Source organism: Tabrizicola sp. YIM 78059 (assembly GCF_004959785.1).
In the GTDB taxonomy this organism is placed as follows: Bacteria; Pseudomonadota; Alphaproteobacteria; order Rhodobacterales; family Rhodobacteraceae; genus Tabrizicola; species Tabrizicola caldifontis.
On record NZ_SJZH01000001.1, the window covers coordinates 112,817 to 170,487 of the forward strand.

Annotated in this window: 49 protein-coding genes and 2 tRNA genes (2 of these 51 running past the window's edge); 21 read left to right on the plus strand and 30 right to left on the minus strand. The window is 66.8% G+C overall.

Translation table 11 applies throughout. From position 1 onward, the window contains the following. Positions 1-700, plus strand: the 3' end of a protein-coding gene (locus tag EZM81_RS00505) for a ComEC/Rec2 family competence protein (RefSeq protein ID WP_371685702.1). The gene continues 1,376 nt to the left of window position 1, outside the view; 700 of the gene's 2,076 nt are visible here — the last part of the coding sequence; its start codon lies beyond the left edge, outside the window; its stop codon occupies positions 698-700. Here EZM81_RS00505 and lexA read toward each other — a convergent pair. The 12 genes from lexA to fabI all read right to left on the minus strand — a co-directional run bounded on the left by lexA (position 694) and on the right by fabI (position 11,984). After that, positions 694-1,380, minus strand: coding sequence for a transcriptional repressor LexA (gene lexA, locus EZM81_RS00510; protein WP_136644398.1), 687 nt, complete (start codon positions 1,378-1,380; stop codon positions 694-696). The genes EZM81_RS00505 and lexA overlap by 7 nt on opposite strands. Before the next feature lie 78 nt (positions 1,381-1,458). Then, positions 1,459-2,625, minus strand: coding sequence for a gephyrin-like molybdotransferase Glp (gene glp, locus EZM81_RS00515; RefSeq protein ID WP_136644399.1), 1,167 nt, complete (start codon positions 2,623-2,625; stop codon positions 1,459-1,461). After that, entirely contained in the window at positions 2,622-3,101 is a 480-nt protein-coding gene (moaC, locus tag EZM81_RS00520; protein WP_136644400.1) for a cyclic pyranopterin monophosphate synthase MoaC, read from the minus strand. Before moaC ends, glp begins: the two co-directional genes overlap by 4 nt. Continuing rightward, on the minus strand, positions 3,098-3,910 hold the full coding sequence (gene trpC, locus EZM81_RS00525) for an indole-3-glycerol phosphate synthase TrpC (protein ID WP_135447294.1): 813 nt from the start codon (positions 3,908-3,910) through the stop codon (positions 3,098-3,100). Before trpC ends, moaC begins: the two co-directional genes overlap by 4 nt. A 13-nt stretch (positions 3,911-3,923) precedes the next feature. Next, positions 3,924-4,937, minus strand: a complete 1,014-nt coding sequence (gene trpD / locus EZM81_RS00530) for an anthranilate phosphoribosyltransferase (RefSeq protein ID WP_136644401.1) — start codon at positions 4,935-4,937, stop codon at positions 3,924-3,926. Then, complete coding sequence (locus EZM81_RS00535) at positions 4,934-5,521, minus strand: aminodeoxychorismate/anthranilate synthase component II (RefSeq protein ID WP_135447290.1); 588 nt, start codon at positions 5,519-5,521, stop codon at positions 4,934-4,936. Before EZM81_RS00535 ends, trpD begins: the two co-directional genes overlap by 4 nt. Before the next feature lie 193 nt (positions 5,522-5,714). Continuing rightward, complete coding sequence (trpE, locus tag EZM81_RS00540) at positions 5,715-7,223, minus strand: anthranilate synthase component I (protein ID WP_135447288.1); 1,509 nt, start codon at positions 7,221-7,223, stop codon at positions 5,715-5,717. After that, positions 7,223-9,094: a peptidylprolyl isomerase gene (locus tag EZM81_RS00545; protein WP_136644402.1), complete on the minus strand. Its 1,872-nt coding sequence runs from the start codon at positions 9,092-9,094 to the stop codon at positions 7,223-7,225. The genes trpE and EZM81_RS00545 overlap by 1 nt, the downstream gene beginning before the upstream one ends. 66 nt (positions 9,095-9,160) lie before the next feature. Further along, the gene (locus EZM81_RS00550; RefSeq protein ID WP_136644403.1) at positions 9,161-10,354 is read right to left on the minus strand and encodes an aminotransferase; all 1,194 of its coding nucleotides are present in this window, start codon (positions 10,352-10,354) and stop codon (positions 9,161-9,163) included. An 80-nt stretch (positions 10,355-10,434) separates the two neighbouring features. Beyond that, positions 10,435-10,959, minus strand: coding sequence for a xanthine phosphoribosyltransferase (gene gpt / locus EZM81_RS00555; protein WP_135447281.1), 525 nt, complete (start codon positions 10,957-10,959; stop codon positions 10,435-10,437). Between the two features lie 9 nt (positions 10,960-10,968). Further along, positions 10,969-11,121 (minus strand): hypothetical protein, encoded by a 153-nt coding sequence (locus tag EZM81_RS00560; protein WP_211195372.1) that lies wholly within the window; start codon positions 11,119-11,121, stop codon positions 10,969-10,971. Positions 11,122-11,153: 32 nt separating this feature from the next. Then, positions 11,154-11,984 (minus strand): enoyl-ACP reductase FabI, encoded by an 831-nt coding sequence (gene fabI / locus EZM81_RS00565; protein ID WP_135447277.1) that lies wholly within the window; start codon positions 11,982-11,984, stop codon positions 11,154-11,156. 96 nt (positions 11,985-12,080) lie between these two features. On the opposite strand from fabI, the gene pdxH reads away from it, so the two are divergent. The 9 genes from pdxH to EZM81_RS00610 all read left to right on the plus strand — a co-directional run bounded on the left by pdxH (position 12,081) and on the right by EZM81_RS00610 (position 20,128). Continuing rightward, complete coding sequence (pdxH, locus tag EZM81_RS00570) at positions 12,081-12,683, plus strand: pyridoxamine 5'-phosphate oxidase (protein ID WP_136644405.1); 603 nt, start codon at positions 12,081-12,083, stop codon at positions 12,681-12,683. A 116-nt stretch (positions 12,684-12,799) separates the two neighbouring features. Then, the gene (locus EZM81_RS00575; RefSeq protein WP_136644406.1) at positions 12,800-13,333 is read left to right on the plus strand and encodes a cold-shock protein; all 534 of its coding nucleotides are present in this window, start codon (positions 12,800-12,802) and stop codon (positions 13,331-13,333) included. Next, positions 13,330-13,815, plus strand: a complete 486-nt coding sequence (locus tag EZM81_RS00580; RefSeq protein ID WP_135447270.1) for a DUF192 domain-containing protein — start codon at positions 13,330-13,332, stop codon at positions 13,813-13,815. Before EZM81_RS00575 ends, EZM81_RS00580 begins: the two co-directional genes overlap by 4 nt. Positions 13,816-13,857: 42 nt before the next feature. Then, positions 13,858-13,934: transfer RNA gene (locus EZM81_RS00585), tRNA-Pro, on the plus strand. Positions 13,935-14,017: 83 nt separating this feature from the next. Then, positions 14,018-15,424 (plus strand): YdiU family protein, encoded by a 1,407-nt coding sequence (locus EZM81_RS00590; RefSeq protein ID WP_136644407.1) that lies wholly within the window; start codon positions 14,018-14,020, stop codon positions 15,422-15,424. Between the two features lie 99 nt (positions 15,425-15,523). Continuing rightward, positions 15,524-16,081 carry a helix-turn-helix domain-containing protein gene (locus EZM81_RS00595; protein ID WP_248298087.1) on the plus strand — a complete coding sequence of 186 codons (558 nt, stop codon included), beginning with the start codon at positions 15,524-15,526 and terminating at the stop codon, positions 16,079-16,081. A gap of 151 nt (positions 16,082-16,232) precedes the next feature. After that, positions 16,233-17,426, plus strand: coding sequence for a glycine C-acetyltransferase (locus EZM81_RS00600; protein WP_136644409.1), 1,194 nt, complete (start codon positions 16,233-16,235; stop codon positions 17,424-17,426). Continuing rightward, positions 17,423-18,466 (plus strand): L-threonine 3-dehydrogenase, encoded by a 1,044-nt coding sequence (gene tdh / locus EZM81_RS00605; RefSeq protein WP_169052264.1) that lies wholly within the window; start codon positions 17,423-17,425, stop codon positions 18,464-18,466. The genes EZM81_RS00600 and tdh overlap by 4 nt, the downstream gene beginning before the upstream one ends. Positions 18,467-18,715: 249 nt before the next feature. Further along, positions 18,716-20,128 (plus strand): mannose-1-phosphate guanylyltransferase/mannose-6-phosphate isomerase, encoded by a 1,413-nt coding sequence (locus EZM81_RS00610; RefSeq protein ID WP_136644671.1) that lies wholly within the window; start codon positions 18,716-18,718, stop codon positions 20,126-20,128. Positions 20,129-20,184: 56 nt separating this feature from the next. Here EZM81_RS00610 and EZM81_RS00615 read toward each other — a convergent pair whose 3' ends face one another. After that, entirely contained in the window at positions 20,185-21,780 is a 1,596-nt protein-coding gene (locus EZM81_RS00615) for a divergent polysaccharide deacetylase family protein (protein WP_136644410.1), read from the minus strand. A gap of 499 nt (positions 21,781-22,279) precedes the next feature. On the opposite strand from EZM81_RS00615, the gene EZM81_RS00620 reads away from it, so the two are divergent. After that, entirely contained in the window at positions 22,280-22,819 is a 540-nt protein-coding gene (locus EZM81_RS00620; RefSeq protein WP_135447261.1) for a hypothetical protein, read from the plus strand. Between the two features lie 15 nt (positions 22,820-22,834). Here EZM81_RS00620 and EZM81_RS00625 read toward each other — a convergent pair whose 3' ends face one another. The 14 genes from EZM81_RS00625 to EZM81_RS00690 form a co-directional block, all read right to left on the minus strand. After that, positions 22,835-26,173, minus strand: a complete 3,339-nt coding sequence (locus tag EZM81_RS00625; protein ID WP_136644411.1) for a glycosyltransferase — start codon at positions 26,171-26,173, stop codon at positions 22,835-22,837. A 128-nt stretch (positions 26,174-26,301) separates the two neighbouring features. Continuing rightward, on the minus strand, positions 26,302-28,812 hold the full coding sequence (locus EZM81_RS00630; RefSeq protein ID WP_136644412.1) for a DUF3131 domain-containing protein: 2,511 nt from the start codon (positions 28,810-28,812) through the stop codon (positions 26,302-26,304). A gap of 37 nt (positions 28,813-28,849) precedes the next feature. Continuing rightward, positions 28,850-29,608 (minus strand): polysaccharide deacetylase family protein, encoded by a 759-nt coding sequence (locus tag EZM81_RS00635; RefSeq protein ID WP_169052265.1) that lies wholly within the window; start codon positions 29,606-29,608, stop codon positions 28,850-28,852. Then, positions 29,605-33,138: a sulfatase-like hydrolase/transferase gene (locus EZM81_RS00640; protein ID WP_136644414.1), complete on the minus strand. Its 3,534-nt coding sequence runs from the start codon at positions 33,136-33,138 to the stop codon at positions 29,605-29,607. The genes EZM81_RS00635 and EZM81_RS00640 overlap by 4 nt, the downstream gene beginning before the upstream one ends. 147 nt (positions 33,139-33,285) lie before the next feature. Continuing rightward, on the minus strand, positions 33,286-34,026 hold the full coding sequence (locus EZM81_RS00645; protein ID WP_169052266.1) for a polysaccharide deacetylase family protein: 741 nt from the start codon (positions 34,024-34,026) through the stop codon (positions 33,286-33,288). 53 nt (positions 34,027-34,079) lie between these two features. After that, entirely contained in the window at positions 34,080-34,859 is a 780-nt protein-coding gene (locus EZM81_RS00650) for a polysaccharide deacetylase family protein (protein ID WP_169052267.1), read from the minus strand. Between the two features lie 8 nt (positions 34,860-34,867). Next, positions 34,868-35,884 carry an ABC transporter ATP-binding protein gene (locus tag EZM81_RS00655; protein WP_136644417.1) on the minus strand — a complete coding sequence of 339 codons (1,017 nt, stop codon included), beginning with the start codon at positions 35,882-35,884 and terminating at the stop codon, positions 34,868-34,870. A gap of 102 nt (positions 35,885-35,986) precedes the next feature. Continuing rightward, positions 35,987-36,610, minus strand: coding sequence for a hypothetical protein (locus tag EZM81_RS00660; RefSeq protein WP_135447244.1), 624 nt, complete (start codon positions 36,608-36,610; stop codon positions 35,987-35,989). A gap of 216 nt (positions 36,611-36,826) precedes the next feature. Then, positions 36,827-36,900 (minus strand) — tRNA-Cys (locus tag EZM81_RS00665). Between the two features lie 50 nt (positions 36,901-36,950). Further along, positions 36,951-37,565 (minus strand): NAD(P)H-dependent oxidoreductase, encoded by a 615-nt coding sequence (locus EZM81_RS00670; RefSeq protein ID WP_136644418.1) that lies wholly within the window; start codon positions 37,563-37,565, stop codon positions 36,951-36,953. Beyond that, positions 37,562-38,143 (minus strand): NAD(P)H-dependent oxidoreductase, encoded by a 582-nt coding sequence (locus tag EZM81_RS00675; protein ID WP_136644419.1) that lies wholly within the window; start codon positions 38,141-38,143, stop codon positions 37,562-37,564. The genes EZM81_RS00670 and EZM81_RS00675 overlap by 4 nt, the downstream gene beginning before the upstream one ends. Then, positions 38,143-38,997, minus strand: coding sequence for an ABC transporter permease (locus EZM81_RS00680; protein ID WP_136644420.1), 855 nt, complete (start codon positions 38,995-38,997; stop codon positions 38,143-38,145). Before EZM81_RS00680 ends, EZM81_RS00675 begins: the two co-directional genes overlap by 1 nt. Then, positions 38,994-39,791 carry an ABC transporter ATP-binding protein gene (locus tag EZM81_RS00685; RefSeq protein WP_136644421.1) on the minus strand — a complete coding sequence of 266 codons (798 nt, stop codon included), beginning with the start codon at positions 39,789-39,791 and terminating at the stop codon, positions 38,994-38,996. Before EZM81_RS00685 ends, EZM81_RS00680 begins: the two co-directional genes overlap by 4 nt. Before the next feature lie 44 nt (positions 39,792-39,835). Then, positions 39,836-40,849 carry an ABC transporter substrate-binding protein gene (locus EZM81_RS00690; protein WP_136644422.1) on the minus strand — a complete coding sequence of 338 codons (1,014 nt, stop codon included), beginning with the start codon at positions 40,847-40,849 and terminating at the stop codon, positions 39,836-39,838. A gap of 107 nt (positions 40,850-40,956) precedes the next feature. On the opposite strand from EZM81_RS00690, the gene EZM81_RS00695 reads away from it, so the two are divergent. Continuing rightward, entirely contained in the window at positions 40,957-41,469 is a 513-nt protein-coding gene (locus EZM81_RS00695) for a RidA family protein (RefSeq protein ID WP_371685703.1), read from the plus strand. Between the two features lie 268 nt (positions 41,470-41,737). Here the strand turns inward: EZM81_RS00695 and EZM81_RS00700 are convergent, their stop codons facing one another. The 3 genes from EZM81_RS00700 to EZM81_RS00710 all read right to left on the minus strand — a co-directional run bounded on the left by EZM81_RS00700 (position 41,738) and on the right by EZM81_RS00710 (position 45,922). Next, positions 41,738-42,724 carry a lipocalin-like domain-containing protein gene (locus tag EZM81_RS00700; protein WP_248298088.1) on the minus strand — a complete coding sequence of 329 codons (987 nt, stop codon included), beginning with the start codon at positions 42,722-42,724 and terminating at the stop codon, positions 41,738-41,740. A 157-nt stretch (positions 42,725-42,881) separates the two neighbouring features. Continuing rightward, positions 42,882-45,269, minus strand: a complete 2,388-nt coding sequence (locus tag EZM81_RS00705; protein ID WP_136644424.1) for an FtsX-like permease family protein — start codon at positions 45,267-45,269, stop codon at positions 42,882-42,884. Then, positions 45,266-45,922 carry an ABC transporter ATP-binding protein gene (locus EZM81_RS00710; protein WP_248298089.1) on the minus strand — a complete coding sequence of 219 codons (657 nt, stop codon included), beginning with the start codon at positions 45,920-45,922 and terminating at the stop codon, positions 45,266-45,268. The genes EZM81_RS00705 and EZM81_RS00710 overlap by 4 nt, the downstream gene beginning before the upstream one ends. A gap of 166 nt (positions 45,923-46,088) precedes the next feature. Between EZM81_RS00710 and tpa the strand changes: the two genes are divergently transcribed. The 9 genes from tpa to EZM81_RS00755 all read left to right on the plus strand — a co-directional run. Then, on the plus strand, positions 46,089-47,468 hold the full coding sequence (gene tpa, locus EZM81_RS00715; protein ID WP_135447228.1) for a hypotaurine--pyruvate aminotransferase Tpa: 1,380 nt from the start codon (positions 46,089-46,091) through the stop codon (positions 47,466-47,468). Positions 47,469-47,824: 356 nt separating this feature from the next. Further along, entirely contained in the window at positions 47,825-49,279 is a 1,455-nt protein-coding gene (locus tag EZM81_RS00720) for a PLP-dependent aminotransferase family protein (RefSeq protein WP_135447226.1), read from the plus strand. 164 nt (positions 49,280-49,443) lie between these two features. Next, positions 49,444-51,219 (plus strand): sulfoacetaldehyde acetyltransferase, encoded by a 1,776-nt coding sequence (gene xsc, locus EZM81_RS00725; RefSeq protein WP_136644426.1) that lies wholly within the window; start codon positions 49,444-49,446, stop codon positions 51,217-51,219. Then, positions 51,219-51,959, plus strand: a complete 741-nt coding sequence (locus EZM81_RS00730; protein ID WP_135447222.1) for a sulfite exporter TauE/SafE family protein — start codon at positions 51,219-51,221, stop codon at positions 51,957-51,959. The genes xsc and EZM81_RS00730 overlap by 1 nt, the downstream gene beginning before the upstream one ends. Continuing rightward, complete coding sequence (locus EZM81_RS00735; protein ID WP_136644427.1) at positions 51,959-53,035, plus strand: acetate/propionate family kinase; 1,077 nt, start codon at positions 51,959-51,961, stop codon at positions 53,033-53,035. Before EZM81_RS00730 ends, EZM81_RS00735 begins: the two co-directional genes overlap by 1 nt. After that, positions 53,032-55,887 carry a molybdopterin-dependent oxidoreductase gene (locus EZM81_RS00740; protein ID WP_248298090.1) on the plus strand — a complete coding sequence of 952 codons (2,856 nt, stop codon included), beginning with the start codon at positions 53,032-53,034 and terminating at the stop codon, positions 55,885-55,887. Before EZM81_RS00735 ends, EZM81_RS00740 begins: the two co-directional genes overlap by 4 nt. Continuing rightward, positions 55,884-56,612, plus strand: a complete 729-nt coding sequence (locus EZM81_RS00745) for a 4Fe-4S dicluster domain-containing protein (protein WP_136644428.1) — start codon at positions 55,884-55,886, stop codon at positions 56,610-56,612. The genes EZM81_RS00740 and EZM81_RS00745 overlap by 4 nt, the downstream gene beginning before the upstream one ends. Before the next feature lies 1 nt (position 56,613). Further along, a complete protein-coding gene (locus tag EZM81_RS00750) occupies positions 56,614-57,486 on the plus strand; it encodes a DmsC/YnfH family molybdoenzyme membrane anchor subunit (RefSeq protein WP_136644429.1) in 873 nt (290 codons plus the stop codon). Positions 57,487-57,498: 12 nt separating this feature from the next. After that, positions 57,499-57,671, plus strand: partial view of a phosphomannomutase gene (locus EZM81_RS00755; RefSeq protein WP_136644430.1) — the 5' end (the start) only. Its footprint extends 1,171 nt past the window's final position; the window shows 173 of its 1,344 coding nt (coding positions 1-173); its start codon is at positions 57,499-57,501; its stop codon lies beyond the right edge, outside the window.

Consider the following 57,671-nt stretch of genomic DNA (forward strand, 5'->3'; position numbering starts at 1 on the left):
GTCGGGCGTCGCACTGCATGTGATGGAACTGGGCGCGCGCTGGATTCTGATCGTGGCTCACTGGATCGCAGGGCTGGAGGGATCGGTGACGGCGGTTCCCGCACCCGGGCCCTGGGTGCTACCAGTATTCACGCTGGGGGCGATCTGGCTGATCCTTTGGCGGGGGCCCATCCGCTGGGCAGGGTCGGCAGCGATTCTGGTGGCCTTGGTGCTTTGGGCCATGGCGGATCGGCCGGATCTGCTGATCTCGGCCGACGGCAAGCTGGCGGGGCTGGTCGGGCCCGGTGGGCGGGCCTTGTCGGCAGCGACGGGCGGCGGGTTTGCCGCTGAAAGCTGGCTGGAGAATGATGGCGATCTGGTCAGTCAGGCGCAGGCGGCGGCCCGGCCAGGCTTTACCGGGCCCAAAGGCGAACGCTGGTTCGATCTGGGCGGTGTGAAAGGGGTGATCCTGTCGGGAGGGGCGGCAGAAAGCAGGCTGGCGCCAGCCTGCGCAGGGGCCGGGCTGGTCGTTCTGGCCGCGAAGGCCGCAGATCCGCCCCAAGGGTGCCCGCTGATCGACGCAACGGTTCTTTCGGCGACTGGTGCCTTGGCCGTCTGGGCCGGGAAGGAAGGGCTTCGACTGGTGCCGGCACGCGGCACCCGCAGGCTCTGGTCGCCGCCCCAGCGCGCAATGGCCCTGCCGAACCTGTCGCCTCAGTAGCTGCGGATCAGGCCAACAAGCCGACCCTGCACCTTGACCAGATGCTCGGGGAACACCCGCGTCTCGTAGGCAGGGTTCGCGGCTTCCAGTGCAATCAAGTTGCCACGGCGGCGGAAGCGTTTCAGCGTGGCCTCGTGATCCTCGACCAGAGCCACGACAATATCGCCATTCTCGGCAGTGGACTGTTCGCGGATCACCACGATGTCGCCATCGTTGATCCCGGCCTCGATCATGGAATCGCCTTTGACTTCAAGCGCGTAGTGTTGACCTTTGCCCGACAGCATCGAGCCGGGCACGGCCACATGATGCGAGACCTCGGAAATCGCCTCGATCGGGACGCCAGCGGCGATCCGGCCCATTACGGGAAGTTCAAGCGCGTGAACCGGTGAAACCGCCATTGCGCCTCTGGGCGGATCGGTCCGGTCGCCCCGGATGAGCTTTGGCGAGAAACCTGGCTTTTCCATCGCCTCGGGCAACTTGACGATTTCCAGAGCGCGGGCTCGGTGCGCAAGGCGGCGGATGAAGCCGCGTTCCTCCAGCGCCGTGATGAGGCGATGGATCCCCGACTTCGACCGCAGGTCCAACGCATCCTTCATCTCGTCGAACGAGGGGGGCACGCCGTCCCGGTCCATCCGCATCTTGATGAAGTCGAGGAGTTCCAACTGTTTGCGCGTCAGCACGTGCCCGCCCCCACATCATGAGTTAGCATAATGTTCTGCCCGTGTTCCCTTTTTGTGTCAAGGCTTATCCACAGGGCGTCACAGTGGCAGATAGGGCACCGTGTCCCCGACGCGACAGGGCGGGGCATCCACCGGTCGGATCAGCAGCGCGTCGGCCTGGCCGAGGATCGAAAGAAGTGCAGAATCCTGCCGGTCGAAGGGGGTGATGCCGGGGGGCTCGCCAGGGGTCAGCCTCGCGCGCATGTAATGTGCACGGGGTCCGTTTGCGGGCAGGTCCACCGCCAGCCGGGCCTGCCGCGGCTGCGGCGCTGGCGCGGGCTGCCCTAGCATGGCCCGCACCATCGGCAACAGGAACAGGTGACCGCAGACGATGGCCGAAACCGGATTGCCCGGCAGACCGAGAAGCGGCACCCCGTTAAGCCTGCCCGCCATCAGCGGTTTGCCTGGGCGAAGGGCCAGCTTCCAGAAGCTGTGTTCCAGCCCCGCGACGCGGCCGACAAGATCGTGGTCGCCGACCGAGGCACCGCCGATGGTAACGATAAGATCGGCATCCGCCGCAAGGTCCAGCACGGTTTGCAGCTCTGCGGCATCATCCCGCGCGATGGGTAACATCCTTGCCACCCCGCCCTCGGCCTCGATCATCGCCTTCAGGGCAAAACCATTCGAGGCGATGATCTGGTCGGGGCGCGGGTTCTCGCCAGGCATCACCAGCTCGTCGCCGGTCGCAACCAGGGCAACCACGGGCCTGCGGGTCGCCTGAACGGCAGGAATGTTCATCGCGGCAAGCAGCGCCAGATCGGCAGGGCGCAGGCGGCGCGGGCCAAGGCTGTCGCCGGCGCGGAAGTCCTGACCCTGCGGGCGGATGTTGGTGCCGTCCTCGGCGCTGCACTTCAGGGTGATCCGGTCACCGTCGCGGATCACGTCTTCCTGGATCACCACGCGGGTCGCACCTTCCGGCACCGGCGCGCCGGTGAAGATGCGCACCGCCTGGCCGGTGCCGATCTGGCCGGAAAAGGCATGGCCGGCCCCGGCCTCGCCGATCACGCGGAAGCTTTCGCCTGCAAGGGGGGCGCCCTGAATGGCATAGCCATCCATCGCCGAGGCATCGAAGGGCGGCTGGTCGCGGGTTGCCAGCGCCGGCACGCACATCCAGCGGCCCGCAGCTTGCGCCAGGGCAACGCTTTCCGGCGGAAGCGGCGCGACCAAAGCCAGGCAGCGGGCAAGCGCTTCTTCGACCGAAATCATCGCTTCGCCTCGTAACGTCCGGATTTCCCGCCATCTTTCAGGATCAAGCGAATCCCGTCGATCACCATGGCCTTTTCGACTGCCTTCACCATGTCGTAGACGGTCAGCGCCGCGACGGAGACGGCGGTCAGCGCCTCCATCTCGACCCCGGTCTGGCCCGAGGTCTTGACCGTGGCCTCGATCCGCACACCGGGAAGCGCAGGGTCGGGGGTCAGCTCCAGCGCGACCCTGGTGATCGGCAGCGGGTGGCAGAGCGGGATCAGATCGGCGGTCTTCTTCGCCGCCATGATCCCGGCAAGTCGTGCCACCGAAAGGACGTCGCCTTTCTTCGCCCGGCCCTCGGTGATCAGAGCCAGCGTCTCGGCCGTCATGCGCACCAGGCCTTCGGCCACCGCCACGCGGTCGGTCACGGGCTTGTCCGAGACATCGACCATGTGGGCCTGGCCCCGGTCGTCGAAGTGCGAAAGGCCGCTCACAGCCCGCCCTGTGCGGTGAAGGGGCGCGAAAGGATCGCCCGTGTCGCGGCGGCCACGTCAGCCTGCCGCATCAGGCTTTCGCCGATCAGGAAGCAGCGCGCTCCGTATTGCGCCAGGTCTGCCAGGTCGTCGGGCGTGTATAGCCCGCTTTCGGCGACGATCAGGCGGTCCTCGGGCACACGACGTGCAAGCTGTCGGGTCGTGTCCAGCGTCACCTCGAATGTGTGCAGGTTGCGGTTGTTGATGCCGATCAGCGGCGATTTCAGCCGGGCAGCGCGGTCAAGCTCGGCCTGGTCATGCACCTCGATCAGCACATCCATCCCCAGGTCGAAGGCTGCCGCCTCTAGTTCGGCCGCCTGCACATCGTCAAGCGAGGCCATGATCAGAAGGATGCAGTCTGCCTTCAGCGCGCGCGACTGCACCACTTGCCAGGGATCATAAAGGAAATCCTTGCGCAGGCAGGGCAGGTCTACCGCGTCATGCGCCGCCACCAGATAGTCATCTGCGCCTTGAAAGCTCGGCCCGTCGGTCAGGACCGAAAGGCAGGTGGCGCCACCTGCCGCATAGGCGCGGGCCAGCGCCGGCGGGTCGAAATCGGCGCGGATCAGGCCTTTTGAGGGGCTGGCCTTCTTGATCTCGGCAATCAGGCCATAGCCGGTGGAGGCGGCTTCGTGCAGCGCGCGGGCAAAGCCGCGCGGGGCAGGGGCGGCGCGGGCGGCGGCTTCCAGATCGGCCAGCGGCGTGGCGGCCTTGGCCCTGGCCACCTCTTCCAGCTTGTAGGCCTTGATGCGGTCGAGGATCGTGGTCATGGTGCCCCCCTGCTCAGGCATTGGTCAGGCGGGCCAGCGCCTGGACCTTGGCGCGCGCCGCGCCGGAATCGATCGATTCGCGGGCCAGTGCAACGCCCTCTGCCAGGCTATTCGCGCGATCGGCCACCATCAGCGCGGCGGCGGCATTCAGCAGAACTGCATCGCGGTAGGCGCCCGTAGCCCCGTCAAGAAGCGCGCGGAAGGCGGCGGCATTATCGGCCGGGCTGCCGCCGAGGATCGCCTCGAACGGGTGGGGGGAAAGGCCGGCATCCTCGGGGTGGATGGTGAAGTCGCGCACGGCGCCGTTCTCGACCGCGGAAACCGAGGTCGCCCCGCAAATGCTGATTTCGTCGGTGCCGTCTGCGCCGTGGACCAGCCAGGCCTTTTCGGTACCCAGCGTCAGCAGCGTTTCCGCCATCGGGCGGATCAGGGCATCCGAGAAGGCGCCGGTCAGCTGACGCCTGACCCCGGCGGGGTTGGTCAGGGGGCCGAGGATGTTGAAGATCGTGCGCGTTCCCAGTTCGGCCCGCACCGGCATGACGTGCCGGATCGCAGGGTGGTGCATTGGCGCCATCATGAAGCCGATCCCGGCCTCGGCCAGGCAGCGTTCCACCACCTCGGGCCCGATCATGACATTCAGGCCCAGTTCGGTCAGCGCATCCGCCGCGCCGGATTTCGACGACAGATTGCGGTTGCCGTGCTTGGCCACGGTCACGCCGGCACCTGCGACGACGAAGGCCGTGGCGGTAGAGATGTTGAGCGTGCCCTTGCCGTCGCCCCCCGTGCCCACGATGTCCATGGCACCCTCGGGGGCCTTCACCGGGTTGCACTTGGCGCGCATGACGCTGGCTGCGGCGGCGTATTCATCCACAGTCTCGCCGCGGGTGCGAAGCGCCATCAGGAAGCCACCCATCTGCGCAGGCGTGCCTTCCCCCTCGAACAGGGCCTCGAAGGCGGTCTCGGCTTCTGCGCGGGTCAGCGGGCGGGCGGCTGCGATGCCGATCAGGGGTTTCAGCCGGTCGCTCATGCGGGAACCCTTGCGCGGGCTTCGTCAAGGAAGTTCCGCAGAAGCTGGTGGCCGTGTTCGCTGGCGATGGATTCCGGGTGGAACTGGACGCCCTCGATCAGGTGTTGCCTGTGCCGCAGACCCATGATTGTTCCGTCTTCCAGCCAGGCGGTGACTTCCAGCTCGGTGGGAAGGGTGTCGCGCTCAACCACAAGCGAATGATAGCGCGTTGCCTGGAAGGGCGAAGGAAGTCCGCGGAACACACCCTTTCCGGCATGGTGCATCGTGCCCATCTTGCCGTGCACGATCTCGTGGCAGCGCACGACCCTGCCGCCGAAGGCCTCGCCGATGGTCTGGTGGCCAAGACAGACGCCCAACAGGGGAATGCCGGCAGTGGCCGCAGCGCGTGTCAGGGGTAGGCATATCCCGGCGGCGGCGGGGTCGCAGGGGCCGGGCGAAAGGACGATGACCTCGGGTGCCATGGCAATCACATCCTGCACCTCTAGCGCGTCGTTGCGTTTCACGACCACATCGGCGCCAAGCTCGCCCAGATAATGGACAAGGTTGTAGGTAAAGCTGTCGTAGTTGTCGATCAGAAGCAGCATGACGGCGGGTTCCAGGGGCGGTTGCAGTGGTTATCGCCGATGCTTCGGGCGGTGTAAACCGGGGGATATGCGGCGCGGCCGTGCCCCGGTGGCTGCGGCTGCTGCAAAATCAACAAGTTGGCTGTTGACCCGCTTACGATGCCTTTCGTTGGCCGACGGCAGGCCGCGCCGGTCCAGACGCTGCCGCCGCAGGTTAGCCGTTGCTGCGGCGGACGAAGAGGCCCGCATCCTCGGCCGCGCGGCGCAGAGCGTTGGATTTGTTGACTGTTTCCTGATATTCCGCCTCGGGGTCGCTGTCGTAGACCACACCGCCGCCGGCCTGGATGTACAGGGTGTTGTCCTTTACCACTGCCGTGCGCAGCGCGATGCAGAAATCCATCTCTCCGTTCGCGGCAAAATAGCCCACACCGCCGCCATAGATGCCGCGCTTTTCGGGCTCCAGCTCGTCGATGATCTCCATGGCACGGACCTTGGGTGCCCCGGAAACGGTGCCTGCCGGCAACCCCGCAAGCAGCGCTGAAAGCGCATCCTCGCCTTCGGCCAGTTCGCCCACTACGTTCGAGACGATGTGCATGACGTGGCTGTAGCGTTCGATGACGAAGGTTTCGGTCGGCCGCACGGTGCCGACCTTTGCGACCCGGCCCACATCGTTGCGGCCCAGATCCAGCAGCATCAGGTGTTCGGCCCGTTCCTTCGGGTCGGCCAGAAGGTCGGCTTCCAGCGCGCGATCCTCTTCCGGTGTCGCGCCGCGCTTGCGGGTGCCGGCGATGGGGCGGACGGTGACCTCGCCTTCGCGCAGACGAACAAGGATTTCGGGGCTGGCCCCGACAACCTGGAAGCCGCCGAAATTGAAGAAGAACATGAAAGGCGACGGATTGGTGCGCCGCAACGAGCGGTAAAGCGCGAAGGGCGGCAGGGGGAAATCCATCGCCCAGCGCTGCGAGGGCACGACCTGAAAGATGTCGCCCGCGCGGATGTATTCCTTCGCCTTCTCGACCGCGGCCTTGTAGCCGGCATGCGTGAAGTTCGATCGTGGCTCGCCCACGCTTGCCACCTCGCCCAGATCGCGCGGAGCAGAGGGTGCGCGGTCAAGATCGCGCAGCGCGTCCATCACACGTTCCGCCGCTTGCGCATAGGCTGCCCGTGCCGTGAGACCCGAGCCGACCCAGGCCGGCGCCACCAGCGTGACATCGCCCTTTACACCATCCAGCACCGCCACGACCGAAGGCCGCATGAGAACCGCATCCGGCACGCCGATCGGGTCGGGGTTTCCACCCGGCAGCCGTTCGACCAGTCGGATCATGTCGTAGCCGAGATAGCCGAACAGCCCCGCCGATACCGCGGGAAGCCCCTCGGGCATGTCGATGCGGCATTCGGCCAGAAGTTCACGCAGCGTTTGCAGCGGATGGCCGGAAAGGGCCCTGAATGCCTGCGGGTCGAAGCGCGCCTCGCGGTTGATCTCGCTTTCGGTGCCGCGGCAGCGCCAGATCAGGTCGGGCTTCATGCCGACAATGGAATAGCGGCCCCGCACTTCGCCCCCGGTCACCGATTCCAGCATGAAGGTGTCGGCCCGCGCGTCGCCCAGCTTCAGCATCAGACTGACCGGCGTATCCAGGTCGGCCGCCAGGCGTGCCCAGACAAGCTGGTTCTCGCCCCGGTTCCAGGCGGCCTCGAAGGCCTCGAAGGACGGCAAAAGCTGCATCAGGGCAGGCTCGCGTGGACGGCGTTGATGGCAGACTGGTCCAGCGTGATCCCGGCCTCGGCAGTCAGCGCGTTGGTATAGGCGGTGAAGGCGTCGGTCGAGATCGCCTGAACCGCCTGCGCGTCGATCGCGGCCTTCAGGGCCTCGGCCTCCGGGCCTTCGGTCTCGGCGGGCTGGATGCGGTCCAGCCGGACAACGGCGACGAAATCGCCATCCTCGATCACGCGGACATCGCCTTCGGCCATCTCGAATACGGCTGGCAGAAGCGACTGCGGCGTGTCCGCGATGAAACCGTCGCGCGCAATTTCCGGCGTCACATCGACGATTCCGAAGCTGCCGATGCCGGCTCCACCCTCGATGGCGGCCTTGATCTCCATCGCCCGGTCCGACAGCGCCTTGCGCAGGGCATCGGCCCGCCACGCGGTCTCGACGGCGTCGCGCGCCTCTTCGAACGGAATGGGGGCAGCGGGTACCACCTCGTCAAGGCGCAGGGTGACAAGGCCGCCATCCTCCAGCACGATCGCCTCGGGGAAGTCGTCGGCCTTCGCTGCATCCGCTGCGTTGCGGAAGGCGGGATATCCTTCGATCACGGCTTCGCCCTGCTGGCCCGGCACATGGTCCACCGTGCCAAGTTCAAGTCCCGCCTCCTTCGCAACATCCTCGAGGGTGGCGCCGCCGGCCAGCAGGTCGTCGACCAGTTCCACCTTGTCCGCGATCAACCGGCGCGCGGCATCGGTCTGGATCTCGACAGCCAGTGTCTCGCGCGCCTCGTCGAAGGTGGTCTCTTCCGCGGCCAGAACCGTGACCACCCGGAAGAGCGCAGGTCCAAGATCGGTGTCCAGCGGGCCGACGACCTCTCCCTCGTTCGCCGCGAACACGGGCCCTGCCGCCGTGCCCAGGTCTCTGGCGGTCACATCCCCCAGATCGACTGCATCCAGCGTCAGCCCGCGCGCAGCGACCAAAGCCTCGAACGTGGTGCCGGCGTCCAGCTCGGCCCGTGCAGCATCTGCAGCCGCCTGGTCGGGATAGACCAGACGCTCGACGATCCGGCGTTCGGGGATCACGAATTCGTCGATCCGCGCCTGATAAAGATCGCGCAGCACCTTTTCGTCCACCGGCTGGTCCTTGGCGATGGCGTCGGGCAGAAGGGCAGCATAGGTGATGCGCTTCGCCTCGGGCCGGGTGAAGCGGGCAATGTTCCCCTCGTAGTAGGCGCGCAGCTCCTCCTCGGTCGGGTCGGGAACGGGCGTGACAAGATCGGCCTCGCCCAGCCGCAGCATCGAAAAACCGCGGCGTTCGGCAATCCAGGCATAGAGCGTATCGGTCAGCGCCTTCGGCGCGACAAAACCGCCCGCGACCATTCCCTGCAGCAGTTCCCGGGTGATGTCACCGCGCAGGGCTTCTTCGAATTCGGCTTCGGTCTGGCGATTGCGGTCAAGCACGAAGCGATAGGCTTCGCGGTCGAACGCGCCGGAGATGCCCTTGAAGGCATCGATCTTCAGGATCTCGGAGGCCACCGTCTCATCCCCGACCGACAGTCCGATCCGCGCAGCCTCGTTGTCCAGGGCAGCGCGGGTGACCAGGCCCTGAAGCACCTGCCGATCAAGGCCGAAGGCCAGCGCCTCTTGCGCGGTCACCTGGCGGCCAAGCTGCTGCGACAGCGCATTCTGCTGGGCCCGGAAGGCCCGGGCGTAGGCATCGGTGGTGATCTCGGTCGAACCCACCTTGCCGATCGTGGTCACCCCGCCGCCGAAGTTGGTGACGCCGAAGCCGCCAAGACCCAGGATCAGCATCCCCATCATCACCCAGACGGCGGCTTCCTTCGCCTTGCTTTTCGGGCGCTTCACGTCGTCGTCCGGGGTCTTGGCCATGGGTCCGCCTTCGGGTTGATCTGGCAAGGGTGAATAGTGGCTGGCGCCGGGGCCGGCAAGACCGGATCAGGGGCGGAAAGCGGCCAGCCTGCGGAACATTTCCGCGATTCCCCGTGCATCGACATTGGCAAAGGCGATGCGGATCTGGCGCTTGCCGGCTTCCGAGCCCGCGGGCTGGAACATCGTGCCGGGCAACATCAGAAGCGAGGCCTCTGTTACCAGCCGCTTGCACAACGTGTCGCTGGCCATGTCGAACGGGTGTTCGACATAGGCGAAATAGGCGCCGCAGCCGAGCAGTTTCCATCCCGCAAGCGCACCGAACCCATCGACCATGGCGCGGCGGCGGGCAAGGATCTCGTCGCGTTCGCCTGCCACCCATTGCGTCAGGTTCTGCATCCCCCACAGCGCGCCGATCTGGCCCAGTTGCGACGGGCAGATGGCTACGGTATCGAGGAATTTCTCCACCTCGGCCAGCCGGGCGGCCCCTGCGACGATGGAGCCGACGCGATGCCCGGTCAGCCGATAGGCCTTGGAAAAGCTGTAAAGCTGGATCACCGTTTCCGCCCAGTCAGGATCGGTGAAAAGGTCATGCGGGCGCCCGCCCAGTTCGACGGAATGGCGGCTGTCAAAGTCGCGGTAGGTCTCGTCGATGATCAAGGCAAGACCGTGCGCGCGGGCCAGGTCGCGGAAGGCGGCGACGGTTTCGGCCGGATATTCCACACCGCCGGGATTGTTCGGCGTGACAAGGACAATGGCGCGGGTGCGGGCGGTGATCAGTGCCTCGGCGGCCTTGGCGTCGGGGATCAGCGTCGGTCCGGTATCCAGGGGCACCGTGCGCACTCCGGTCATGTCCAGCCACATCTTGTGGTTGAAATACCAGGGTGTCGGCAGGATCACCTCATCCACCGCGCCTGCCAGCGTGGCCATGACGGCGCAGAAGGCCTGGTTGCAACCTTGCGTGATGGCGACCTGGGTCGGCGCGATGGCCCCGCCATAGGCCGCCGAGAACTGGAGGGCGATCTCTCCGCGCAGCGCGGGCATGCCAAGGACTGGGCCGTAAAGATGGGCGTCGGGGTTGTTCAGTGCGGCATCGGCCAGCGCCTCGCGCAGGCCAAGAGGCGGGCTGTCCACCGGCGCTGCCTGGCTGACGTTGATCAGCGGACGGTCGGCGGGAAAGGTCACCCCCTGGATCCAGCGCCGGGCCTCCATCACGGGCGGCGGTTCGGTCGCGGCGAAGGCGGGGTTCAGGGGCAGGGTCAAGGCAAAACTCCTCGTGCGCTTCGCATCTGGTCGTTGGCCGCTTGCCCGGCGACGGGCACATGGAAGACGGCCGGAAGCGTTCAGTCCGCCCCGCGCATGGGCTGGACATACTGCAGCGCCATGTCCCAGGGAAAGAAGATCCAGGTGTCCTGGCTGACCTCGGTGATGTAGCTGTCGACCTGCGGCTTGCCATGCGGCTTGGCGTAGACGGTCGCGAAATGCGCCTTGGGGTAAAGGCTGCGGATCAGTTCCAGCGTCTTGCCGCTGTCCACCAGATCGTCGATGACCAGGATGCCGCTGCCGTCGCCCATCAGCTCGGCGTTCGGCGCCTTGATCACCTGCGCCTCGCGCCGTTGGTCGGCCTTGCCGCCGCCGGAATGATAGGACTTGACGCTGATCGTATCCACGACACGGATATCCAGTTCGCGGCTGACGATCATCGCCGGCACCAGCCCGCCCCGCGTGATTCCGACGATGGCACGCCATGTGCCGCCCTCGCCCGGGCCCTTGCCGTCCAGCCGCCAGGCCAGCGCCCGCGCGTCGCGGTGGATCTGGTCCCAGCTGACATGAAACCCTTTTTCGTATGGCAGACGTTCGGCGGACATGGCGACCTCTCAGGTGGCGATGATCTTCACGCCCGACAGGGCCGGCCCGGCCCCGAAACGGCGATGGATCGCGGGTTTCCAGCTGGAAAGCAGCTCCCGCCCGTAGGCGGGCAGGCAGATATGGCTGGTGGCAATGGCGCGGGCGGTCGGTGCAAGGGGCACCGTTGCGGCACAGGCGGGAAGGGCCACAGGCGTCACTGCCCGCCGTCCTTCCTGCCGGTCACGATGTCGATGTCGGGCGCGTCGATCGCCTTCATGCCGACGACATGATAGCCCGCATCGACATGCAGGTTCTCGCCAGTCGTGCCCGAGCCGAGGTCCGACAGAAGGTAAAGCGCGGCCTTGCCGACTTCTTCCTGCGTCACGTTCCGCCGCAGGGGCGAGTTCAGCTCGTTCCAGCGCATGATGTAGCGGAAGTCGCCGATGCCGCTGGCGGCCAGCGTCTTTATCGGCCCCGCGCTGATCGCATTCACCCGGATGCCGTCCTTGCCCAGATCCTCGGCCAGATACTTGACCGAAGCCTCGAGTCCGGCCTTTGCCACGCCCATCACGTTGTAATGCGGCATGACCTTTTCGGCGCCGTAGTAGGTTAGCGTCAGAAGGCTGCCGCCGGGCCCCATCATCGCACTGGCCCGCTGGCAGACTGCGGTGAACGAATAGACCGAAATGTCCATCGCCAGCAGAAAGCCGGCGCGCGAGGTGTCGACATAGCGGCCGCGCAACTCGTTCTTGTCGGCGAAGCCGATGGCGTGGACCACGAAATCCAGTTGCCCCCATTCGGCCTTGAGTGCGGTGAACAGGGCATCGATGCTTTCGTCACTGGCCACATCGCATTCGTAAAGCAGCGGCTTGCCCAACGAGGCCGCCAGCGGCTCGACCCGTTTCTTCAGGGCCTCGCCCTGATAGGAAAAAGCCAGGTCTGCCCCCTGGGCCGCGACGGCCTGGGCGATGCCCCAGGCTATGGACTTGTCGTTCGCAAGCCCCATGATCAGCCCGCGCTTGCCCTGCATCAGTCCGGTTGACATTCCCGTCCCCTTGGCCACCTTTTCGTTGACCAAGACGTGTAGGCGAAGAGGCGCGGCCCTTCAAGGCGCGTCCTTCCGCCGGGGCAAGGAGACATCATGGACCGCAGCGGCATCTTCGCGGGCGATGACCCGTTCCAGCTGGCGCGCGACTGGCTGAGCGAGGCCGAGCCGAAGGAACCTAACGATCCGAACGCCATCGCGCTGGCCACCGTCGATGCCGAGGGCATGCCGAATGTCCGCATGGTGCTGTTGAAGGAGATCGAGGCGGATGCCTTCGTCTTCTACACCAACTACGGCTCGAAGAAGGCGCAGGAGATTGCAGCCTCGGGCAAGGCTGCCTTCGTGCTGCACTGGAAGTCGCTGCGCCGCCAGATCAGGGTCCGGGGCTTCACCGAGCGCGAGGAAGGCCCCCAGGCCGATGCCTATTTTGCAAGCCGCAGCCTGAAATCGCGCCTTGGCGCCTGGGCAAGCCGGCAGTCGCAACCCCTGTCCTCGCGCGAGGCGCTGATGGCCGAGGCGGCGAAGGTCGGGCTGACCAAGGGGCCGAATCCACCCCGCCCGCCCTTCTGGGGCGGCATCCGCATCAGGCCGGTCGAGATCGAATTCTGGGCCGACGGGGCCTTCCGGTTGCATGACCGCTTCCGCTGGTCGCGCGACCGGGTGGACGGGGCCTGGAAAATCCAGCGCCTTTATCCCTAGTTTTGACACAGTTCGACCCGAGGGTGCCGCCGCGCTGCGGATTCGTACTTGAACCCGGCACAATATTGGCGGCATCTGGTCGCCTAGGGGCTCATTCTGGGGAGAAGGCTCTGCTTATGACTGACGAAGATGAGGTCATGCAGCTCGTGCATGGTCGCGTTAAGTGGTTTGATCCCTCCAAGGGTTTCGGTTTCATCGTCTCGGAAGAGACGAATGCGGATATCCTGCTGCATGCCAATGTTCTGCGGAACTTTGGTCAGGGATCGGTGGCGGACGGCGCTGGCATCGTGGTGAAGGTCCAGAAGACCCAGCGCGGCGTCCAGGCGACCGAGGTGATGCGAATCGACCCGCCCGAAGGTGTGGTCTTTCCGCTGTCCGACGAGGCGGGCCAGCTGGTGGGCGACGACATGCTTGCCCTGCCGCTGGAGCCGTCGCGGGTCAAATGGTTCGACAAGGGCAAGGGGTTCGGTTTCGCCAATGTCTTCGGCCGCTGCGAGGACGTGTTCATCCATGCCGAGGTGCTGCGCGTGTCTGGCTTTGCCGACCTTGCCGCGGGCGAGGCCGTGGCCCTGCGGATCATCCAGGGGCGGCGTGGGCGGATGGCGGTCCAGGTCGTGTCGTGGGAAACGGCAGCGCGCGGGGTGGCATGAGGTCTGTTCTTCTGATCGCCCTTGCCCTGTCGGCGGGGCCGGTTGCATCGGCGCCGGCCCTTGCCGAGGCGGCCTGTGCCCCCGATCGGGTCGATCTGCGCTGGGCAGGTGGCAGCGCAAGCTTCACGGTAGAGCTTGCCGATGACCCGGCCGAACGCGCACGGGGCCTGATGTTCCGCGAAAGGCTTGATCCCGCGGCGGGGATGCTGTTCGTCTATGAAACCCCGCTGCGGGCGCAGTTCTGGATGAAGAACACGCTGATCCCGCTGGACATGATCTTTGCCGATGCAGCCGGGCGCGTGACCCGCGTTCACGCCAACGCCATTCCGGGCGACCTGACGCCGATCGACGGTGGTGAGGGCGTGGTCTATGTGCTGGAGATCAACGGCGGCCTGGCCGCGCGTCTTGGTATCGCTCCCGGCGCCGAGTTGCGCCATCCGGCTATTGCGGCGGCAACCGCCGCCTGGCGCTGCGACGGATAACGGCTTTTCAACCCGCGGCGTTCCCGCTAAGGAAGGTCGCGTCGGGGCGTAGCGCAGCCTGGTAGCGCGACGGTTTTGGGTACCGTAGGTCGCGAGTTCGAATCCCGCCGCCCCGACCATCCCTTCGCTCCCTGCAGACCGAGCGGCCGGAAGTTGCGCATCCGCCATTGCCGCGCCCGCCTGCGGGGCGCATATCTTCGGCATGACCATAATCTTCGACCATTCCTATGCACGCGACCTGCCCGGGACCTATCTGCGGGTCACGCCGGACCCGGCGCCCGCGCCACGCCTGCTGATCCTGAACGAGGCCCTTGCCCGTGATCTTGGTCTCGACCTCGATCCGGGGCAGGCAGAAGCCTGGTTTTCCGGCGCGGCGCTGCCGCCCGGTGCAGATCCCATCGCCCAGGCCTACGCGGGCCACCAGTTCGGCGGCTTTTCCCCCCAGCTTGGCGATGGTCGCGCGCACCTTCTTGGCGAAGTCATCTCTCCCGACGGGCGCCGATTCGACATCCAGCTGAAGGGATCCGGCCGCACCCCGTTTTCCCGCGGCGGCGACGGCAAGGCTGCGGTCGGGCCAATGCTGCGCGAATACCTGATTTCGGAATTCATGGCCGCCGTGGGTGTGCCCACCACCCGGTCGCTGGCCGTGGTTGCCACGGGCGAAGAGATCTGGCGCGAGACGAAGCTGCCTGGCGCCGTCCTTGCCCGGGTGGCAGCCAGCCATCTGCGCGTCGGCACGTTCCAGTTCTTCGCCGCACGCGGTGACCAGGCACGCGTCAGGGCCTTGGCCGATCATGCCATAGCCCGACACTATCCCGACATTGCGCAGGCCGACCGGCCGGCGCTTGCTCTGCTGGATGCGGTGATCGCGGCCCAGGCAAGGCTGGTCGCGGAATGGATGGGCCTGGGCTTCGTGCATGGGGTGATGAACACCGACAACATGGCGATTTCCGGCGAAACCATCGACTATGGCCCCTGCGCCTTCATGGAAGGGTATGCGCCGGGCACGGTATTCTCGTCCATCGACCATCAGGGCCGCTATGCCTATGCCAATCAGCCTCTGATCCTGGGCTGGAACCTCGCACGCCTGGCCGAGACGCTGGTGCCGTTGATCGACCCCGATCAGGATCGCGCGATCGAGATCGCCAATGACCGGTTGTCCGGCATAGCCGGCCGCTACCGGGCGGAATGGCTTTCCGTGATGCGGCGGAAGCTGGGTCTGGTCGGCGAGGAAGCCGGGGATGCCGCACTGGCGGACGACCTGTTGGCCGCACTGGCGGGGGCTGACTGGACGCTGACCTTTCGCCGCCTCGCCGACGAAGCGGCACTGCGCCCGCTGTTCGATGATTTCCGAACGATGGAGGCCTGGCTGCCGCGCTGGCGCGCCCGGGCGGGCGAGGGGGCAGCCGAGCGGCTTGCAAGGGCCAACCCTGCGGTCATACCGCGCAACCACAAGGTCGAAGAGGCGCTGGCCGCGGCCACGGCCGGAGACATGGCGCCGTTCCATGCGCTGCTGGCCGCCGTGCAGCACCCCTTCGTCGAGGCCGAGCCCTACATGCTGCCCGCGCCCTCGGGTTTCGGCAGCTACATCACCTATTGCGGCACCTGAGCCCGCCGGTTGGCCGCGTCTGTGCGGCGCGCGAAGTGTCCCTCTGGGATGCGGCGGCCCGGTGATTGACGCCCGCGCCAAGGCCCGCCACCATGGATCATGATGGCTGACCGCTCCGACATCCACGACCGACTGGCTGCATCCCTGCGCGCCGCGCGTAAGGCGCGAGGCCTGTCGCTGGATGCCATCGCGAAGCTTTCGGGCGTCAGCCGGTCGATGGTCAGCCAGATCGAGCGGGGCGAATCCTCGCCCACTGTTGCCACGCTTTGGGCGCTCACCCAAGCCTTGCAGCTGGATTTTGCCGGTCTGCTGGAAGGGCGCCCCGCACCGGGGATCGAAGTCACCCGCGCAGGCACCACCCCGGTGATCCAGCGCAGCGGCGTCACGATCCGCATCCTGTCGGCGCCGGAAAGCGTCGGCCGCCACGAAGTCTATGATCTGACCTTCGCACCGGCTGCGCGTCTGCTATCGGAGTCCCATTCTCCCGGATGCCGGGAACACCTGACGGTTCTGGAGGGTCGGCTCTCGGTGCGGTCGGGCGATGCGGTCGAAACGCTGGGTGCCGGCGATGTGGCCCGCTATCCGGCCGACCGACCGCACGAGATCGCGGCGGAGGACGCAGCGGCCCGCGCCATCCTGATCGTGCAGGACAGTTGACCCGCAGGAGCGGGGGTCATACCCCCGCGCCCCCGCGGGATATTTGGGCAGAGAGGAAGATGGAAGATTCCGTCATTACGGATACGATTCCGGCATGTTGACATGGGCCGGGCGCCCTGTCAGCATCCGGCAAGTTGGAAGGGGATCTGGCATGACGGACAAGGCCGCCTTTCTTGCCCATATCACGGCGACGCTGGCCGGGATCGAGGCCGAGGGTCTGATGAAACATGAGAGGCCGATCTCGGGCGCGCAGGGCACGCGCGTGATGATGGAGGGGCGCGAGGTGCTGAACCTCTGTGCCAACAACTATCTGGGTCTTGCCGACGATCCCCGTCTGATCGCTGCGGCAAAGGCCGCGATGGACAGCCACGGCTACGGCATGGCCTCGGTCCGCTTCATCTGCGGCACCCAGGATCTGCATCGCAGGCTGGAGGCCCGGCTTGCCGGTTATCTGGGGCAGGAGGATGCCATTCTTTTCGCCGCCTGTTTCGATGCGAACGGCGGGCTTTTCGAACCGCTGCTCGGTCCCGAGGATGCGGTGATCTCGGACAGCCTGAACCATGCCAGCATCATCGACGGCATAAGGCTCTGCAAGGCGCGGCGCTACCGCTATGCAAATGCCGAAATGAACGAGCTGGAGACGCGCCTGCGCGAGGCCCGTGAAAACGGGGCGCGCTTCGTCCTGATCGCGACCGACGGCGTCTTTTCGATGGACGGCTATTTCGCGCCCCTTCCCGAAATCCGGGAACTGGCCGACCGCTATGGCGCGCTGGTCATGGTTGACGACTGCCACGCGACCGGCTTTGTCGGCCCGCAGGGACGCGGCACCCCGGCGCGCGCGGGGGTGACGGTGGATCTGCTGACCGGAACGCTGGGCAAGGCGTTGGGGGGTGCGCTGGGGGGATACATCGCCGGACCTCAGCCGGTGATCGACCTCTTGCGCCAGCGCGCACGGCCCTACCTGTTCTCGAATGCCCTGCCACCGGCGGTGGTGGGCGCGGCTCTGGCGGCCATCGACATCGTCGAGGCGGCGGACGACCTGCGCGCGCGCCTGGCCGAGAACGCCGCCTACTGGCGCGCAGGGCTGACGGCGGCGGGCTTCACCCTTTTGCCCGGCGACCACCCGATCATCCCGGTCATGCTGGGCGAGGCGAGACTCGCGCAAGGAATGGCCGCCGACCTTGCCACCCGCGGCGTCCATGTCGCGCCCTTCTTCTTCCCGGTCGTGCCCAAGGGCCAGGCCCGCATCCGCACCCAGATGAACGCGGCGCTGACCCGGGCAGACCTCGACTTCGCGCTTGACGCCTTCACCGCCGCCGGGAAAGCCACGGGAGTGCTGAAATGACGAATGCAATGAAGGCTCTGGTCAAGGCCCGCCCCGAGCCCGGCCTCTGGATGGAAACACGGCCCGTCCCGGAAATCGGCCCCGACGACGTGCTCATCAAGATCCACAAGACCGGCATCTGCGGCACCGACATCCATATCTGGAACTGGGACGACTGGGCGCAAAGGACCATCCCGGTGCCGCTGGTGACGGGCCACGAATTCGCCGGCGTCATCGTGGACAAGGGCCGCAACGTCGAAGGGCTGGAGATCGGGCAACGCTGTTCGGGCGAAGGCCACCTGATCGGCAAGACCTCGCGGCAAAGCCGGTCGGGCAGGTTCCACCTCGACCCTGAAACCCGCGGCATCGGCGTCAACGAACCCGGCGCCTTCGCAGAATACCTGCGCCTGCCTGCCTTCAACGTCGTCCCCCTGCCGGACGCCATCGAAGACGAGATCGGCGCGATCCTCGATCCCTTGGGCAACGCCGTCCATACCGCGCTTTCCTTCGATGTGATCGGCGAGGACGTGCTGATAACCGGCGCAGGCCCCATCGGCATCATGGCCGCCGCCGTCGCCCGGCATGTGGGCGCGCGGCATGTGGTGATCACCGACATCAACCAGGCCCGCCTGGACCTTGCCGCACAGGTCGCCGACGTGGTGCCGGTCAACGTCGCCACCACCGAGCTGAAATCGGTCTATGCCAGCCTGCACATGACGCAGGGCTTCGATGTGGGGATGGAGATGTCGGGCAGCCAGCAGGCCCTCGACCAGATGGTCGAGCACATGGTGATGGGCGGGCGCATCGCCATGCTGGGCATCCCGCCCGGCAAATCCCCGGTGGACTGGTCGCGGATCGTATTCAAGGCCATCACCATCAAGGGCGTCTATGGCCGCGAGATCTTCGAGACCTGGTACAAGATGATCGCCATGCTGGAGAACGGGCTGGACATCCGTCGCGTCATCACCCACCGCTTTCCGGTTGACCGCTTCGAGGAAGGTTTCGCAGCCATGCGGTCAGGCCTGTCGGGCAAGGTGGTGCTGGACTGGGACTGGGGCTGATGCGCCCCGTCAGCGGCATCGACCAAGGCGCCGGCGATCGGGACGTTGACCTTCAGGGCCGCGCCATGGTGAAGGGCCGGTGACAGACACGGACAGGCCTTTGAAAGACCGCGGAAAGATCGCCGCGTCTTTACCATTTGGTAACCGTCTCGTCACCAGTCTGGGACATGGCAGACGGATGAGGCTGACGTGGACGGAAGCATCAGCGAAGTGCGTGCGGCGCCGGCGGGCGGCAGGTTGGGGGCCGGACTGATCACGCCGGTGCTGCTGGCTGGCGGGTCGGGAACGCGGCTCTGGCCGGTCTCTCGCGCGCGGTTTCCCAAGCAGTTTGCCGCCCTTGTCGGCGAGGAAAGCCTGTTCCAGGCTTCGGCTCGGCGTTTCGATGCGCCGGGGTTCACCGCGCCTTTGGTCGTCACGGCAGAAGAGTTCCGCTTCATCGCCGCCGAACAGCTGGATCGGGCGGGCGTTCCCGCCCAGGGCCTGATCCTGGAACCCTTCCCCAGGAATACCGCAGGCGCCGCGCTGGCCGCGGCCCTGTATCTTTCGCGGGGCGGGCCTGAGGGCCTGATCCTTGTGGTACCGTCCGACCAGCTGATCCCCGACGCGGCAGCCTTTCGTGCGGCCGTCGAACTGGGCGTTCCCGCCGCGAGCGATGGCAGGATCGTCACCTTCGGCATCACTCCGACGCGGGCCGAAACCGGCTATGGCTGGCTGGAATGCGGCGAGCCAAGCCATCCGGGGGTGGAGACCCTCGTCCGTTTCATCGAAAAGCCGGCGGCCGCTCTTGCCGGCCGCCTGCTGGCCAATCCCCGATGCCTTTGGAATTCGGGGCTGTTTCTGGTGCGCGCCGATGTGCTGCTGGGCGCGGCAGCGCGGCATGTGCCCGAGTTGCTCGCCGCGGCACGGGAGGCTGTCACCGAGGCCTCGGCCGACCTTGGCTTCATCCGTCTGTCTGCGGGGCCCTGGTCACGTGTTGCGGACATCTCCATCGATCATGCGATCATGGAAAGGGTGTCGAACCTGTCGGTGGTGCGCCATGACGGCGGATGGGCCGACCTGGGCTCGTGGGCGGCGGTCCTTGAACAGGCGCCTCGCGACCGCACGGGAACGGCGCTGCAGGGTCATGCGACTGCGGTGGAGTGCGAGAATACCCTGCTGCGTTCCGACAGCGACGGGATAGAGCTTGTCGGGATCGGCCTGAAGAACGTGGTCGCCGTGGCCACCCGCGACGCGGTTCTTGTGGCCGATATCGGGTGTTCCCAGGCGGTCAGGCTTGCCGTCGAGACACTGCGTGCGCGCGCAGTCCCGCAGGCAACTGCCTTTGCCCGCGAGCTGCGGCCTTGGGGCTGGTATGAAACGATCGGTGCGGGCGAACGCTTTCAGGTCAAGCGGATCCATGTCCATCCGGGCGCCGCGCTGTCGCTGCAATCCCATCTGCACCGGTCGGAACACTGGGTCGTGGTGCAGGGCACCGCACGGGTGACTGTAGGCGACAGGGTCTGCCTGGTCAGTGAGAACCAGTCGATCTACGTCCCCCTGGGCGAAGTTCACCGGCTGGAAAATCCCGGACGGGTGCCGATGGTCCTGATCGAGGTACAGACCGGCAGCTATCTGGGCGAAGACGACATCGTTCGCTACGAGGACCGCTACGCCCGTGAGTGAACGGCTGGGCAGGACAGATCGGGCAGGGCCGGAAGCCAGGCCGCCGTCCGACCCTGTCAGTCCACCGCAAGTACAGCCGTCAGGGGCGCCATCGCCACGGTTGCGCCACGCCCTTCGACCGACCATTCCAGCAATGCCGCGACCGTCTCGGGCAATGCCTCGCCTGCGACGACGACGCGGCCATCCTGCCCCGCCTTGAACACGGCCCGGTCGAGAATTCGGCGGATCGCGGTCCGGTCGTTCCCCGCAGATGTCAGGTCGCGGAACACGACTGCGGCGGGAACATCGTCGCGCCGGGCGACCTGATCGGCGGCGTTCAGCCCGTGGTCCCAGGTCAGAAGGCCGCGCCCTTGCGCCCCGATCACGGGCACGACCAGGCTTGCCAGCGGGCGCCGCTGCTGGAACACCGGCTGCGCCAGATCCATCACGGCGACGGCTTCCGGCAGACCCTGCTCCATCGACTGGAACGCCACCTCGATGTCCGCGGCGGTGGCCCCCTCGGCTATGCCGGTGGCCAGCATCACCACCTCCTTGCCCGCCGCACGATAGATCGCGGCACGTTCGGGCGTTCGCGGGTCGAGCGGGTCGAGCGCGAAGGTCAGCGGCATGGGCAGAGCGGCCAGCGCGGCGCGGTCCAGATCGTCGCGGCCCGAGTCGATCAGCACCACCGACATCAGCGGCCGGCCGTCCGGGTTCTCGAACGTGGCAGCAAAGCGCATGATCGGCCGGTCGTCGCCAGGGTTTTCTGCCATACCGGCTGCACCCGCCCCCGCTTCGCCCGCACCTGCTTCGACGGGCGGGGGATCGCCAACCTGCGGCAGGCGGCGCACGATCACGCCCTCGGCCCCGCTGCCAAGGCCCGGCGCAGGCCTGAGCGTCGGGGCCTCGGGCAGTTCGGCCACCTCCGGCAAGGGGGCGTCCTGTTTTGGCTCGATCAGCCTTTCGGGCTGCTCGCCGGGCATTTCGGCCATCTCGTCCTGATCCGAAGCGGGAATCGGCGCGGCCGAGGCCACGGGGGGTACGGTTTCCGCAGGAGTGTCCGCAGTGGCTGCTTCAGAGGTGGCTCCGGCATCGGGCAGGGGCTTGGCCACCTTGTCCTGCGCGGCAATCACGGTGTCGGTGTCCAGTTGGGGCAGCCCCAGCGGTGCCGATGGCAGCGTCGGCTGGACGACCTCTGCCAGGCCTTTGGCCTGCGGGCCGGGCTCAAGCTGATTTTCCTCGGTGTTCGGCACCCCCGGCGCAATATCGGCGCCGGACAGGGAGGGCCCGGCTTCGGCCTGCGGCTGGGGGGCAGCAGGCGGCTTGGCTTCGGCTGCCGTGTCCTGACCCGTCGGCTCGGGGGCCACTGCGGCGGCAACGGCGGTGTCGGTCGTCACCGGCGCTGCCACGGCATCGGTCTTGGTTCCGGCTTCCGGCAGCGGAGCGGCTGCGGGCGCGGGTTCGGGGGCGGGTTCCGGCGTGGGCGTCGGCACAGGTTCCTGGGGCGACTGGGCGGGTGTTTCCGGGGCCGGTTCGGGCACGGCAGGCTGTGACGCGGGCGCGGGCTCTGTTGGGGCGGGTGTCTGCGGCGGAAACAGGACGGATCCCACCATCAGCCCGCCGACCACCAGCACCCCGCCGGTCAATGCGCCCATTAGGAACCTGCCGTTCACTGCCGCCTCCGTCGTTGCGCCTCTGCCGTCCGGGAACCGGGCTGCTCCGAAGCCGGCTTGCGGAAGCCTGGCCGCCGGTTGGCCGGCCGACGCTCTTGCATCTGTCTGTGGCACTATAACGTGCCTCCTGGCAGGCGACACCCGGTTTTTGCGCCACTGTCAACAAGTTGGCCGGAAGTTGCGCCCGGGCCATCCCCGCGCACCGAGGTGCGATCCGCCCGATCGGCAACAAGAGGCCGACTGCCCGCGCAGGGATTTGTCCTGCCTTGCTGTGTCGGCTAGGGCTGATGCACCCGCGAAGAACAAGGGGCAGTCGGGCAGTACCGAACCACGTCGGCCCTTGGGCCAATCCTGACGCCATGCGGGCATGGAAAGGCCACAATTCTCGCGCAGATTGCGCGCGAGCGTTGTGGTCAGGCGCGGGGTTTCGACCATCGATCCCCGGAAGATACGGGTTTCAAAGGCCTGTCCGCGCAATGCCCGGACGGAAGGAGGCAAGGTGCAGACTCTCAACGCGTTCCTCGTCGCCCTGCGGATGATGGAATCCGGCGGTGACTATCAGGCCGTAAACACGCTGAATTTTCTGGGGGCTTACCAGTTCGGCGAAGCGGCGCTGATCGACCTTGGCTATGTCCGCCACGACGGCGACCCCTATGACAACAATTTCTCTGGTGGATGGACCGGAAAGAACGGCATCGACTCGAAGCAGGAATTCCTGTCCAACCGGGCCGTGCAGGACAAGGCGGCCGAGGCTTGGGTCAAGCTGATGTGGCACTATATCGAGGCGGAGAACCTGCACCGCCATGCCTGGACAGAGGTAGGCGGGGTCGAGCTGACCCCCAGCGGCATGCTGGCGGCAACACACCTTCTGGGGACCTATGCGCTTCAGGAATACATCCAGACCGGTGGAAAGGCCGATCTGCGCGATCCCTATGGCATGCCGATCACCAGCTACATGAAGCGGATGGCCCACGTCGAGGTGCCCTTCGGGCCGAAACAGCGGCGCACGGCTTCATCCAGTGCGGGGTCGGGCGGCTGATCTGCCGACGCGGTCTCAGTCGGCGCTTTCCGTTGCCCGCTGACCAGCGGCCCGCAGGCGGGTGCCAGTCCGGTCGATCTTGTACCAGCCGGTCGGATGACCGGTGACTGCGCGGAACAGGCCGCGGATCGCGGTGATGTATAGCAGTTGCCGGTAGCCAAAGCGCAGCAGCGGGATCAGGAACAGCGTCTTCCATTCCCAGCGTCGTTCGAACCAGAAGGCGGTCAGCGTGCGCAGAACCTCGATCCCGGTCATGATGAAATAACTTGTGAACAGAAGGATCGGTAACGACCCGCCCGGCAGAGCCTCGCGCAGGACGATGGAATATACGGCAGTGCCGACAACGGTGACCAGCAGGATGTCATCGAGCAGGGCCAAGAGCAGCGACACCGGGCCGAACCAGATCGAATCGACCACCGAAAAGCCCACCGGCAGGCCCGAGGGGATGACTCCGCGATGTTTCCAGCTGACTTGCAGCATTCCGAGCTGCCAGCGCAGCCGCTGGCGCAGGAAGGCACGCACGGTGACCGGGACTTCGGTGATCGAGCGGGCACGCTCTTCGAAGCGGACGCGATAGCCCGCGCGATGGACGGCCACGGTCAGGTCGGCATCTTCGGTGATCGTCTCGCCGGAAAAGCCGCCGCCGGCGCGCACCGCCTGCGTCCGCCAGGCCCCGACCGCACCGGGCACCACCAGGATGCCGTCGAAGAACTCGTGTGCCCGGCGCAGCACATTCTGCGTTACCATGTATTCCTGATGCTGGAAGTCGGTCAGCAGGTTTACGCGGTTGCCGACCTCGACCAGCCCGGCAACTGCGCCGACACGTTCATCCTTGAAAGGCTGCACCAGCCACCGGATCGTATCGGGCAGGAAGATCGAGTCGGCATCGGCCGCAATGAAGATCGGCGTGTCGATGTGGGCAAGCGCCAGATTGGCCGCGTGCCATTTTCCGGCATTCTCTTCGCGCAGAAGATGCAGGCGCGGATGATCGGCCACCAGCTGCCGCACAACGTCGAATGTATGGTCGGTCGATCCGTCATCCACGATGAAGACCTGGAAATCCGGGTAGTCGGACCGCATGACCGATGCGACGCAGGCGGCAATGACCTTTTCCTCGTTGAAGGCGGGAATGATGACAGCGACGGGGGGCGTGAAGTCCGGGTCGATTCCGGGGTTCCGCCGACGGATCAGCGACAGGAAGATGTAGATCAGCGAGAACGCGGCCGAAATCACCAGCATAACGAAGAACAGGACCGTCACCCCGTTCATCAGAAAGTTGGCCAGCGAGAAGGCAAGGCCGTCGCCCGGCTTCGGTTCGGGCAGGGCTGCGGCCGTAGGGAGCGTGCCATCTGCCCGTGCGGCCATGTCCGGGGCGAGAAACAGGAATCCGTCGGCGATCAGCCGTGACAGAAGTTTCGGCAGCGCAGCCAGCTGGTCGGGGCCGGATTCGCGCAGGTCCAGGGTCACGACCTGGGTCTGATCGAAGCCACCCTCACGCAGGATGCGGTCGGTGAATTCGTCCGGGTCGATCGGGCCAAAGGGCGCATCGAAACTGGAGCGGATGGGGATGAGCCCGCGCTCCAGCAGATCCGCTTCGGCCACAAAGGCATCGCGGCTGAAGTGTGGCGGGCCGGCGCCGGGGCGCAGCAGCACCAGCCGCGCGGGCTGACCGAATGTTTCCGTAAGGTAGAGCTGGGCGAAGTTCAGCAACATCCGCGCCGCGATACGGGATTCCTCGCGGTCGGGCAGGGGGGGCAGAAGGCGCAGGCCAAGAACATGCCCTGCAGCCACAAGCTTGCGTGCCGAGGCACCGCGCAACAGCAACATTCGCAGGTCGGCAAAGAAGGCAGCCTTCACCCCGCTTTGCGAAAGTGTTTCCAGAAGCCCATCAACATCGCCCAGGCTTGGCAGGCCGTCGAAGGCCAGGACTAGCCCGCCCTGCACCTGGACCCCGCGTCGAAGCACGCGGTTGGGCAGGGGCAGGGGGGCGTAATCCTGCGCCGTGATCCGCAAGGCTGAGGCATCCGCCGCGACCCGCCGCTCGCCCGGCACGGCGGGTAGGATGGCACCGACGGCCGGGCCACCGGTTTCCGTCAGGACCTGATGCGACAGATCCACCGGGCCTGTCAGACGCTCGGCAGGTCCGCGCCCCGCAGGGTCAGGCTGAAGCAGTGACCACAGGGCCGGATCCTCATAGCCCAAGGGCCAGATTGCAACGCTCTGGTCCTGGGCCAACCCGGCCAGCTGGTTGGCGGCAGTGGCCGCGTCGAGAAGCCAGATGTCGTTAACCCGGCGGCCGGAATCAAGGTAGCGGATCGCCGTTGCCCCCCGGGCCGGGTCGAAGCGTGGAGAGAGGTCCGCACGGTCGGCACGGGCGAGGGCCTCGGCAAAGCTGATCCGCTGGCTTCGCGCCTGCCCGCTTTGCCAGGACTGACCGAAGCTTCCCAGCGCCACAACCAGTTTCGGCCCGGGAACCAGCGCCTTAACCTCAGCCATTTTCACGTTGAACCAGTCCGGCGGGGCTGGCGCCACCAGAGGCGAGGACGTTTCGCGGAAGGCCTTTACCACCGCAAGGTCCAGCAGATTGACAAGCCGGGCGTCGCGCCAGAACCCCGCTTCGGGCCCCGCGATCAGGCACAGCGCGGGCGGCAATTGCCCCGGTCGCCCGGCGGCCAGCGACAGACGCGACAGGGCCTCGCGCAGAAGGCGCGGGTCCAGATCGGGATGCGCGGTCAGGTCGATGCAAAGGCCTGGCAGCGGCTGTTCGCGCAGGAAGCCGGCCAGTTCCTCTGTCATCCGGTCCAGCGCCGGTCCGTCTGACAGCAGGTGCGCCAGTTCGTCCGTGCGGGTGCTGGCGGTGATCTGCGCCACGGTCAGGGCCGACCCGCCGGGCATCCCCATCTGATCGGCAAGGTCTTGCAGCGCGCGGTTGCGCCCAGCCCATAGCGGCACCACCGCGCCATTCGGTGCGCCCAGCAGGAAGGCATCAGCCAGAACCCGGTCCAGCCGGTCGCACCGGCTGCGCAGCCCGGTCAGCGCGGTGTTGTCGGCCGCAGGCAGATAGCCCAGGACCAGCCGCTGCCGCCCCCCTACTGTCTCGGGTCTGCGTTCGCAGGGTCGGGCGACATTCGCTTGCAGGGTAATGAAGGCATCGGGGGGGCGGGCCGTTCCCTCGGGCTGGGCTGCCGCGGTGTTCAGAGGCAGGTCGATCAGCAGACGGCGCCCCAGATCCCAAAGCCAGACCACCGTCATAACGGCCAGCACGGCAAGCAGCACGACCACCACCTTGCCGCGGATGCCGCTTCGATCCTCGAATACGTGATCCGGTTCTTCTTCTTCCGGGATCCTTGTCAAACGCCTGCTTCTTTCGCTTTGTCGCCCAGCGGGCCCCGGGTCGTCATAACCGGCGGCAGCGGCATGACAAGGGCCGAACCGTGCCGAGCCTGCCGCAGTCGGGGCAGGTATGTGGCCCGGTCAGGATCCTATGCATGGCGCAACGCATGCCCGATCGCCGTCAGGATCACGCCGTTGGTGTTCAGATCGGTGTAGTCCCGCATGGCCTCCATCGTCCGGGTGAATACCCCGACCGAAAAGCCCAGGCCTTCGATCCGTGTCCTGTCCCGCATTACCTCAAGCAGCCGGTCGCACCAGTCATGCGCGCGCACCGCGCCCCAGAGATAGGCGGACTTGGTGCTGAGAAGCTCGGCCTTCGCGCGGAATTCCGGCGTGTCGTATTGTGCGGCGCCGCCGAGGCCCCGCACGACCCAGGCTGCATCGCCCAGATGCCCGAACCGAAGGCCCTGATAGGAAAACCAGGGTGGAAAGTTCAATGGCGCCTCGGAGGCGCATTTGAACTGGCCGGTCGACTCCCACCAGTCGAGTTGCGCGTCGAACAGCACCTCTGCGATCAGGGCGGAATCGCGGTCGGCCCCAAGCTCGATGATCTCCAGCAGCACCGGCTCGACGCCGACCTGACCGATGGCGGCCACGTCGTAAAGGAAGGCGATGTCGCGATCGGACTGCGTGCCGCCCGCAAGCCCCGGATAGGGCGAGACGAGGGTAAAGCCCCAGGCCGCCATGCCGCGGCGGCTGTAGGGGGTGCAATGCGACTGGGTGGTGTCGATCCACCGGCCCTGAAGGTGGCTGCGCGGCCGACCCTCCGGCAGGGCCACTGCAAGATCCCAACCCGCAACCACCGCTTCTGCGGCCGCGCGATCCAGCAACCCCGCTTCGACCACGTGGTCGAGCGCGATCAGGAAACGGCCCGCGTCGCAGACATCGAAGCCGGGCGCGACCACGCTGCCGGTGTCGGTGCGGAACATGGCGGGTGGCAGGCGCGCGCCCTCGACCTCGCCGATGGGCAGGTTCGCCACAAGCAGCCGGATGCGGTCCCTTGCGTCGTCACGGCCGATCAGACCCAGCTCATGCGCAGCACGGATGCCGTGCAACTGGCTGGCCAGATCCCACAGCGTGGCCTCGCGGTTGATGACCATGGCGGAACCGCCCCGCACCGTACCGGCGCACATGCCGGTCCTGGCATCTGTGAACCGCTCGATGTAGCTCCAGGCGAGCCGTGCGTCTGCCAGAAGGCCGGAGCGCGCGGCGGCATCGGGGGAGGGCGGGCGTAGCGGGTCGGTCACCTTGCGTCGGCGCACGGACCACAGTCGTGCCAGCACCGGCTCGGTTTCGACCAGGTGGGCGGCAAGGCCCGGGATGGTGTGGAAATAGGCCTCGCCCGACAGCGCCGCATCGACAAGGCGCTGGACAAGTTGTGTGCGGCGCACCGGCTGAGCCACATCCGCTGGTCGGATGAGGATGACATGGTCTTCCAGCGGCGAAAGGTCCAGCACCCCGTCCAGCCCGGGTGCCGATAACTGGCGCGGGGTCAGCCGCAGCCGGCCATCGGGGTCGATGCCCTGCACGGGCCAGACGGCGGGAGCGGAACCCACATGCACGGCGACGGGATCCGCACCGCCCGGTGCGGGCAGGTCGCCGTCGCGCTGGCAGGCGGGCGGTGGCAGGGCGGGCGCCGCGGCGGCCGGGGCGCAGAACAGCACGGTCCCGGGAAGTTCGCCGTAGGTCTCGGCCTGGCCGGTCAGCGTCAGCGGCACGCCCTGGCCGGCCAGCTCGCGGACAAAGGCAAGGATTGCATCGTCTTCCTCGAGGGTGGTCCCCGCTTCGACCAGCAGCGCCAGGTCGATCGGCAGAGGCCGGCCTTCGTATAGCCGAAGCTGCGCCGGGCTGGCCATGTGGATGCGTCCCGCAGCATTGGAAGCCGCCAGGAGTGCGGCCACCTCGCTGGCCCGCGCCACCGGATCTGCGGCCCCCTCAAGCGACAGCGACAGCAGCAGATCGCCGCCCCCGGACAGGGCCTGCGCCAGCCGGGTCGGCAGGCCGGGCGCATCAAGCGCCGTCCACAGCCCGCCTGTTCCGACCAGTTCCCCGCGCCCGGCCACAACCATCGACACCGGGCCGTCTGCGGCCCGCAGGTGGATGCGGAACCCCGCCCCGCGAAAGGCGGTGTGGTCGATGTTCGGATCCTCTCCGCGGTCGATCAAGGTGACCACAGGGAAGGCGCGGTCGCCTGCCGGACCATCGCGGAACGCACCCACCACCGCCTCACGCAGCTGTCCGGCCCGGCGCAATTGGAAATAGCGCTCAGTCCGCGGAAGCTTGCCGATGGGCAGGGCCAGGTCGAACAGCCCGGGATCGCGCAGCGCAAGGCGCGCCAGCAGGTCGCAGAGCTGCCGGCCACCGGCCTCGAGAGCGGTCAGTGCGACCAGATCGGCCACGCAGGTCACGGGCAGACCGGCCGACAGGAAGGTGGCAACGGTTGATTCCAGCCTGTCCGGGTCCGTCCCTGGTCCGATCCCGTCCAGCAGCAGCGACACCTGCGCGGCGCGGGCCTGACCACGCAGCACGCCGGGCAGGGCAAGACCCGGCAACGCGGCAGCGCCGCCCTGCATGACGTGACGACGGGTCAGCCGCATCATCGGCAGCCCCCGTTTCCGCCCCTGTTCCGACCGGTCCTCATGGCGCAGTCTCCAGACTGGCCAAGGCGTCGCGGACGGTGGCGACCTCGATCACGCCACGGTCGCGCAGGAAGGCTGCGCAGGAAAATATCTCGTCCATCATCGCTGCCGACACCTCGTAATCGCCGGGCGGGCCTTCGGTGATGCCGTGGAACAACAGCACCAGCCAGGTTCCATCCCGGGCGCTGGCGACCATTTCGCCGCAGACCTGGGCCGCTGTCATGGTGTTGACTACCTCCAGCCGCCCGATGAACCGCGGCTCGATGGCGTCCCGTGGATTGCGACCGCCGTGGCCTTTCCAGGACAGATGCGCCCGGTAGCTGGCCATGATCCGGTCAACCGTGGCATCGGTGAAGGCACCGAAGGGCGAGGAGAACGACACCGGTGCCACGCCGACCTTTTCGGTAATTTCGTCCACCGGATCGTCGATCTCGGCCGACAGCGCCGCGGGCGGAAGGTCGGGCAGGCGGACGTGGGTCCGGCCATGCGCGCCGATTTCCCAGCCTGCGGCGTTGAAGGCGCGGACCTCGTCCCAGGTCATGGTCCAGGCGGCAGGGTCAGGCGTGTCGCCGACCAGTCCCGTCGGCACGAAAAGCGTCCCCGGCAGCCCGTGCGCACGGGCCAGTCGTAGCCCGTGGTCGAACTGCGCGCGCGAGGCATCGTCGAAAGTGATGGTCAAGAGGCCTTTCGTGGGTTCGGCGGTGCCGGGGCCCGCAAGCAGAACGGCTAGGATGACAAGCAGCGCTCGGACGGTCACGGCGCAGCCTCCACGGCAAGGGTCTCGCGCAGGCGCCCCCCCTCGGGGCCGAGGAATTCCATGATGCGGCCATCGGCGCGGATCAGGCCGATGTAGGGCTGCCGGAACCCGATTTCCGGCGCCGCGGTCAGCGGGCTGCCATCGAAAAGTGGTGCGATGGCGGTATCTTCGCAGAAGGCGCTGTCGTGAACGATCACAGCCACCGGGCGTCGGTCGGCGAGGGCCGTCGTCAGGGCGACTTTGAAGGGGGCGGGGTCCGGGGGCGTGCCGGTATCCAGTGCCGCGCATCCGTCGAAGCGGGCGATCAGGGCGGGTTCCGGGGTCAGGCCAACCAGATTGACCCCGCGCGCAAGCGGCAGGGAAGGTCCTCCCACGGGACCGAGGCCGGATTCACCCTGATCGAAGCCCGCGACCGAGACTGCCTCGAACCGCTGCATCGGGGTCGGGGTCAGCGTGTCGGTGAAGATCTCGGCAGCGCCCGCCTTGAGGGCTGCGTCCAGCTCTGCCACGGTGTTGATCGTATGCACCCACGACAGGACGCCGGTCGCCGCCCGCGCCTCGCGGGCCAGGCCAGTGGCCAGGCGTTCCGGCGGCATGGCCAGTCCGAACAGATCCATCCCCCGCAGCGCCGCCAGCACCGAGGCATCGTCGCCGGAATACTGGTAAAGTGTCCAGATCAGGTCATCATAGCCCATGTCGCGCAGGCGGCCGTATTGATCGGGCTGGTAGAACTGCGGGATCAGCCGGGCACGAAGCTCGGGGTAGGTTTCGGCGATGTAGCGATAGGCATCCATGGCGCCGGACTTTAGGTCCAGCACAACCCGCACACCCGGCGTCGCGGCAAGCCAGCCGATCAGGGTCTGAAGGGTGCAGGGCGTGAAGCCCGCCTGTGCCTTTGCCCGGGCCATGACCTCGTCAAAGGGCAGTGGGCCGGGGGGTGGGATACCATCCACCGCAAGGAAGGGTGCGTCCCAGTCGTGCAGGCAGACCAAGCGTTCGTCGGCGGTCCAGGCAAGATCTATCTCGACCAGTTCATAGGATGCGCCGTTCGCCTCCAGCGCCTCCATCGCATTGGTATAGGTCTGACCCTGCCAGGCACCCCCGGAATGGGCGATGCGCGGCAGCCAGTCCAGCCGGCGCTGGGCATCGTTGCGCACGGGACGCATGATGTTGGTCAGGTTCAACCCCAGCGCAGTCTGGCGCGGCCCGGTGAATTCCTGCACCTCCCCATTTCCGGCGATAAGCGCGACATAGGGTTCCTCGTACCACAGGTCGCGCCATTTCGTCAGCCCGGTGCCGGCAAACAGCGGTTCAAGACCCGGATCGACCTCGTAGCAGACCACGCTGTTATGCGCGACGATCACGAATGCGCCGAAGCGGTCGGCATTGGCCTTGATCGCGTCCTGGAACCCGGTTTCCAGAGGCACCCGGTCGGGCTGGCGTCCGCCATAACCGCAGGTGTCCACATGCCCCAGCTTCTGTGGCGTGCCGTCCGGCGTCAGCCCCAGCAGCGTCAGTCCGCGCATCAGACTTACCTTGTCGCCCGTGGCCGGGTTCTTCACCCATGACTCTCCGGTCAGGTATCCGGCCGACCGGATTGCGACCGCCCCGGTCAATCCGTTGGGCGGGGTGTAGTCGATCACGTTTGCCGTGGCGAACTGGCGGCGGCGGGCAAGGTCGGCCATCAGGGCATCATGGAAGGCAACCTCTTCCCTGCCAAGGGTGAAGGGGGCCTTCAGAACCTCGGGCGCAACGGTGACCCCGTCCTCGACCACGATCTGTCGCAGGTCGGGGCTGGCAAGGCTGCCCACCAGCAGGCAGAGTTCGGCCCCCCCGGGTGGCGGTGCGGCGGCAAAGGCGGCGGTGCGGGCGCACCGATCCAGCCAGACGAAGCGCCGGTCAAGCGCCAGGTTCGACACACGCTCGATCAGGGTGATGTCGTCGCTGGCGTCGAAGTCGATTCCGGTGACGGCCAGAGCCTCGTCCAGCAAGAGAAGCACAGGGAATTTCAGCCGCCGGTCGCCCAGCGCCACCTCGCCCGCCGCGGCATCCACCGTCAGCCCGCGGTCGATCTGCGGGTAGGACCACATCGCCGCCAGCCAGGCGCGCCCTTCGGAGATCAGCGCTTCCAGCCCGGGCTCGCTCATGCGCAGGGTGGGTGCGGCCGCAAGAAGATCGCGGCCATAGCCCAGCGCCGGGGTTGGCGCGCCGATCAGGCCCAGAAGCGTGGGGCCGATGTCCAGCGTGGTGCCAGGCTTGTCGATCCGGGCGGGGGGCAGGTCGGGGGCGAAGATCATCAGCAGGTTTCGTCGCGGGCCCGCCTGAAGCCGGTCTTCGGCAAGGTTCGGCATTGCCAGATGGTCCGAGGCGACGACCAGCACCGTGTCGGCAAAGGCCGGGCTGGACCGGATCTTGCGGATGAAGTCGGCTGCCAGCCAATCGGCGCAATGCACGGCGTTCAGGAACTGGTTCGTTCCGTCGCCATACGGCCGATCCGCGCAGGACCGCGAGGCGAATCCGAAGGGATGGTGTGTGTCCAGCGTCAGCGTTACCAGGCCAAATGGCCGCCCGCCGGCCGCCAGCGCGTTGAAGCGTGCCATTACCTCGGGATACAGGCTGTCATCAAAAAGGCCCCATTCGTTGACGTAGCTCGGATCGGGAAGTCGAGGCTCCAGCTGGGTCCGCCCCTCTACCAGGTCAAAGCCGTGGCTGTCATAGAAGGTGCCCTTGCCGGCAAAGTCCAGGTCCGCCCCGCCCAGATAGGCCAGATCATAGCCTTCGCGGGCAAGAAGGTCGCCAAGGCAGGTGGCACCGGGCAGGAAGCGGTCCACCCCCGCGCCAGAACCGACCAGCGGCATACCGCACTGGCTGGCCACCATGCCTGCGATGGTCCAGCCGGCTTCTTCGACCTCGGTCAGGTCTGTGAAGCTGACCGCCTCGGCCTCGAGCGCGGAAAGGTTCGGCATCAGGCCGGGAAAGCGGGTTTCATCCAGATAGCTGCGTTCAACCGATTCCAGATAGAGCAGGACCAGGTTCCTTTTCGGCCCGGTGAACCTGGCCTGCTCTACCGGCACGAAGCCGGCCGGGACGGGGCCGACCGGGGCGGCGGACTGCCGGGCGCTTGCAGCCAGACGGGTCAGGTCGTCCGTGGCGGGGTTTACCCAGACGGCAGCGGCCAGCAGCGCAAGGCCTGCGATCAGGCGCGGGCGGGCATACGGCAGGGGACTGTCGCTGCGGATCAGCCGGTAAGCCAGGCCGGCCGCAGCAAGGCAGGCCAGCACTGCCGCTGCCGACCAGGCGGCCAGCCCGGCGAATGCGCGCAGTCCTGCCCCCTCGAAGCCCGCGCGCAGGTGATAGATGACCGAGGCATCGATCCCCGATCCGGTCAGCTGGTCGATCGCCACATAGGCCGGAGAAAGCAGAAGTACTGCCAGCAGACCCACCGCTGCCAGAACCGCCAACGGCCGCGAGGTCGCCGCCTTTCGCCACAAGACCAGCGCGCCGACGACAAGTGCAAGGCTAGTCCACATGGCTGCCCCCTCTTCCGCGACGCCGCACGCGCACCCGTCCCATCTTCCCCGGGCCCATCCCCGACCTTCCGGGTCCGGCGAAGCCGCCGAAAGCCCGCCTTCAGACCTAAGCGTTCCAAGCCGACCGGGCAAGCGCGGTCGCCCGCATCACCTCGGTTGATGCGGAACCACTTTCAGCGCTTCGCCCGCCGTCATCAGCCGGACGAGCCCCGCGTCCCGCAGCCGATCGGCACAGTCCAGCACACCCAGGAACTGCTCGACTGAATTCTGGTAGGGGGTCGCCGGGGTTTCTCGTATCTCATGCCAGATGTAGACCAGCCAGTACCCCTCGCGCCCGGCCCGTTCGATCTCGGCGCAGACCATTTCGACGGGCATGCTGCTTCTTACCTGACTGCGATTGACACGGAAATGATCAGTCGCGCCGGGCTGGTTCACCCCCTCGTTGCCCCAGGCACGGAAGTGCGCGTCGTAATAGATGCGTGCCCGGTCCAGAACCCGGTCGTCATAGGCGCCATAGGGCGAGGCCAGCATGGTCGAATAGACCCCGGTTTCGCGATAGATCCTGGCCGCGGGCAGGCCCAGTTCGGCCTCAAGTTCGTCGTCCGTGGCCTCGGTCAGGCGCAGATGCCTGTGGCCATGCGCGCCGAAATCCCAGCCATGCCCCGGAAGGCTTTGCAGGTCGTCCCAGGAAATTCGGTTTGGCGCGCTGCCGATAGCGCCGGTCTGGGCAAAGAGCGTGCCGGGAATGTCGCGCCGAAAGAATTCGGGCATGTAGCGATTGAAGAAATCCGCATAGGCGGTGTCCACGGTGAAGGTTACTATCCCGACTTCGGGCTCCGCCCGGGCAGGGTTCGCAAGCGTCAGAAGATCGGCAACCAGAAGCGCCAATGCAGAACCCAGGACTGCCGAGGCCCGTATTCGCGTGCAAGGGCGTCCGGTCCTCATGGTTGAACCGGAAACGGCTCGGGCGACCGGGGCGTGTGCGGCACCACCTCCAGCGCGTCGCGGGCGGTCATCAGGCGGATGATGCCCTCGTCCCGCAGGCGGTCGGCGCAGTCAAGCACGCCCTCGAATTGCGCGACCGAGTTTTCGTATTCGTAGGTCGGCTCGTCCACGACCCGGTGCCACATGTAAACCAGCCAGTAGCCCTCGCGCCCGGCACGTTCAATGTCGGCGCAGACCTCTTCGACCGATTTCGTGTTCGGAACCTGTTCGCGGTAGATGTGCCAGTGGTCGGTCTGGTCGAACCGGTTTATCCCGTCGTTTCCCCAGCCCCGGAAATGCGCCTTGTAATAGAACCGCGCCCGTTCCAGCACCCGGGCGTCATAGTCGCCATTGGGCGAAGCGAAGGTGATCGGGTAGATGCCGGTCTGCACATAAATCTGCGCGGCCGGAACGCCCAGTTCCATTTCCAGAACCTCGTCGCTGGCCTTGGACAGGGCATAGGCATGGGTATAGCCGTGCGCACCGAATTCCCAGCCGTGGGCGGCAAGGCTGCGCACATCGTCCCAGGTCATGTCGCCGGGTGCACCGGTGATCGGCTGGGTCTGGCCGAAGATCGTTCCGGGGATTTCGCGCGCGAAGAAGGCTGGCATCCTTTGGTCGAAGAAGGCTTCGGTCACGTTGTCCACGGTGAACGTGACGATCCCGACTTGCGGTTCGGCACCGGCCGCCGCCACCATGAAGGCAAGCAGGCAGGCCCCTTCTGCGATGCGCTTCATGTGGTGGTTCAAGATCCCCTCCCTGGCTGTCTTATGCGCCTGCCCGCAGTGTCGAAGAACAGTTCCCGGCTCCGGTCGAAGTCCAGGAACACCACCTCGTCCGTCCTGAAAACCTGATGTCCGAAAAGTCTGGCGACCACAGGGCCCAGCCCTTCCGTGCGCAGGATCAGGTTCGTCTCGCAACCCAGCGTCTCGACATGCTCGACGATTGCGCGCAAGGCGCCCTCTGCGCGGCTTACCGTGATGTGCTCGGGCCGGATGCCCAGCATATGACCGGGCCGGCCAAGAGGTCCGGCGGCAAGAAAGTTCATCTTCGGCGAGCCGATGAAGCCTGCGACGAACAGGTTGTCCGGGTCGTGGTACAGGTCCATCGGGCGGCCCTGCTGTTCGATCCGACCCTGATTCATTACCACGATCCGGTCTGCCAGCGTCATCGCCTCGACCTGGTCATGCGTGACATAGATCGTCGTCGTGCCAAGGCGGCGGTGCAGGTCCGCCATCTCGATCCGCATGTGGACGCGCAGCGCCGCGTCCAGGTTCGACAGCGGCTCGTCGAAAAGGAACAGGCTCGGCTTGCGCGAGATCGCCCGACCGATAGCCACCCGCTGCCGTTCGCCCCCCGACAGTTCCTGCGGCAGACGGTGCAGAAGCGGCGTCAGGCCCAAGATGGCGGCTACGCGATCGACCTCTCGCCGGGTATCGGCGCGCGACATGCCGGCCTGGCGCAGGCCGATGCCCAGGTTGCCCGCCACGGACAGATGCGGATATAGCGCGTAGCTCTGAAACACCATGGCGATGTCGCGCTGGGCCGGCTGCAGGGCGGTGATGTCGCGTCCTCCCAGGTGGATCGTGCCGCTTTCGGGGCGCAGAAGCCCCGCGATGGTCCGCAGAAGCACCGACTTGCCGCAACCGGAAGGTCCGACCAACGCCCAGAATTCGCCCGAGCCCACGGCCAGATCCAGCCCGTGCAGCACTTCTTGGCCGTCGAAGCTTTTGGTCAGTCCGGCGATGTCGAGGGATGCCATGTCGCTCTGGGCCTTGTCTTGCTTTGATCTAGGCCCGGATTACGCAAGCGTGCAACAGTCTTTTGCGCCGCGCCTCATGCGCAAGCGATGCCCCGAGAGATATCAGTCGGCTGTCGCAACGCCCTTCACGATCGAGACGGGCTCTGCAGCGGCAATCGGCGTGTCCCATTCGTTTTCGCCTATGTAAACGGCCGCGTCGAGGTCGGGGATGAACATGTAGACCTGGGCGCGGCCGTCATCGCTGCCGAAGATGCTTACCTCGACCGGCAGCACGCGGTAGGTGCAGCCGCCCCAGCTTCGTTCAGCATATTCGCGAGTCCTGAACATCACGCGTTCCTCCGTGCTGAAGCCGTCGCCATAGGTGACGGTGCGCTCTACGCTGTATCTTCTTGTCTCGCCTTCCGGCCTTTCGATGAACGACAATCCGGCGCCGCCATATTCATAGACGGCATGGCGCTCACGGATGACCTCGCCGTTTTGGGTGTCAGAGGCTTCGACATGGGCAAAGCCGAATCTGGATCGTGAAACAAAGCCCCACTGGTCCTGGTCGTTATATTCGGTGCGCTCGATGATCATGCCGTCAGCATCCCGGCTGAGCTGGGTGACCGAGCCATCGTCGAAGGTGATAGTAACGCCTGTTTCCAGATCCTCTGGTGTGGACGGGCAGTCGGCAAGAGCGTGGGGCGCAGAGGCGGCAAGAAAGGCGGCGGCAACAGTCAGTTTCATCGCAAACACCTCGGCGGAAAGAAAGGAAGGCTGCCTTCAAGGATTGCGATCAAAGGCCCGCAAAGCAAGAGTTCCGTCGGCCCTGGCGCGACGTCACGCATTGTCCCGGGCGCAAAGGACCGGCGTTTGCCACTGCCGCGCAGATTGCGCGGAACGGGCGCAACCGTTTCTGCCACCGCCGTATGGCCGCGCAAAGTGTCTCTGAAACGGAAAAGCTGGAGGCGGGTACCGGAATCGAACCGGTCTACACGGATTTGCAATCCGCTGCGTAACCTCTCCGCCAACCCGCCGCAGAAGGTGGCATGGGGATAGCGGATCGGGTGCGGGGCTGCAAGGGGCCTCAGCGCAGAAGGCGGTCCATCTGCCTGGCGACCTTCGCCAGATGGCGGGCACGGGTTTGAGGGGTAGAGCTGTCCATCAGGTAGTGCGCGGCAAAGACCTTTCGGGTGCGCGGCGCGCAGAGCAGTCCGATCCCGCGCAGAAGTATCCGCTTGCCGGGGCTGCCTACGAAGGCGGTCAGCCACCAACTGGCGCCGCAGGTGGTGAAGACGCCAAGGCGGCGGATGTTGGTCAGGCCGGGGCGGATGGTCTGGTTCTCTCCCGCCGGCATCAGAAAGGCGACATCGGGCAGGAACACCCGGTCGAGCCAGCCTTTCAGCACGGCAGGCAGCGCATACCACCAGGTCGGATAGACGAAGATCAGCGTATCGGCCCATTGCAGCGCCTGGACATCCTCGGCCACCGGCTCCTGGTTCGCGGGTGTGTCGAGATAGCCCTCCCAGTCGGCCAGGCGAAGGGCGGGGTCGAAGCCGCGGGCGTAAAGGTCGATCAGGCGGACCGCGGCGCCCCTTGCCGCCAGCCGCTCCAGCACCACGTCGCGCACCGCGCCGGTGAAGCTGTCGGGCTTCGGGTGGCAGAAGACGACAAGGGCTTTTGCGGCGGGGGCGTGGGTCACAGGCGGTCCATCTCTCGGGCGATGCGGGTCAGGAAGGCGCGGCGCTGCGCTTCCGTCGCGCGGTTCATGTCGTAAAGTGCCAGATAGCGCAGTCGCGCGGGCCGGCAGATATAGCGCAGGACGCGGGTGACGAACCGCTTCGGCGGGTTCCCGGCGAGAAAGGCGCGCAAGGGGGTGGCGCCATAGCTCGTCACCACGGCCAGCTTGCGGATATGGGTCAGGCCGGGGGCGACCAGCCCATCCTTCAGTACGAAGGACACGCCCGGCAGAAAGGCACGGTCGATATAGCCCTTCAGGATCGCCGGCATCCCGAAATTCCAGGTCGGATAGACCAGGACCAGCGCCTCGGCCGCGCGCAGCCTCTCGACATGGGCCCGGACGGGCGCGGTGTTGCGGCCGGTGTCGAGATAGGCCCGGCGTTCCTCGGCCGTCAGCACCGGGTCGAACCCCTCGGCGTAAAGGTCGCAGAGGTCCACTTCCCAGCCGCGCCCGCGCAGCCGGTCCACCACCACGGCGCAGAGCGCGGCGGAATAGCTCTCCGCGCAAGGGTGGGCGTAAACAACCAGCGCGCGGGGCATCAGCTGTCCCGCTTCAGGGCACTTTCGTGCCACTTGCGCAGAAGCATGTGCGACAGGAACGACAGGCCCGCGAAGATCACCACCCCCGTCACCGCGATCAGGAGAAGGGCCGCGAACATCCGGGGAATGTTCAGCCGATAGCCCGCTTCCAGGATGCGGAAGGCAAGACCCGACCCGATCCCCCCGGTGCCGGCCACATATTCCGCCACGATGGCGCCGATCAGCGACAGCCCCCCCGCGATGCGCAGGCCCCCCAGGAAATACGGCAGCGCCGATGGCAGTTGCAGATAGCGCAGCCGTTGCCAGCGGCTGGCGCCATAGATGCGGAACAGGTCGCGCAGGTTGTGGTCGGTCGAATTCAGCCCCAGCGTCGTGTTCGACAGGATCGGAAAGAAGGCCACGATCCAGGCGCAGAGGAGCAGGCCCACGGTGCGGTTGTCGACATAGATGAAGATCAGGGGCGCGATCGCCACGACCGGGGTGACCTGAAGGATCACCGCGTAAGGATAGAAGGACATCTCGGCAAAGCGGCTCTGGTTGAACAGGACCGCGAGGCCCACGCCGCCCACTACCGCCACCGCCAGCGCCAGCAGCGTGATCTGCAGCGTGACGAGGAAAGCCTCGAACAGCATCGGCCAGTCCTTGACCAGCGTCTCCAGCACCTTGGCCGGCCCGGGCAGCAGATAGGGCGGGATGTCGTTCCAGACGATCACCCGGTCCCACAGGACAAGCAGGATCACCAGCACCACCCCCGGCAGCGCCCATTTGGCCACGGCTTCGACGCGCTTCATCCGGGCGCGCCGGGCCTCTTCGGCGTCGAGCACCCCGGCCTGAGTCTGCGGCAGGTCGGTCATGCGGCTTCTCCCATCGCGCGGTGCAGCGCCTGGCTGGCTACCTTGCAATGCGCCGCATAGCCGGCCGAGGTGCGGAAGGCCTCGTCACGTGGGTAGGGGGCGGTGACCAGAACCTCCTCGATCACCCGGCCGGGGCGCGCGGCCATCACCACGATGCGGTCGGACAGGAACACGCTTTCAAAGACCGAATGGGTCACGAAGATCACCGTGCAGCCGATCTTTTCGCGCAAGGCCAGAAGGTCGGTGTTGAGCCGGTGTCGGGTGATCTCGTCCAGCGCGGCAAAGGGCTCGTCCATCAGGATCAGGCGCGGGTTGGTCACCAGCGCCCGCGCGATCGAGACGCGCATCTTCATTCCGCCCGACAACTCGCGCGGATAGGCCCCGGCAAAGGCCGAAAGGCCGACCAGCGCCAGCGCCTCGTCGATCTCGCCCTTGACGGAGGCCAGGGACTGCCCACGCAGCCGGAAGGGCAGGTAGACGTTCTGCGCCACGGTCGCCCAGGGCATCAGCGTCGGCTCCTGGAAGACGACCCCCAGGTCGCCCGCCCGCTGCCCGCCTTCCCAGCGGATACGGCCCTGCGTGGGCGTGGACAGGCCCGCGATCAGTCGCAGCGCCGTTGACTTGCCGCACCCCGACGGGCCGAGAAGCGAGATGAAATCGCCTTCGTTCACGGTCAGCGACATGCCGCGAAGCGCGGTGACCTGGCCGTTGAAGACCTTGCCGACCTCGGCAAGCTCCAGAAGGGGGGCGCGCTGGCCCAGCGGCAGGATGGGGCGGTGGAGGAGATCGGTCATGTCATCGCGGAGGGTGGGCACTGGTGCCCACCCTGCCTGTCCAGTCACATCTTCGGCTTCAGCTCCATCCCCACGCCCTTGTTGACGAAGCTGGTGTTGATCGTCTTGGTCCAGTCCACATCCGCCGAAACGACCCCCGCCGCGACCATCTTGTCGAAGAAATCCTTCACATGCGCCTCGGTCATCGCCCCGATCCCCATGGTCTCGGCATCACCCGAATCGACGATCCCCGCCTCCTTCATCTTCTTGATGGCGTAGGCGATGGCCTCGTCGGTCATCTCGGGATTATCCTTCTTGATCAGCTCGTTGGCGGCGGTGTTGTCGTTGTAGAGATAGTTGTACCAGCCCTTGATCGAGCCCTCGACGAAACACTGCACCTGCTCGGGCTTGCTGGCGATGGTGTCTGCCATCGTCTCGATCAGCGTCGAATAGGTCGAATAGCCCGCATCCGCGATCAGGAAGACGTCCGGCTCCCATCCGGTTTCCTTGGCGACGAAATAGGGTTCGGAGGAAAGATAGCCCTGCATGCCCCAGTTCTCGTTGGCGATGAACGGTGCGGGGTTGAAGGTGTAGACCTCGCGCTGCTCGTCGGTGAAGCCATAGGCCGCCTTCATCCACTGGTAGAAGCTGGCATATCCCTGGTCGCCGATCAGGATCTTCTCGAGGTTCTTCAGATCCTCGAAGGTCTTGGCCTTGCCGGGATGGGTGACGATGACCTGCGGTTCCTTCTGGAAGGCGGCGGCGACAGCCACGATCGGGATGCCTTCCTGCGCGGCGCTGAAGGCTTCCAGGAGGTTCCCGCCCATGTGGAAGTCGACCTTGCCCGCGATCATCAGTGCGCGGTTGTTCACCTGGGGGCCGCCCGGCTGGATCGTCACGTCCAGGCCGCAGGCGGCATAGGTTCCATCGGCGACCGCCTGATAGAAGCCACCGTGTTCGGCCTGGGCAAGCCAGTTCGTGCCGAAGACGACCTTGGCGTTCCCTGCCAGTGCCGGGGCGGCAAGCCCGAGCACGGCAGCCAGCACGGCCATGCCGGAGATGGGGGCGTTGGCAGACATCGTGCGATCCTCCTGTCGGGTGTGATGACTTCCCACAGCCTGGGCTGCAGGCAACGCTAGGCAAGGGGGCTGGGAAGGCTGCCCCTGAATTCCGGTGGAAAAGCCGCATGATCGTGCAGATACTGGCCTTCCCTGCCGAAAGCTTATGCAGAAGCTTCGGCAAGGCAAGGAAATCCTCGGGGCACCACCTGCGACGGCTGCCCCTGCCACCGGAACGCCAGGAGAACGAGATGCGCAGCCTGAATCCCCCCTCCATCGCGCGGCCTTTCGCGGCCTATGCCCATGGCGTGGAGCTGCCCGCGGGCGCACGGTTGGTGGTGACATCGGGGCAACTCGCTCTTGCGCCGGATGGCAGCGTGCCCGAGGGCGCCGAGGCGCAGGCGCGGCTCTGCTTCGCGAATTGCGCCGCGATCCTTGCCGAGGCTGGGATGGGACCGGCGGATGTAGTTCGCATCAACGCCTTTGTCACCGACCGAGCGCATATGGCAGGCTACATGGCCGCGCGTGATGCATGGCTTTCCGGCGTGACGCGCCTGCCGGCCTCCACCCTCGTGATTGTCGCGGGTTTCACCCGGCCGGAATTCCTTGTCGAGGTCGAGGTCACCGCCGCCAGACCCTGACCCAGCCGAATCTAGCGGCCAGGGCCGCACACCTTTCCTATTGTCGTCGGCCCTCGCCTCTTCCTCGGCGATGGGGGCATCCTGCCGCCGGAACGCCGGGGAGTAATCGGGAAGAAGCAAGTAGCTTTGCTCCTTCCCAGATACTCTGGGGGTGCGGAGGTGAAACCCCCGCGGCTTAAGCAGGTTGCGCCGCTGGCACAGAGGCGAAACACGGGCTTGCGCCTTGGGTGCCGGCTTTTCCGACGACCGACCGGCACGCGTGGCCGTGTCAGTAGCCGGTCATCTCAAGATACCCCCTGCCACGGTGGCTGCCCTCGATCCGGACCGGACCTTCCCAGTAGGGGACCGAGGTCGTCATCCAGGCCTTCGGGTTCAGGGCCCGCAGGGTGATGTCGAGGCCGCGCTCGGGCAGGGTCAGCCGCCAGGTCGTGGGCACCGCCCGGCCCGCCACCCGGGTGCGTTGCTGTGGCTCGGCCCGCAATGCGTCGGGGGAAAGCGGAAGGGGGGTGCCGTCGGCCATGATCCAGGTGCCCGAGGTGAACCCCGCACCCCCGTCGCGCAGCATGAAACCCATCAGTTTCTCGCCCGTATCGAACGACAGCGAGAACCAGTCCCACCCCGTCTGATCCGGCGCCAGGGGCTGGGAGGACCATTCGCGGTCAAGCCAGGCCTGGCCCGTCACCGCGATCGCACCTTCGGGCAGGTCGAGCTGTCCCGTCACCCGGTAGAAGGGCTGCGAATAGTAATGGCTTGCCTGGCCTTCTCGAGATTTCACCGAATAGCCGCCCGCGCCGTGGGCCACCAGCGGGCCTTCGGCGATCAGGTCAAGGACATAGCCGAAATCCGCGCCTCGCGCCGCAAGAAACAGGCGGGACAGCGCGTCCTCGTCCGGGCCGGACAGGGACCGCATCTGCCAGTCGTCGATCCAGGCCCCGAAGCCGCCCTCCAGCGACACGCCGGCCTGCCCGATCCCGCCACGCGCAAGCCGTTCGGCGACATGATGCGCCGCTGGCGTGGTGACTGCTGCATGACCCATCCACAGTTGCGGACTTTGCCAGCCCGCGCCTTCCTGCGGTGCAAGGGCCGAGCGGAACAGCGTCCATTGCGCGCCGTAGTCGGTGCCGTCCGGTCCGGTCAACGTCGCCGTCAGATACCACCATTCGATGCGGAAGGCCGGATGTGCCCCGTGGTCGGCGGGAAACTGCAGCGTATGGGCGGGGTCGGGCAGGGCGAAGCCATCGGCCGGGGCCCCCATGCCGGCGAAACCCTGCGCCTGGGCGGGGGCGGTCAGGACGGTCAGCAGCGCTGCAAGCCAGGCCAGGGCACGGAAGGAGCGGGGCGGCTCTCTTACCCCTCCGTTTGGGAGAGACGGAGTCGGGGGGCGCGGGCTGGGAAGGGGCGGAGAAGGTGGACTAGCGTTCATGGGCAAAGATCCGCAACAGATCGGACGGTTGCCGCCGCATCAGGCGCAGCGCGGGCAGCAGGCCCGCGAGAACTGCCGCCATGAAGGCAGCCGCAGCAAGCCACAGCCAGTCGGCCGGAAAGACCTGCATCGGCAGGCGCCAGCCGAAGGCCTCGACGTTGACCACCGCCAGCAGCACCCAGGCCAGCGCCAGACCGAGCGGCAGGGAAAGGATAGCCGTCATGAGAGCCAGCAGCAGTGTCCGGCCCAGATCGAGCCGCGCAAGCCGCGCCTGGGTCAGGCCCAGCGCCCACACAGGTGCCAGCTGCACCAGTCGCTGGTCGGCCAGGGTCAGCAGGCTTGCCAGCATGGCGATCGCCGCCACCCCGAGGGTCAGCGTGTTCAGCGCCCCGGTCACCGCAAAGGTGCGCTCGAAGATGCGCAGCGAGAAGGCCTTGAGGCCCGCCTGATCGACCAGCGCGGTTTCCACCAACCCGAATTCCGCCCGCAACGCGGCCGACAGCGCCGCGACATCTTCCGGCGGAAGCCGCAGGGCGAAGCGGCGGGTTTCGGCCTGCGGGAAGCGGGTCTGGAAGCTTGTCAGCCCGAGGATCGCCTGCGGCGAGGGGTTGCCATAGTCCGAGTAGACACCGACTACCGGAAGGTCGCCCCCCGGCAGGGGCAGGGGATCACCAAGCGCCAGCCTCGCACGGCGGTAAAGCTGTTCGTTGACCAGCACGCCCTCGCCGCGTGCCACCTGGTCCCAGACCTCTGGAATGGCGGTCAGCAGGGGCCAGTGGTCGCGGTAGGTGGCATGGTCAGCCACGCCGTAGATCTCTCCCGGCTGGCCGGCCAGCCGGGCTTCGGCCTCGACGATGGGCAGCATCGCATCGACCTGCGGTTCCAGCCAGGCGCGTATCTCGACTGCCTGGGCCGGGGTTTCGACGGTCAGGTAAAGCTCGGACGCAAGGCGCTGGTCCAGCCAGCCCGTGAAGGTGGAGCGAAAGCTTGCCACCATCGTGCCTACGCCCACGTTGGCCGAAAGCGCCAGCAACAGCGCCATCAGCGCAAGCGACAGGCCGGGCAGCTGGTGGCGCGTGTCGGCCCAGAACCATTCGGCCAGCGGACCCCGTGCCAGGCGCACCCCCAGCCGCAGCAGCCCTGCCAGCGCAGCGGGCAACAGCAGCGCCGCACCCAGAAGCAACGCGGCCAGCACCGCAAACCCCGCCCACAGACCCTGACCAGCCATCAGCATCACACCTGCTGTCGCCAACAGGGCCATCCCGGCCAGCGCCTGTGCCCGTCGCAAGGCGGTCGCCGATCCGGCATGGGCCTGAGACTGAGCCGTGGCCAGCGGTGGCAGCCGGAAGGCCTGCCAGGTGCCCCCTGCACCGGCGGCCAGCGTGCCGGCTACGGCCATCGCCAGCCCGCCCGCCACCCAGCCGGGGCGCAGGGCCAGTGCTCCCGGAACCGTCGCGCCGTAAAGACCGCCCAGCGTTGCCGCAACATCCGGCAGCAGCGCCGCCGCCAGCAGATAGCCCAGTGCAATGCCGACGCCCCCGGCGATCAGTGCCAGTGTCAGCAGCTCTGTCAGGATCAGCGCCCCCAGCGCCCGCGCCGGCACTCCCAGCGCCCGCAAGGTGCGCAGCATCGGGCGGCGCTGTTCGAAGGCAAGGCCGATGGCGGAATGGACGATGAAGATGCCGACCGCGAAGGCCAGCACACCGAAGGCTGTCAGGTTCAGGTGGAAACTGTCGGTCAGCCGGGCAAGGCCATCGTCCGGGGCCGCCGTGCGCAACTCCAGCCCGGCGGGGATCGGGCCGGGCAGGGGGCGGGCGGGGTCGATCAGCAGGGCTGTTATCTCGCCCTGCCGTTCCAGCATTCGCTCGGCCAGGCCGATATCTGCCAGGACGGTCATCGGCGGCAGGTCGGGGGCGGGTAGGGGCTCAAGGCCCCGCAGCGCCGCCGCGACCCCAGGACGATCCAGCGTTTCCGGCGCGGCCAGTACCACCTGCCCGGTCAGAAAGTCCTGAAAATCGCCTTCGGCGGGGCCGGGCAGCCCCCGGATTGCGGCCTCGCGCGGCAGGGTCAGCGGTTCGATGCCCAGAACTCGCAATCCTTGGCGCGTACGCCCTTCCAGCACCGGTGAGACTGGCCATCCGCCCCGGCGCAGCCCGGCGTAATCGGCCGGCGCCAACACGCCGGAGACAGGCACCAGCCGGTCCATCCGGTCCTGTCCCAGCACCGCCGCCGCCTTGGCATAGGCCGCCCGCGCTTCGGCGTTTATCGCCTGCACGCCCGACCAAAGCGCCGTCGCCACCGCCAGACCGATCACCAGCATCGCCAGCTGCAGGGGATGCCGTCGCCAGTGCGACAGAAGTGCGACCAGCACCGTCATGCCAACTTGCCTGCCCGCAGACGCAGCCGCCGGTCCAGCCGCGCCGCCAGACGTTCCGAATGGGTGACCATCAACAGCGCTGCGCCCGTCTGGGCCACCAGATCCAGCATTAGCCCCATGACAGCATCGCCCGTCGCCTCGTCCAGGTTCCCCGTCGGCTCATCGGCAAGGATCAGCGAGGGCCGGACCGCCAGGGCCCGGCCGATCGCCACCCGCTGCTGCTGCCCGCCCGAGAGTTGGTCGGGATAACGGCCGAGCAGGCCCGTCAGCCCAAGCACCCGGGCCAGATGCACACACCAGTCCCGATCGTGCCGCGCGGCCAGCCGCGCCTGAAAGGCCAGATTCGCGCTGACATCCAGCGAGGGGATCAGGTTGAACTGCTGAAACACAAGGCCGACCCGGTCGCGCCGCAGCCGCGCGCGGCCGGCGTCGTCCAGCCCCGACAGCGCGGTGCCGCAGACCTCGATCTCGCCCGCGTCTGGGCTGTCCAGGCCGCCTGCCAGATGCAGGAGCGTGGACTTGCCCGAGCCCGACTCTCCCGTCAGCGCCAGGCTTTCCCCGGCAGACAGCGCAAGGCTGACGCCTTCCAGCACCGCCACGCGCCCCTCGGCCGAGGGGTAGGACTTGACCACATTCTTGACCTTCAGAACCACGACCGTCCCGCCTGCCGCACCTTTCCCAGCATCTAGCGCGCGCGCCGCAGGCTCAACCCGCAATCTGCCGCAGGCTGGCCCTAGCGGGCGGACGGTTCTGGACATAAGGTGATGCGGCAAACTGCCGGATGATACCGCGCAATTCTGAATCGAAAGGACGCCCCTCATGGAAGGCTTTGCAGGCTTGAACGACATCGGCGCAGTGGTCGAGGCCGACCGCGCCCATGTCTGGCACCATCTGTCGCAGCACAAGCAGTATGAAACCGTCGATCCCCGCGTCATCGTGGAAGGCAAGGGGATGCGCGTGTGGGATGCCAAGGGCAAGGAACACATCGACGCGGTATCGGGCGGGGTCTGGACGGTGAACGTAGGCTACGGCCGCACCTCGATTGCCGATGCCGTACGCGACCAGCTGGTGCGCATGAACTATTTCGCCGGCGCCGCGGGTTCGATCCCCGGCTCGGTCTTCGCCAAGCGGCTGATCGAGAAGATGCCGGGCATGTCCCGCGTCTATTACTCGAACTCCGGCTCCGAGGCTAACGAGAAGGTCTACAAGATGGTGCGGCAGATCGCGCACCGGCACCACGGCGGCAGGAAGTGGAAGATCCTGTATCGCGACCGCGACTATCACGGCACCACCATTGCCGCGCTGGCCAGCGCCGGGCAGGACCAGCGCGCGATGCAGTACGGGCCGTTCCCGGATGGCTTCGTGCGCGTGCCGCACTGCCTGGAATACCGCAAGCAGTGGGATGTGGAAAATTATGGCGAACGCGCGGCTGACGCCATCGAGGAAGTCATCCTGCGCGAAGGGCCCGACACCGTGGGCTGCCTGATCCTGGAACCCGTCACTGCCGGCGGCGGCGTGATCGTTCCGCCCAAGGGCTATTGGGAGCGGGTGCAGGAAATCTGCAAGAAATACGACATCCTGCTGGCCATCGACGAGGTCGTCTGCGGTGTGGGCCGCACCGGCACCTGGTTCGGCTATCAGCACTACGGTATCAAGCCCGACTTCGTGACGATGGCGAAGGGCGTGGCCTCGGGCTATGCCGCGATCAGCTGCACGGTGACGACGGAAGCCGTCTTCGAGATGTTCAAGGACGATCCGAATGACCCGCTGAGCTATTTCCGCGACATCTCGACCTTCGGTGGCTGCACCTCGGGCCCGGCCGCTGCGCTGGAGAACATGCGGATCATCGAGGACGAGGGTCTTCTTGAGAACACGCTGAAGATGGGCGACTACTGCCTGTCGCGTCTGCACGAGCTGATGGACAAGCACAAGGTCATCGGCGATGTGCGCGGAAAGGGCCTGTTCCTCGGCGCCGAACTGGTGGCGGATCGGGTGACCAAGGAACCGATGGACGAAAAGAAGGTCCAGGCCGTCGTCGCCGACTGCATGGCACAGGGGGTGATCATCGGCGCGACCAACCGCAGCCTGCCGGGCCTGAACAACACGCTGTGCCTGTCGCCGGCGCTGATCGCGACGAAGGATGACATCGACGAGATCATCACGGCCATCGACGGCGCGCTGGGCCGGGTGTTCGGGTAAGCTGCCCGCTGCTTGCACAGGAAAAGCCTTTGCCCGGGTCTGCGGTGACCAAGGGCAGCAAGGGACCGGGCAGCACAGCCCGGTCCGTCATGTCGTGTTGCATCACATGGTGCAGTCCGGCGCACCATTCTGCCTGTGCTGTCTTGTGATCAACCCTGTCACCGTTTCCAGTGGTCACAGACGCAAGATGCAGATCCTCGGAACACGCCAAATCTTGCAGTGAGGCCCACGTTGCCGATGGTATTACCCGCCCCGCCCCCGTGCCTTGGTCTCCTGTTTCGTGTAGAGATCCCCGATCATATCCATGTCGACGGCTGGCTTGACTTGGCCGCCCCAAAGTCCCCTCATCTGGACTCATGGCCACCATTCCGCCCGAAGCCTTCTACCTGACCCCCGGCGCGACCGGCTCGCTGCAACAGCAGATCCGTGCCATGGTCACGCAAGGCATCCTTTCCGGCCGCTTCCGCCCCGGTGCGCGGATGCCGTCTTCCCGCGGTCTGGCCGAACACCTCGGCGTCAGCCGGATCACCGTGACGCTGGCCTATGCTGACCTTGTCTCTTCTGACTACCTCATGGCGCGGGGGCGGTCTGGCTATTTCGTTTCGGAAAATGCACCCCTTGCCCCCGAATTCCCGGCGGGCCCGCCGCGGGCCGAAGCCGTTGATTTCAGGGCGCTGACCCGTGGCCGCTTCACCCGGACACCCCGGGTCGAACGGCCCGAGGACTGGGACCGTTACCCGTGGCCCTTCATCTACGGTCAGGCAGACCCCACGCTGTTCGACCACCAGAACTGGCGACAGTGCGCGCTGCGCGCGCTTGGCAAGCGCGACTTTGCAGCCCTCACGACAGACTACTATGAACGTGACGACCCGCTGCTCATTCAGGAGCTTCTGCGCACGATCCTTCCCCGCCGCGGCATTGCCGCGCGCGAGGATGAGGTGCTTCTGACCGTCGGCGCCCAGAACGCGCTGTTCATTGCTGCCTCGGTCGTGCTGGGGCCGGGCCGCCGCGCCGTGGTAGAGAACCCGGGCTATCCTGCCTGGCGTGCAATCGTCGCCGCGACCGGGGCCGAGGCTGTGCCGGTTGATGTGGATTCAGATGGCCTTCCGACGCAAACCCTTGAGGGTGAAGTGGTTTTCACCACCCCTTCGCACCAGTGCCCTACGAACGCAACAATGCCGGTGGATCGTCGCGTGGCGCTGCTGGAGGCGGCCGAAGCCCGCGGTTTCGTCATCATCGAAGACGATTACGAATTCGAGATGTCCTTTCTGAAACCCGTCGCCCCGGCGCTGAAGTCGCTCGACCGCGGCGGCAGGGTGATCTACGCCGGCAGCTTCTCGAAATCCGTCTTTCCCGGCCTGCGCCTTGGTTACCTTGTTGGTCCGCCGGGCTTCATCGCCGAGGCACGGGCACTGCGCGGGCTGATGCTGAAACATCCGCCTGGCCATATTCAGCGGACCATGGCCTATTTCCTGGGTCTGGGGCATTACGACGCGCTTGTGAACCGGATGAAGAACGCCTACCGCCGCCGCCGTCAGGTCATGGCCGAGGCCATCGCCGTCGAGGGGCTTGCCGTCGCCGGGCAGGGCGGCTTTGGCGGATCCAGCTTCTGGATGCGTGCGCCCGACGGGGTTGACACCGAGGTGCTCGCCCTGTCCTTGCGTGCGGACGGGGTTCTCATCGAACCCGGGCGGGCCTTCTTTGCCGGTGACGGCCCCCGCAACTTCTATCGTCTCGCCTATTCCTCCATCGCCCCGCAGCGTATCCCCGAGGGCATTGCCCGCATCGCCCGGGCCCTGGGTCGTAGATGACTGCCATAATGCGTTGCGGCCGGCGCGGCGACGCAGAGACGCAGCGGAAAGAGAAGCAGCCTCTGGCCATAGCGGGCCGCCAAAACTGGCCCTAAGGCTGGACTCATCCTGGCGCTAAGGTGCAGCAAAGGGCGGCTGTGCCCGGCAAGTCATGGGGTGATGCGATGAGGATGACGACCGAGGAAGCCTTCGTAAAGGTTCTGCAGATGCATGGGATCGAGCATGCCTTCGGGATCATCGGCTCGGCCTTCATGCCGATCTCGGACCTCTTTCCCAAGGCGGGCATCACCTTCTGGGACTGCGCGCATGAAGGCTCGGGCGGGATGATGGCCGATGGCTTCACCCGGGCTTCGGGCAGGATGTGCATGATGATCGCCCAGAACGGTCCGGGCATCACCAACTTCGTCACTGCCGTCAAGACCGCCTACTGGAACCACACGCCGCTGCTGCTGGTCACGCCGCAGGCTGCCAACAAGACCATCGGGCAGGGCGGCTTCCAGGAAGTCGAGCAGATGGCGCTGTTCCGCGACATGGTCTGCTATCAGGAAGAGGTCCGCGACCCTTCTCGCATGGCTGAGGTGCTGAACCGGGTGATCCTGCAGGCGAAACGCCAGTCTGCCCCGGCGCAGATCAATGTGCCGCGCGATTACTGGACCCAGGTCATCGACATCGCCCTGCCTGCGATCGTGGAGTTCGAGCGCCCCTCGGGCGGCGAGGAGGCGATCGCCCAGGCGGCGCAGCTTCTGTCCAGCGCGAAGTTCCCGGTGATCCTGAACGGCGCCGGCGTGGTGATCGGCGGCGCGATCCCGGCCTCGATGGCGCTGGCCGAACGGCTGAGCGCGCCGGTCTGCGTCGGCTACCAGCACAACGATGCCTTTCCCGGCAGCCATCCCCTGTTCGCGGGGCCGCTCGGCTACAACGGGTCGAAGGCGGCGATGGAGCTGATTGCCCATGCCGATGTGGTGCTGGCGCTGGGGACGCGGCTGAACCCGTTCTCGACCCTACCGGGCTATGGCATCGACTATTGGCCGAAGGCGGCCAAGGTGATCCAGGTCGACATCAACCCGAACCGGATCGGGCTGACGAAGCCGGTGACGGTGGGGATCGTGGGCGATGCGAAGAAGGTGGCCGAGGGGATCCTCGCGCGTCTATCCAAGACCGCCGGAGATGCAGGGCGGGAAGAGCGCAAGGCCCTGATCGCGCAAAAGAAATCGGCCTGGGCCCAGGAGCTTGCCTCGATGGATCACGAACAGGACGATCCCGGCACCACCTGGAACGAACGCGCCCGCAAGGCCAAGCCCGACTGGATGAGCCCCCGCATGGCCTGGCGCGCGATCCAGGCTGCGCTGCCGAAAGAGGCGATCATCTCGTCCGACATCGGCAACAACTGCGCCATCGGCAATGCCTATCCGTCCTTCGAGGCGGGGCGGAAATACCTGGCGCCGGGCCTGTTCGGCCCCTGCGGTTACGGGCTGCCCTCGATCGTCGGGGCCAAGATTGCTTGCCCGGATACTCCCGTGGTGGGCTTTGCCGGCGACGGCGCCTTCGGTATCGCGGTCACGGAACTGACGGCCATCGGCCGCCCGGAATGGCCCGCGATCACCATGGTCGTCTTCCGCAACTACCAGTGGGGGGCGGAAAAGCGCAACTCGACGCTGTGGTATGACGACAATTTCGTCGGCACCGAACTGGACACCGATGTCAGCTATGCCGGGATCGCGCGCGCCTGCGGATTGCAGGGCGTGGTCGCTCGGACGATGGAGGAGCTGACGGCCGCCCTGCGCAAGGCGATCGAGGATCAGATGCAGAACGGCAAGACCACCCTGATCGAGGCCATGATCAACCAGGAACTGGGCGAGCCCTTCCGCCGCGACGCGATGAAGAAGCCGGTCGAGGTCGCTGGCATCCGACGCGAGGACATGCGGCCGCAGGTTGTCTGATGCCTTATGACCTTGGCCCCGGCGCGCTGGCCTGGCTGGCGGTTGCCTGTCTGGTTGCCGGCTTCGTGCGCGGCTATTCGGGGTTCGGATTCTCGGCTCTGCTGATTGCAGCATCCAGTCTGGTGACCAATCCTCTGAACTTCGTGGCGGTTGTGGTCATTCTGGAAACGGTCATGTCGCTGCAACATGCCCGCGGGGCCGGGCCGGATGTTGACTGGCACCGGGTCGGCTGGCTGCTGGGCGGGGCGGCGATCGGCCTGCCACTGGGCCTGTGGATCCTGACCGGGGTTTCCGAGGACACGGCGCGGGCAGTGATTTCGGCCTATGTCCTTCTGATGTGCGTGGTGCTGCTGGCGGGCTGGCGGCTGAGGTCCGAGGTCCGCGGCGCGCCGAACGGGCTGGCCGGGGTAATCTCGGGGCTGGCCAATGCGCCCGGCATGGGGGGGCTGCCGGTTGCGGCCTTCTTCGCGGCGCAACCGATGCCCGCGGCGGTGTTCCGGGCCACGCTTATCGCCTATTTCCCGCTGCTCGACCTTTACTCCGCGCCGCTCTATTGGCTGGCGGGGCTGGTGACGTGGGACACGCTCTGGGCCTCGCTGATCGCGCTGCCGGTCACGCTGTTCGGCAACTGGCTGGGCGGGCGGCATTTCTTCGGCACTGACCCGCAGGAGTTCCGCCGCTTTGCCATCGTGCTTCTCGCCGGTCTTGCCACCCTTGGGTTGGGGAAGGCGCTGCTCTGATGTGGTTGATTGTGAACGCGGGTTCGTCTTCGCTGAAGCTGAAGCTTTTTGAAGGCGAGCGCGAGGTTGCCCGGTCGGCGGTCACCGAGATCGGCCCGGACGGCCATCGGGCGGCGATGATCGACGCCCTGGCTCAGGCCGGGGTGGCGGTGGACCGGCTAACTGCGGCAGCGCATCGGGTGGTTCACGGCGGGGCCTACCTGACCGCGACCTGCCGGGTGACGCCCGAGGTGCTGCGCGGGATCGAGGCCTGCGTGCCGCTCGCGCCCTTGCATAATCCGGCAAATCTGGTGGGAATCCAAGCGGTTCACGACATCGCGCCCGATCTGCCGCAATATGCCGCCTTCGACACGGCCTTTCATGCGACCAACCCCGATGTGGCCGTGACCTATGCCCTGCCGGCGTCTGAACGCGCCCGGGGATTGCGCCGCTATGGCTTTCACGGGCTGAGCTATGCCGCGCTGGTGCGCATCCTGCGTGACCGCGGCGAGCTGCCGGAGCGTCTGCTTGCCTGCCACCTCGGCAACGGTTGCTCGATGGCTGCGATTGTGAACGGATGTTCCGTTGCAACGACCATGGGCTATTCGCCGCTGGACGGTCTGACCATGGGCACCCGCTCTGGCGCCATCGACGGCAATGCGGTGCTGCGGCTGGCCGAACTGCACGGGGTGGAGCGCGCGGGCCGCATCCTGAACCGCGAAAGCGGGCTTCTGGGCCTGGGCGGGCACAGCGACCTGCGCGCGCTGCATGCGGCAGGCACGGCCGAGGCGCGTTTTGCGCTGGACCATTTCGCCTATTGGGCGGTGCGTCACGCCGGGTCGATGGTGGCCGCGATGGGCGGCCTCGATGCCGTGGTCTTTACCGGTGGCATCGGCCAGAACGATCCCTGGATGCGGAAGAAAATCCTGTCCGGGCTTTCCTTCATGGGAGTTTCTTCCGACCCCGCCCGCAATGCGCGGAACGAAACCACGCTGCACGATGCGACATCCCGTGTCGCTATCCTTCTTGTGCCAGCAGATGAGGAACGGCAGATTGCCCTTGAAGCGCAGGCCGTGAGGGCCGGGGAGGGCGCGTGAACCAGCCGAGGGTGGAAACGCAACGCGAGGTCGGCGACGAGGTCCGCCAGACCACCTGCTACATGTGCGCCTGCCGCTGCGGGATCAACGTGCATCTGAAATCGGGTAAGGTCGTCTATATCGAGGGCAACCGGAACCATCCGATCAACAAGGGCGTCCTTTGCGCCAAGGGGGCAAGCGGGATCATGCAGGTCACCGCCCCCAGCCGCCTGCGCGCTCCCCTGCGTCGGGTTGGCCCGCGGGGATCGGGGGCCTTCGAGGAGATTTCCTGGGAAGAGGCGCTGCAAACCGCCGTCGCCTGGATGAAACCCCTGCGGGAGACCGCGCCCGAGAAGCTGGCCTTCTTCACCGGCCGTGACCAGTCGCAAAGCCTCACCGGCTGGTGGGCGCAACAGTTCGGCACGCCGAACTATGCGGCCCACGGCGGTTTCTGTTCGGTCAACATGGCGGCGGGCGGCATCTACACCATCGGCGGGGCCTTCTGGGAGTTCGGCCAGCCGGACTGGGACCGCACGAAGCTGTTCGTCATGTTCGGGGTGGCCGAGGACCATGACTCGAACCCCATCAAGATCGGTATCGGCAAGCTGAAGGCCCGCGGCGCGCGGGTCATCAGCGTGAACCCGGTCCGCACCGGCTATTCGGCGGTGGCCGACGACTGGATCGGGATCACCCCCGGCACCGATGGCCTGCTGATCCTGTCGCTGATCCACTGCCTTCTGGAAGCGGGGAAGATCGACCTCGATTACCTTGCGCAATGGACCAACGCGCCCCTTCTGGTGACCGAGGCAGAGGGGCCGGAGAAGGGCCTGTTCGTCAGGAATGCCGAAAGCCAGCCCTTCGTGATCGACCGCCGCACCGGCCAACCCGCGCCCTGGGACGGCAAGGACGTGCAGCCCGACCTCGGCGCCGAATGGCAGGGCAACCGCACCGTCTTTCGCCACATGGTCGAGGAATACCTCAAGCCCGATTACGCGCCCGAGGCGGTGGCCGCGCGCTGCGGCGTCCCGGCAGCCCGCATCCGGCAGCTGGCCGCCGAACTCGCCGACGTGGCCTTCAACCAGACCATCAAGCTGGATCGCCCATGGACCGACTTCCGCGGCAACGAACATGCCGCCATGCCCGGCCGCCCGGTCAGCTTTCACGCCATGCGCGGGATATCGGCCCATTCCAACGGCTTCCAGACCGCCCGGGCGCTGCATCTTCTCCAGATCCTGCTGGGCGCGGTGGAAACCCCCGGCGGCTACCGACTGAAGCCGCCATACCCCAAGCCGGTGGAGGCGCATCCGACCCCGCATTTCGTGACCTCGCCCGGCAAGCCGCTGACCGGCCCGCATCTGGGCTATGTCCGCAGCCCCGACGACCTGTGCCTGCTGCCCAACGGCCAGCCCGCGCGGATCGACAAGGGGTTCTCCTGGGAAAACCCGTTCTCGGCCCATGGGCTGATGCACATGGTCATCCCCAATGCCCATGCCGGGGATCCCTACAAGATCGACACCCTGTTCCTCTACATGGCGAACATGTCGTGGAACTCCAGCATGAACTCCGCCCGCGTGATGGAGATGCTGACGGAACAGAGGGACGGTGAGTATGTGATCCCCCGGATCATCTATTCCGACGCCTATGCCAGCGAGATGGTGGCCTATGCCGACCTGATCCTGCCCGACACGACCTACCTCGAACGCCACGACTGCATCAGCCTGCTCGACCGCCCCATCAGCGAACCGGATGCCGCAGGCGACGCGATCCGCTGGCCGGTGCTGGAGCCCGACCGCGAGGTGCGCTGCTTCCAGTCGGTGCTCCTCGACCTCGGCGCGCGGCTTGGCCTGCCCGGCATGGTGAACGAGGACGGCAGCCCGAAGTTCAAGGACTATGCCGACTATATCGCGAACCACCAGCGCCGGCCGGGCGTCGGGCCGCTGATGGGCTTCCGCGGCAATGGCGAGGCCGAGGGGCGCGGCGCGCCGAACCCGGACCAGCTGAACCGCTACATCGAGAACGGCGCCTTCTACCAGGCGCATGTGCCCGAGGAGGCCGCCTTCTACAAACCCTGGAACGCGGCCTACCAGGACTGGGCGGTGCGCCTTGGTCTTTACGAGACGCCGCAGCCTTACCTCTTCAACATCTGGTCCGAACCCATGCGCCGCTTCCAGCTTGCGGCCGAGGGCTTCGGCCCCCGCCAGCCGCCCGACCACCTTCGCGCGCGTCTGAAACAGGCGATGCACCCGCTGCCCGTCTGGTATCCGCCCTATGGCGACGAGGATGCGGCCTTCGGCTATCCGGTCCATGCCCTGACCCAGCGGCCGATGGACATGTACCACTCCTGGGGCAGCCAGAACGCCTGGCTGCGGCAGATCAAGGGGCACAACTATCTGTATCTGCCGACGAAACTCTGGGAGGCCCAGGGGTTCCGGGACGGCGACTGGGCGCGGGTCTCCTCCCGCGCCGGGACCATCGTGGTGCCGGTGGCGCATATGGCCGCGCTGAACGAGAACACGGTCTGGACCTGGAACGCCATCGGCAAGCGCCGGGGCGCCTGGGCGCTGCACGAGGACGCGCCAGAGGCGACGACCGGCTTCCTGCTCAATCACCTGATCTCGGAACTCTTGCCCGACCGCGAGGGCGTGCGGCTGTCGAACTCCGACCCCGTGACCGGCCAGGCCGCCTGGTTCGACCAGCGCGTGCGGGTGGAGCGGGTGGCCGCCGAAGACCATCCGCGCGGCACGGTGGAGCCGATGTTCGAGCGGCTGCCCGATCCTCCGCGCGCCGGTGGCGGCCGGGCGCAAAATTCTTCGAAGAATTTTGCCAAAAGTTTTCGAAAACTTTTGGGTCCCGGTGGGGAGGCGGAGCGATGACGGCCCTGCCGCAGAGCACCGAAAAACGCCTGGGCCTGGTGATCGACCTTGACACCTGCGTCGGTTGCCAGGCCTGCGTGACCGCCTGCAAGGGCTGGAACGACGCCGGCATCGGCCTTTCCGACCAGGATCCCTACGGTGCCGACCCCTCGGGCACCTTCCTGAACCGGGTCCATTCCTATCAGGTCGCCATCCCGGACGGTCCGGCCCAGGTGGTGACCTTCCCGCGCTCCTGCCTGCACTGCGACACCGCGCCCTGCGTCACCGTCTGCCCCACGGGGGCCAGCTACAAGCGGGCCGAGGACGGGATCGTGCTGGTCAACGAGGACGCCTGCATCGGTTGCGGCCTCTGCGCCTGGGCCTGCCCCTACGGCGCACGCGAGATGGACGCCGCGCAAGGCGTGATGAAGAAATGCACGCTCTGCGTCGACCGGATCTACAACGAGACCCTGCCCGAGGAGGACCGCGAGCCCGCCTGCGTCCGCACCTGCCCGACCAACGCCCGCCATTTCGGCGACCTCGCCGACCCCGACAGCGCGGTGTCCCGGCTTGTCGCCGAACGCGGCGGCTATGACCTGATGCCCGACATGGGGACGCGGCCCACCAACAAGTACCTGCCTCCGCGCAGGAAGGGGCCGGGGGCCGCCAGCCCCTTGGAGCCCCTGCTGGACGTACAGGCCAGCGGCATCGCCGGCTGGCTCGACCGGATGCTGGGGAAGCTCTGAGATGCATCCCGCGCCGTCGGTCATCCTGTTTTCCGTGCTGTCGGGGCTTGGCTTCGGCTTCCTCGCCTTCCTTGGCTGGGGTGCGCTCATGCCCTCGGGCTGGGCGGCCTTCCTGCTCTGGGGTCTCGGCTACGGGCTGGCGGTGGCGGGGCTACTGGCCGCGACCTTCCACCTCGGCAATCCGAAGAACGCGCTGAAGGCCTTTACCCATTGGCGCACCAGCTGGCTCAGCCGTGAGGCCTGGGCCTCGGTCGCCACGCTGGTCCTGCTGGCGCCGGTGGCGCTGTCCGACATCTTCGGCCTGGGCCTGCCGCGCATCCTGGGCCAGGTCGGCGGCGCGCTTGCGATCCTCACCGTCTTCACCACCGCGATGATCTATACCCAGATCAAGGCGGTCCCGCGCTGGCACCACTGGCTGACGCCGATCATGTTCCTGACATTCGCGCTGGCCGGGGGGGCGATGCTGTCGGGTCGCGCCTGGGCGCCGGTGCCGCTCCTTGCCGTGGGGGCGGTCCTGCTTGCCGTCTGGCGGGTCGGCGACGGGGCCTTCGCCCGGGCCGGGCAGAGCCTCGGCACCGCGACGGGCCTCGACCGCCTCGGCGTGCCGTCGGTCCTCGACCCCGCGCATACGGCGGGGAACTACCTGAAACGCGAGATGATCTTCGTCGTGGGTCGCAAGCATGCGGCCCGGCTGCGCAAGATCGCGCTGGTGCTGGCCTCCCTCGCCCCGGCGCTGGTCCTCCTCCTGCCGCTTGGCCTGTTCGGCATTGCACTGGCCGCCGTGCTGCACCTGGCCGGGGCGCTGGCCGCCCGCTGGCTGTTCTTCGCCGAGGCCGAGCACGTCGTAGGCCTTTACTACGGCGCGCGGGGGTGATCCCCTGCCGAGATGAGCCCGTTCAAGCGCTATGACATCCGCGGCCGGCTGGGGATCGACCTCGACGAAGCTGTCGCCCATCGCATTGCCCGCGCCTTTGCCCGGGTTACCGGGGCCGATTCCGTGGTGCTGGCGCGCGACTGCCGCGAAAGCTCTCCCGCGCTGGCCGATGCGGTGGCGGCGGG

What these genes read in the sequence shown, in the direction of transcription:
- glp (WP_136644399.1), bottom strand. Translation starts at nt 2,625, where the DNA reads ATGATTTCGGTCGAAGAAGCGCTTGCCCGCTGCCTGGCTTTGGTCGCG.
- trpC (WP_135447294.1), bottom strand. Translation starts at nt 3,910, where the DNA reads ATGACCACGATCCTCGACCGCATCAAGGCCTACAAGCTGGAAGAGGTG.
- trpD (WP_136644401.1), bottom strand. Translation starts at nt 4,937, where the DNA reads ATGAGCGACCGGCTGAAACCCCTGATCGGCATCGCAGCCGCCCGCCCG.
- EZM81_RS00535 (WP_135447290.1), bottom strand. Translation starts at nt 5,521, where the DNA reads ATGCTGCTTCTGATCGACAACTACGACAGCTTTACCTACAACCTTGTC.
- trpE (WP_135447288.1), bottom strand. Translation starts at nt 7,223, where the DNA reads ATGCAGCTTTTGCCGTCCTTCGAGGCCTTCGAGGCCGCCTGGAACCGG.
- EZM81_RS00545 (WP_136644402.1), bottom strand. Translation starts at nt 9,094, where the DNA reads ATGGCCAAGACCCCGGACGACGACGTGAAGCGCCCGAAAAGCAAGGCG.
- gpt (WP_135447281.1), bottom strand. Translation starts at nt 10,959, where the DNA reads ATGTCCGCCGAACGTCTGCCATACGAAAAAGGGTTTCATGTCAGCTGG.
- fabI (WP_135447277.1), bottom strand. Translation starts at nt 11,984, where the DNA reads ATGTCAACCGGACTGATGCAGGGCAAGCGCGGGCTGATCATGGGGCTT.
- pdxH (WP_136644405.1), top strand. Translation starts at nt 12,081, where the DNA reads ATGGACCGCAGCGGCATCTTCGCGGGCGATGACCCGTTCCAGCTGGCG.
- EZM81_RS00575 (WP_136644406.1), top strand. Translation starts at nt 12,800, where the DNA reads ATGACTGACGAAGATGAGGTCATGCAGCTCGTGCATGGTCGCGTTAAG.
- EZM81_RS00580 (WP_135447270.1), top strand. Translation starts at nt 13,330, where the DNA reads ATGAGGTCTGTTCTTCTGATCGCCCTTGCCCTGTCGGCGGGGCCGGTT.
- EZM81_RS00590 (WP_136644407.1), top strand. Translation starts at nt 14,018, where the DNA reads ATGACCATAATCTTCGACCATTCCTATGCACGCGACCTGCCCGGGACC.
- EZM81_RS00595 (WP_248298087.1), top strand. Translation starts at nt 15,524, where the DNA reads ATGATGGCTGACCGCTCCGACATCCACGACCGACTGGCTGCATCCCTG.
- EZM81_RS00600 (WP_136644409.1), top strand. Translation starts at nt 16,233, where the DNA reads ATGACGGACAAGGCCGCCTTTCTTGCCCATATCACGGCGACGCTGGCC.
- tdh (WP_169052264.1), top strand. Translation starts at nt 17,423, where the DNA reads ATGACGAATGCAATGAAGGCTCTGGTCAAGGCCCGCCCCGAGCCCGGC.
- EZM81_RS00630 (WP_136644412.1), bottom strand. Translation starts at nt 28,812, where the DNA reads ATGATGCGGCTGACCCGTCGTCACGTCATGCAGGGCGGCGCTGCCGCG.
- EZM81_RS00640 (WP_136644414.1), bottom strand. Translation starts at nt 33,138, where the DNA reads ATGTGGACTAGCCTTGCACTTGTCGTCGGCGCGCTGGTCTTGTGGCGA.
- EZM81_RS00650 (WP_169052267.1), bottom strand. Translation starts at nt 34,859, where the DNA reads ATGAAGCGCATCGCAGAAGGGGCCTGCCTGCTTGCCTTCATGGTGGCG.
- EZM81_RS00655 (WP_136644417.1), bottom strand. Translation starts at nt 35,884, where the DNA reads ATGGCATCCCTCGACATCGCCGGACTGACCAAAAGCTTCGACGGCCAA.
- EZM81_RS00660 (WP_135447244.1), bottom strand. Translation starts at nt 36,610, where the DNA reads ATGAAACTGACTGTTGCCGCCGCCTTTCTTGCCGCCTCTGCGCCCCAC.
- EZM81_RS00675 (WP_136644419.1), bottom strand. Translation starts at nt 38,143, where the DNA reads ATGCCCCGCGCGCTGGTTGTTTACGCCCACCCTTGCGCGGAGAGCTAT.
- EZM81_RS00680 (WP_136644420.1), bottom strand. Translation starts at nt 38,997, where the DNA reads ATGACCGACCTGCCGCAGACTCAGGCCGGGGTGCTCGACGCCGAAGAG.
- EZM81_RS00685 (WP_136644421.1), bottom strand. Translation starts at nt 39,791, where the DNA reads ATGACCGATCTCCTCCACCGCCCCATCCTGCCGCTGGGCCAGCGCGCC.
- EZM81_RS00690 (WP_136644422.1), bottom strand. Translation starts at nt 40,849, where the DNA reads ATGTCTGCCAACGCCCCCATCTCCGGCATGGCCGTGCTGGCTGCCGTG.
- EZM81_RS00695 (WP_371685703.1), top strand. Translation starts at nt 40,957, where the DNA reads ATGATCGTGCAGATACTGGCCTTCCCTGCCGAAAGCTTATGCAGAAGC.
- EZM81_RS00700 (WP_248298088.1), bottom strand. Translation starts at nt 42,724, where the DNA reads ATGGGGGCCCCGGCCGATGGCTTCGCCCTGCCCGACCCCGCCCATACG.
- EZM81_RS00705 (WP_136644424.1), bottom strand. Translation starts at nt 45,269, where the DNA reads ATGACGGTGCTGGTCGCACTTCTGTCGCACTGGCGACGGCATCCCCTG.
- tpa (WP_135447228.1), top strand. Translation starts at nt 46,089, where the DNA reads ATGGAAGGCTTTGCAGGCTTGAACGACATCGGCGCAGTGGTCGAGGCC.
- EZM81_RS00720 (WP_135447226.1), top strand. Translation starts at nt 47,825, where the DNA reads ATGGCCACCATTCCGCCCGAAGCCTTCTACCTGACCCCCGGCGCGACC.
- xsc (WP_136644426.1), top strand. Translation starts at nt 49,444, where the DNA reads ATGAGGATGACGACCGAGGAAGCCTTCGTAAAGGTTCTGCAGATGCAT.
- EZM81_RS00730 (WP_135447222.1), top strand. Translation starts at nt 51,219, where the DNA reads ATGCCTTATGACCTTGGCCCCGGCGCGCTGGCCTGGCTGGCGGTTGCC.
- EZM81_RS00735 (WP_136644427.1), top strand. Translation starts at nt 51,959, where the DNA reads ATGTGGTTGATTGTGAACGCGGGTTCGTCTTCGCTGAAGCTGAAGCTT.
- EZM81_RS00745 (WP_136644428.1), top strand. Translation starts at nt 55,884, where the DNA reads ATGACGGCCCTGCCGCAGAGCACCGAAAAACGCCTGGGCCTGGTGATC.
- EZM81_RS00750 (WP_136644429.1), top strand. Translation starts at nt 56,614, where the DNA reads ATGCATCCCGCGCCGTCGGTCATCCTGTTTTCCGTGCTGTCGGGGCTT.